Origin of the sequence: Streptomyces sp. NPDC059679, from assembly GCF_042734105.1 — a bacterium.
In the GTDB taxonomy this organism is placed as follows: Bacteria; Actinomycetota; Actinomycetes; order Streptomycetales; family Streptomycetaceae; genus Streptomyces.
Genome location: NZ_JBHWES010000064.1, coordinates 1 through 57,671 on the forward strand (window position 1 = coordinate 1; position 57,671 = coordinate 57,671).

47 protein-coding genes (1 of these 47 running past the window's edge) are annotated in these 57,671 nt (G+C 73.4%); 30 read left to right on the forward strand and 17 right to left on the reverse strand.

What is annotated here, in order from left to right; translation table 11 throughout:
* The 6 genes from ACFV2X_RS43255 to ACFV2X_RS43280 form a co-directional block, all read left to right on the forward strand.
* The coding region (locus tag ACFV2X_RS43255; protein ID WP_385626986.1) for a tetratricopeptide repeat protein at positions 1-1,437 on the forward strand (1,437 nt) is incomplete at its 5' end.
* Positions 1,438-1,820: 383 nt separating this feature from the next.
* Positions 1,821-3,374, forward strand: a complete 1,554-nt coding sequence (locus ACFV2X_RS43260) for a phytoene desaturase family protein (RefSeq protein WP_385626988.1) — start codon at positions 1,821-1,823, stop codon at positions 3,372-3,374.
* 97 nt (positions 3,375-3,471) lie between these two features.
* Positions 3,472-4,575 carry an NAD(P)H-dependent flavin oxidoreductase gene (locus tag ACFV2X_RS43265; protein ID WP_385626990.1) on the forward strand — a complete coding sequence of 368 codons (1,104 nt, stop codon included), beginning with the start codon at positions 3,472-3,474 and terminating at the stop codon, positions 4,573-4,575.
* A gap of 35 nt (positions 4,576-4,610) precedes the next feature.
* Positions 4,611-6,170: an acyl-CoA synthetase gene (locus ACFV2X_RS43270; protein WP_385626992.1), complete on the forward strand. Its 1,560-nt coding sequence runs from the start codon at positions 4,611-4,613 to the stop codon at positions 6,168-6,170.
* 19 nt (positions 6,171-6,189) lie between these two features.
* Positions 6,190-6,885 carry an alpha/beta fold hydrolase gene (locus ACFV2X_RS43275; RefSeq protein WP_385626994.1) on the forward strand — a complete coding sequence of 232 codons (696 nt, stop codon included), beginning with the start codon at positions 6,190-6,192 and terminating at the stop codon, positions 6,883-6,885.
* A 5-nt stretch (positions 6,886-6,890) separates the two neighbouring features.
* Positions 6,891-7,523, forward strand: coding sequence for a chorismate mutase (locus tag ACFV2X_RS43280; protein WP_385627080.1), 633 nt, complete (start codon positions 6,891-6,893; stop codon positions 7,521-7,523).
* 29 nt (positions 7,524-7,552) lie between these two features.
* On the opposite strand, the gene ACFV2X_RS43285 is transcribed toward ACFV2X_RS43280, so the two are convergent.
* Complete coding sequence (locus tag ACFV2X_RS43285) at positions 7,553-8,617, reverse strand: saccharopine dehydrogenase family protein (RefSeq protein WP_385626996.1); 1,065 nt, start codon at positions 8,615-8,617, stop codon at positions 7,553-7,555.
* Between the two features lie 133 nt (positions 8,618-8,750).
* Between ACFV2X_RS43285 and ACFV2X_RS43290 the strand changes: the two genes are divergently transcribed.
* Positions 8,751-9,707, forward strand: coding sequence for an AraC family transcriptional regulator (locus ACFV2X_RS43290; RefSeq protein ID WP_385626998.1), 957 nt, complete (start codon positions 8,751-8,753; stop codon positions 9,705-9,707).
* Here ACFV2X_RS43290 and ACFV2X_RS43295 read toward each other — a convergent pair.
* On the reverse strand, positions 9,659-11,293 hold the full coding sequence (locus ACFV2X_RS43295; RefSeq protein WP_385626999.1) for an acyl-CoA synthetase: 1,635 nt from the start codon (positions 11,291-11,293) through the stop codon (positions 9,659-9,661). The genes ACFV2X_RS43290 and ACFV2X_RS43295 overlap by 49 nt on opposite strands.
* Positions 11,294-11,456: 163 nt before the next feature.
* On the opposite strand from ACFV2X_RS43295, the gene ACFV2X_RS43300 reads away from it, so the two are divergent.
* From ACFV2X_RS43300 to ACFV2X_RS43320, 5 genes are all read left to right on the forward strand, one after another.
* Entirely contained in the window at positions 11,457-12,263 is an 807-nt protein-coding gene (locus tag ACFV2X_RS43300; RefSeq protein ID WP_385627001.1) for a crotonase/enoyl-CoA hydratase family protein, read from the forward strand.
* A 62-nt stretch (positions 12,264-12,325) separates the two neighbouring features.
* Positions 12,326-13,288: an OB-fold domain-containing protein gene (locus ACFV2X_RS43305; protein ID WP_385627003.1), complete on the forward strand. Its 963-nt coding sequence runs from the start codon at positions 12,326-12,328 to the stop codon at positions 13,286-13,288.
* Entirely contained in the window at positions 13,285-14,385 is a 1,101-nt protein-coding gene (locus ACFV2X_RS43310) for a thiolase domain-containing protein (RefSeq protein WP_385627005.1), read from the forward strand. Before ACFV2X_RS43305 ends, ACFV2X_RS43310 begins: the two co-directional genes overlap by 4 nt.
* Positions 14,386-14,393: 8 nt before the next feature.
* The gene (locus ACFV2X_RS43315) at positions 14,394-15,560 is read left to right on the forward strand and encodes a thiolase domain-containing protein (RefSeq protein ID WP_385627082.1); all 1,167 of its coding nucleotides are present in this window, start codon (positions 14,394-14,396) and stop codon (positions 15,558-15,560) included.
* Positions 15,561-15,708: 148 nt separating this feature from the next.
* Entirely contained in the window at positions 15,709-15,951 is a 243-nt protein-coding gene (locus ACFV2X_RS43320) for a DUF397 domain-containing protein (protein ID WP_385627007.1), read from the forward strand.
* A gap of 55 nt (positions 15,952-16,006) precedes the next feature.
* On the opposite strand, the gene ACFV2X_RS43325 is transcribed toward ACFV2X_RS43320, so the two are convergent.
* From ACFV2X_RS43325 to ACFV2X_RS43335, 3 genes are all read right to left on the reverse strand, one after another.
* The gene (locus ACFV2X_RS43325; protein ID WP_385627008.1) at positions 16,007-18,331 is read right to left on the reverse strand and encodes a HelD family protein; all 2,325 of its coding nucleotides are present in this window, start codon (positions 18,329-18,331) and stop codon (positions 16,007-16,009) included.
* 92 nt (positions 18,332-18,423) lie between these two features.
* Positions 18,424-19,152 carry a leucine-rich repeat domain-containing protein gene (locus ACFV2X_RS43330; RefSeq protein ID WP_385627010.1) on the reverse strand — a complete coding sequence of 243 codons (729 nt, stop codon included), beginning with the start codon at positions 19,150-19,152 and terminating at the stop codon, positions 18,424-18,426.
* A gap of 33 nt (positions 19,153-19,185) precedes the next feature.
* Complete coding sequence (locus tag ACFV2X_RS43335; RefSeq protein ID WP_385627012.1) at positions 19,186-19,938, reverse strand: maleylpyruvate isomerase family mycothiol-dependent enzyme; 753 nt, start codon at positions 19,936-19,938, stop codon at positions 19,186-19,188.
* A 50-nt stretch (positions 19,939-19,988) separates the two neighbouring features.
* On the opposite strand from ACFV2X_RS43335, the gene ACFV2X_RS43340 reads away from it, so the two are divergent.
* Positions 19,989-20,591, forward strand: coding sequence for a CGNR zinc finger domain-containing protein (locus tag ACFV2X_RS43340; RefSeq protein ID WP_385627013.1), 603 nt, complete (start codon positions 19,989-19,991; stop codon positions 20,589-20,591).
* Positions 20,592-20,635: 44 nt separating this feature from the next.
* On the opposite strand, the gene ACFV2X_RS43345 is transcribed toward ACFV2X_RS43340, so the two are convergent.
* Entirely contained in the window at positions 20,636-21,706 is a 1,071-nt protein-coding gene (locus ACFV2X_RS43345) for an isoafricanol synthase (RefSeq protein WP_385627015.1), read from the reverse strand.
* A 251-nt stretch (positions 21,707-21,957) separates the two neighbouring features.
* Between ACFV2X_RS43345 and ACFV2X_RS43350 the strand changes: the two genes are divergently transcribed.
* Positions 21,958-24,906: an ATP-binding protein gene (locus ACFV2X_RS43350; protein WP_385627017.1), complete on the forward strand. Its 2,949-nt coding sequence runs from the start codon at positions 21,958-21,960 to the stop codon at positions 24,904-24,906.
* A 41-nt stretch (positions 24,907-24,947) separates the two neighbouring features.
* Complete coding sequence (locus ACFV2X_RS43355; protein WP_014173678.1) at positions 24,948-25,448, forward strand: hypothetical protein; 501 nt, start codon at positions 24,948-24,950, stop codon at positions 25,446-25,448.
* A 146-nt stretch (positions 25,449-25,594) separates the two neighbouring features.
* Here ACFV2X_RS43355 and ACFV2X_RS43360 read toward each other — a convergent pair whose 3' ends face one another.
* Positions 25,595-27,604, reverse strand: coding sequence for an N-acetylmuramoyl-L-alanine amidase (locus ACFV2X_RS43360; RefSeq protein WP_385627019.1), 2,010 nt, complete (start codon positions 27,602-27,604; stop codon positions 25,595-25,597).
* Between the two features lie 255 nt (positions 27,605-27,859).
* On the reverse strand, positions 27,860-28,951 hold the full coding sequence (locus ACFV2X_RS43365) for an aminoglycoside phosphotransferase family protein (protein WP_385627021.1): 1,092 nt from the start codon (positions 28,949-28,951) through the stop codon (positions 27,860-27,862).
* Positions 28,952-29,203: 252 nt separating this feature from the next.
* Here ACFV2X_RS43365 and ACFV2X_RS43370 point away from each other — a divergent pair, with 252 nt between their 5' ends.
* Positions 29,204-30,739, forward strand: a complete 1,536-nt coding sequence (locus tag ACFV2X_RS43370; protein WP_385627023.1) for a hypothetical protein — start codon at positions 29,204-29,206, stop codon at positions 30,737-30,739.
* A gap of 99 nt (positions 30,740-30,838) precedes the next feature.
* Here ACFV2X_RS43370 and ACFV2X_RS43375 read toward each other — a convergent pair whose 3' ends face one another.
* On the reverse strand, positions 30,839-32,362 hold the full coding sequence (locus ACFV2X_RS43375) for a PP2C family protein-serine/threonine phosphatase (RefSeq protein ID WP_385627024.1): 1,524 nt from the start codon (positions 32,360-32,362) through the stop codon (positions 30,839-30,841).
* A 319-nt stretch (positions 32,363-32,681) separates the two neighbouring features.
* Between ACFV2X_RS43375 and ACFV2X_RS43380 the strand changes: the two genes are divergently transcribed.
* The 6 genes from ACFV2X_RS43380 (at position 32,682) to ACFV2X_RS43405 (ending at position 42,615) form a co-directional block, all read left to right on the forward strand.
* Positions 32,682-34,097 (forward strand): HEAT repeat domain-containing protein, encoded by a 1,416-nt coding sequence (locus ACFV2X_RS43380; protein ID WP_385627026.1) that lies wholly within the window; start codon positions 32,682-32,684, stop codon positions 34,095-34,097.
* A gap of 119 nt (positions 34,098-34,216) precedes the next feature.
* Entirely contained in the window at positions 34,217-35,347 is a 1,131-nt protein-coding gene (locus ACFV2X_RS43385) for a glycosyltransferase family 4 protein (protein ID WP_385627028.1), read from the forward strand.
* Between the two features lie 169 nt (positions 35,348-35,516).
* Positions 35,517-36,761 (forward strand): glycosyltransferase, encoded by a 1,245-nt coding sequence (locus ACFV2X_RS43390; RefSeq protein ID WP_385627084.1) that lies wholly within the window; start codon positions 35,517-35,519, stop codon positions 36,759-36,761.
* A 400-nt stretch (positions 36,762-37,161) separates the two neighbouring features.
* Positions 37,162-38,490, forward strand: coding sequence for an SGNH/GDSL hydrolase family protein (locus tag ACFV2X_RS43395; RefSeq protein WP_385627030.1), 1,329 nt, complete (start codon positions 37,162-37,164; stop codon positions 38,488-38,490).
* The gene (locus ACFV2X_RS43400) at positions 38,487-42,098 is read left to right on the forward strand and encodes a hydantoinase B/oxoprolinase family protein (RefSeq protein ID WP_385627032.1); all 3,612 of its coding nucleotides are present in this window, start codon (positions 38,487-38,489) and stop codon (positions 42,096-42,098) included. The genes ACFV2X_RS43395 and ACFV2X_RS43400 overlap by 4 nt, the downstream gene beginning before the upstream one ends.
* 187 nt (positions 42,099-42,285) lie before the next feature.
* A complete protein-coding gene (locus ACFV2X_RS43405) occupies positions 42,286-42,615 on the forward strand; it encodes a WhiB family transcriptional regulator (RefSeq protein WP_385627034.1) in 330 nt (109 codons plus the stop codon).
* 49 nt (positions 42,616-42,664) lie between these two features.
* Here the strand turns inward: ACFV2X_RS43405 and ACFV2X_RS43410 are convergent, their stop codons facing one another.
* Positions 42,665-43,600, reverse strand: a complete 936-nt coding sequence (locus tag ACFV2X_RS43410) for a S1 family peptidase (RefSeq protein WP_385627036.1) — start codon at positions 43,598-43,600, stop codon at positions 42,665-42,667.
* Positions 43,601-43,819: 219 nt separating this feature from the next.
* Positions 43,820-44,326: a DUF664 domain-containing protein gene (locus ACFV2X_RS43415; RefSeq protein ID WP_385627038.1), complete on the reverse strand. Its 507-nt coding sequence runs from the start codon at positions 44,324-44,326 to the stop codon at positions 43,820-43,822.
* A 249-nt stretch (positions 44,327-44,575) separates the two neighbouring features.
* Between ACFV2X_RS43415 and ACFV2X_RS43420 the strand changes: the two genes are divergently transcribed.
* On the forward strand, positions 44,576-45,982 hold the full coding sequence (locus ACFV2X_RS43420; RefSeq protein WP_385627085.1) for a S1 family peptidase: 1,407 nt from the start codon (positions 44,576-44,578) through the stop codon (positions 45,980-45,982).
* 107 nt (positions 45,983-46,089) lie between these two features.
* On the opposite strand, the gene ACFV2X_RS43425 is transcribed toward ACFV2X_RS43420, so the two are convergent.
* The 3 genes from ACFV2X_RS43425 to ACFV2X_RS43435 form a co-directional block, all read right to left on the reverse strand.
* Positions 46,090-46,377, reverse strand: a complete 288-nt coding sequence (locus tag ACFV2X_RS43425) for a DUF1876 domain-containing protein (protein WP_385627039.1) — start codon at positions 46,375-46,377, stop codon at positions 46,090-46,092.
* Positions 46,378-46,399: 22 nt separating this feature from the next.
* Positions 46,400-47,797 carry a nicotinate phosphoribosyltransferase gene (locus tag ACFV2X_RS43430; protein ID WP_385627040.1) on the reverse strand — a complete coding sequence of 466 codons (1,398 nt, stop codon included), beginning with the start codon at positions 47,795-47,797 and terminating at the stop codon, positions 46,400-46,402.
* Between the two features lie 75 nt (positions 47,798-47,872).
* Entirely contained in the window at positions 47,873-49,000 is a 1,128-nt protein-coding gene (locus ACFV2X_RS43435; protein WP_385627041.1) for an acyltransferase family protein, read from the reverse strand.
* 261 nt (positions 49,001-49,261) lie between these two features.
* Here ACFV2X_RS43435 and ACFV2X_RS43440 point away from each other — a divergent pair, with 261 nt between their 5' ends.
* Positions 49,262-50,164, forward strand: a complete 903-nt coding sequence (locus tag ACFV2X_RS43440) for an endonuclease/exonuclease/phosphatase family protein (protein ID WP_385627043.1) — start codon at positions 49,262-49,264, stop codon at positions 50,162-50,164.
* Between the two features lie 7 nt (positions 50,165-50,171).
* Here ACFV2X_RS43440 and ACFV2X_RS43445 read toward each other — a convergent pair whose 3' ends face one another.
* Positions 50,172-51,053, reverse strand: a complete 882-nt coding sequence (locus tag ACFV2X_RS43445; protein ID WP_385627044.1) for a LysR family transcriptional regulator — start codon at positions 51,051-51,053, stop codon at positions 50,172-50,174.
* A gap of 128 nt (positions 51,054-51,181) precedes the next feature.
* Between ACFV2X_RS43445 and ACFV2X_RS43450 the strand changes: the two genes are divergently transcribed.
* Both ACFV2X_RS43450 and ACFV2X_RS43455 read left to right on the forward strand, forming a co-directional pair.
* Complete coding sequence (locus tag ACFV2X_RS43450) at positions 51,182-51,550, forward strand: YybH family protein (protein ID WP_385627046.1); 369 nt, start codon at positions 51,182-51,184, stop codon at positions 51,548-51,550.
* A gap of 2 nt (positions 51,551-51,552) precedes the next feature.
* Positions 51,553-52,689, forward strand: coding sequence for a flavin-dependent oxidoreductase (locus ACFV2X_RS43455; protein WP_385627048.1), 1,137 nt, complete (start codon positions 51,553-51,555; stop codon positions 52,687-52,689).
* A gap of 71 nt (positions 52,690-52,760) precedes the next feature.
* Here ACFV2X_RS43455 and ACFV2X_RS43460 read toward each other — a convergent pair whose 3' ends face one another.
* Together ACFV2X_RS43460 and ACFV2X_RS43465 are read right to left on the reverse strand one after the other, a co-directional pair.
* Entirely contained in the window at positions 52,761-53,792 is a 1,032-nt protein-coding gene (locus tag ACFV2X_RS43460; RefSeq protein ID WP_385627050.1) for a hypothetical protein, read from the reverse strand.
* Between the two features lie 128 nt (positions 53,793-53,920).
* The gene (locus tag ACFV2X_RS43465) at positions 53,921-54,871 is read right to left on the reverse strand and encodes a sensor histidine kinase (protein ID WP_089505424.1); all 951 of its coding nucleotides are present in this window, start codon (positions 54,869-54,871) and stop codon (positions 53,921-53,923) included.
* Positions 54,872-55,103: 232 nt separating this feature from the next.
* On the opposite strand from ACFV2X_RS43465, the gene ACFV2X_RS43470 reads away from it, so the two are divergent.
* The 4 genes from ACFV2X_RS43470 to ACFV2X_RS43485 form a co-directional block, all read left to right on the forward strand.
* Positions 55,104-55,991, forward strand: coding sequence for an alpha/beta fold hydrolase (locus ACFV2X_RS43470; RefSeq protein ID WP_385627053.1), 888 nt, complete (start codon positions 55,104-55,106; stop codon positions 55,989-55,991).
* Positions 55,992-56,172: 181 nt separating this feature from the next.
* The gene (locus ACFV2X_RS43475; protein WP_385627054.1) at positions 56,173-56,496 is read left to right on the forward strand and encodes a hypothetical protein; all 324 of its coding nucleotides are present in this window, start codon (positions 56,173-56,175) and stop codon (positions 56,494-56,496) included.
* A gap of 53 nt (positions 56,497-56,549) precedes the next feature.
* Positions 56,550-57,380: an SAM-dependent methyltransferase gene (locus tag ACFV2X_RS43480; RefSeq protein ID WP_385627055.1), complete on the forward strand. Its 831-nt coding sequence runs from the start codon at positions 56,550-56,552 to the stop codon at positions 57,378-57,380.
* Positions 57,381-57,411: 31 nt separating this feature from the next.
* Positions 57,412-57,671: the start of an N-acetyltransferase gene (locus tag ACFV2X_RS43485; RefSeq protein WP_385627057.1), read on the forward strand. The gene runs 526 nt beyond the window's last position; only the first 260 of its 786 coding nucleotides appear in the window; the start codon lies at positions 57,412-57,414; its stop codon lies off the right edge, out of view.

Consider the following 57,671-nt stretch of genomic DNA (forward strand, 5'->3'; position numbering starts at 1 on the left):
ACCGGGCTCACCGGCGCGTGGACCGGCCGGGGCGGGGGAGCGGGCGCGGGCGCGGGCGGGCTGACCGCGGCGTGGGCCGCCGGCCCGGCGCCGCCGCCCGCGCTTGCCGGGCCGCTTGGGCAGGCTGGGGCGCCTGGGCAGGCCGGGGCCGTTGGGCCGTCTGCGCTGGCTGGGCCGCTCGGGCCCGCCGTGCCGTCTGCGTTGGCCGGGGCTGCTGGGCCGCTCGGGCCCGCCGTGCCGTCTGCGGCTGCTGGGCCGTCTGCGCTGGCTGGGCCGCCCGGGCTTGCTCTGGCGCCCCCGCCGCCGAATCTGCTCGCCACGCTCGCCGTCCGGCACACCATCGGGATGAGCCTGGCCCTCCAGGGCCGTTGGGAGGAGGCCGGCCAGACGCACCAGGAGGTCGCCGCCGAACGGGAGCGCGTGCTGGGCCCCGACCACCCCGACACCCTCGCCAGCCGTTACGAGGCGGCCTTCGCGCTCGGGCGGCAGGGCCGCCACGGCGATGCGCTGGGCGAGTACGGGCGGGTGGCGGCGGGCCGCGCTCGGGCGCTCGGACCCGAGCACCCGGACACGCTGGCCGCCCGGCAGGAGACCGCTTTCGCGCTGAGCCGCCTCGGCCGTCACTTCGAGGCCCACCAGATCTACGCCGCCGTACTCGCGGCCCGCGAGCGCACGATGGGCGCCGAGCACCCCGACACGCTGCGCTGCCGCCACAATCTGGCCTTCAACCTGGGCCGCCTGGGGCGGTTCGAGGACTGCCACCGCGTGGCCCGCGAGGTGGCCGCGGCCCGCGGCCGTACCCTCGGCCTCGACCACCCGGACACCCTGGTCACCCGCTACGAGGTCGCGTACGCCCTCGGCCAGCTGGGCCGCTGGAGCGAGGCGCTGCACATCTACCGGGAGGTGGCCGACGCCCGCGGCCGTACCCTCGGCCCCGACCACCCGGACACCCTCGCGGCCCGCTACGAGGTCGGCATAAGCCTGGCCCGGCTGGGCCGCAGCGCGGAGGCCCTGGTGCTGTACCGCGCCCTCGTCGACGACCGCACCCGCGCCCAGGGCTCCACCGACGCCGAGACCCTGCGCGCCCGGCACGGCCTCGGCGTCAACCTGGGCCGCCTCGGCCGCTGGGAGGAGGCCCTGGCCGAGGCCCGCGACGTCTCCGCCCTCCGCGAGCGGACGCTGGGCTCGGACCACCCCGACACCCTGGTCAGCCAGCGGGAGGTGGCGGTGGCCCTCGGCTGGCTCGGCAACTGGACCGACGCCCTGGAGCTCTACCGCCGGGTCGCCCGGGCCCGTGCGGACGTGCTGGGCGCTGACCACCCCGACACCCTCGTCAGCCTGGGCGACGAGGCCCAGTGCCTGGAGCAGTTGGGGCGGCGGGAGGAGGCCGTCGAGCTGTACCGGCGGATGGCGGCGGTACGGCGCCGGCACGAGTGAGACCCGGGGCCGCCCGGCCCCGGCGGCGCCCGAGCCGCGCCTCTTGCGCGGCTCCGCCGTGGTGGGGCCCGGTCGGTGTGGTGGACGGGCGGGCCCATGGACGGCCGGGGGCGGCGGCTGTTCCGGCCCGGTCCGGCGGGCCGTCGGCGGCGCCCGAGCCGCGTCCCCCGCGCGGCTCCGCCGCAGTGTGCCCAGTCGGTGCGGTGGGCAAACGGCCCCTCGGACGGCCTCGGATGTGTCGCCCGTGTCCAGACGGGGGTCGGCTGTGCCGGGCCCGGCGGGGGCGGCGGCTGCGCCGGCCCGGCCCGGCCGGCCCCCGGCGGCCCCGAGCCGCGCCTCGCCGCGTCCTGGCCCCGGCGATCACCGCGTGCTACTCAGGAGGTATGCCTCACAGCGACGCGTACGACGCCGTCATCGTCGGCGGCGGCCACAACGGCCTGGTCGCCGCCGCCTACCTCGCCCGCGCCGGCCGCAGGGTGCTCCTGATGGAGCGGCTTGACCACACCGGCGGCGCCGCCGTCTCCACGCGCCCCTTCGCCGGGGTCGACGCGCGGCTCTCCCGCTACTCGTATCTGGTGAGCCTGCTTCCCCGGCGGATCGTGGACGACCTCGGGCTGCGCTTCTCCGTCGCCAAGCGGACCGTGTCCTCGTACACCCCCACCGTCCGCGGCGGGCGCCCCACCGGGCTGCTGGTGGGCGGTGGCGAGGCCCGTACCCGTGAGTCGTTCGCCCGGCTGACCGGCTCGGACCGGGAGTACGAGTCCTGGCAGCGGTTTTACGGGATGACCCGGCGCGTGGCCGAGCGGGTGTTCCCGACCCTCACCGAACCGCTGCCCACGCGCGAGGCGCTGCGCGCGCGGATCGGCGACGAGACGGCCTGGCGGGCGCTGTTCGAGCGGCCCCTCGGCGACACGGTCGAGGCGGAGTTCGAGGACGACCTGGTCCGGGGCGTGGTCCTCACCGACGCCCTGATCGGTACCTTCAGCCACGCCCACGATCCGTCGCTGCGTCAGAACCGCTGCTTCCTCTACCACGTGATCGGCGGCGGCACCGGCGACTGGGACGTGCCGGTCGGCGGCATGGGCGCGCTGACCGACGCGCTCCGGGACGCGGCCCTCGCGGCGGGCGCCCGGATCGCCACCGGCTGTGAGGCGACGGCCATCGCCACCGACGGGAAGTCCGCGGAGGTGATGTTCCGTGACGCGGACGGGGAGGGCCTGGTGGGGGCCCGATACGTACTCGTCGGGGCCGCTCCGCAGGAGCTGGCCGTGCTGCTGGGCGACGAGTCGCCCGATCCGCCCGCCGAGGGCGCACAGCTCAAGGTGAACATGCTGCTGCGCCGGCTGCCCGCGCTGCGCGACCCCGACGTCGACCCGCGCGAGGCGTTCGCCGGGACGTTCCACATCGCCGAGGGCTACGGCGACCTGGAGGCCGCCTACAGCCAGGCCGCGGCGGGCGGGCTGCCCCTGCGGCCTCCCTCGGAGATCTACTGCCACTCGCTGACCGATCCGTCGATCCTGGCCCCCGACCTGGTCCGGCAGGGCTACCAGACCCTGACCCTGTTCGGGCTGCAGACCCCCGCGCGGCTCTTCACCACCGACCATGACACGAGGCGGGCCACGCTGCTCGAGGCCACCCTCGAACTGCTCGACGCCGAGCTCGCCGAGCCGATCGCCGACTGTCTGGCGTACGACTCCGAGGGCGTGCCCTGTATCGAGGCGAAGAGCCCGCTGGACCTCGAGCGGGAGCTGCGGCTGCCCGGCGGCAACATCTTCCACCGCGAGCTGGCGTTCCCGTACGCCCAGGAGGGCACCGGCCGCTGGGGCGTGGAGACGCGCCACGCCAATGTGCTGCTGTGCGGGGCGGGTGCGGTACGCGGCGGCGGGGTGAGCGGAATCCCGGGGCACAACGCGGCCATGGCGGTGCTGGGCCGGTAGTCGCACCCGGGCCGCAGCCGACCGGACAGCCAAAGAATCTGACGTTGCGTCAGAAAAACTCTTCCTTCGTCCGCCGCCCTGCGGCATCCTGCCGCCCATGGAGACGGAGCTGAGCAACAGGCTGGGCATCGAGCACGCCATCTTCGGCTTCACGCCGTTCCCCGCCGTGGCCGCCGCGATCACCCGGGCCGGCGGGTTCGGCGTGCTCGGCGCGGTCCGCTACGGAGCGGCGGACGAGCTGGCGCGCGACCTCGACTGGATGCAGGAGCACACCGACGGCAAACCGTACGGCGTCGATGTCGTCATGCCCGCGAAGAAGGTCGAGGGGGTGACCGAGGCGGACATCGAGGCGATGATCCCCGAAGGACACCGCCGGTTCGTCCAGGAGACCCTGGCCAAGCACGGCGTACCCGAGCTCGCCGAGGGCGAGGCCTCCGGCTGGCGGATCACCGGCTGGCTGGAGCACGTCGCCCGCAGCCAGCTGGACGTCGCCTTCGACTACCCCGTCAAGCTCCTGGCCAACGCCCTCGGCTCACCGCCCCCCGATGTCGTCGAGCGCGCCCACGGCCACGGCATCCTCGTCGCCGCCCTCGCGGGCAGCGCGCGCCACGCGCTCCACCACAAGGACGCGGGGCTCGACATCGTGGTCGCGCAGGGCTACGAGGCGGGCGGCCACACCGGCGAGATCGCGTCCATGGTGCTCACCCCGGAGGTGGTACGGGCGGTGGACCCGCTGCCCGTACTCGCGGCCGGCGGCATCGGCAGCGGCGAGCAGATCGCCGCCGGGCTCGCGCTCGGCGCACAGGGTGTCTGGCTCGGCTCCATCTGGCTCACCACCGACGAGGCCGCGCTCACGTCGCCCGCGCTCACCCAGAAGCTGCTCGCGGCCGGGTCCGGCGACACCGTCCGCTCCCGCGCCCTCACCGGCAAGCCCGCCCGGCAGTTGCGCACCGAGTGGACCGACGCCTGGGAGGCCCCCGAGGGCCCGGACCCGCTGCCGATGCCGCTGCAGGGCCTGCTCGTGGCCGAGGCCGTCTCGCGCATCCAGAAGTACGAGGTGGAGCCGCTGCTCGGCACGCCGGTCGGGCAGATCGTCGGCCGGATGGACACCAAACGCCCGGTGCAGGCCGTCTTCGACGATCTGACCCGCGGCTTCGAACGCGCCATCGACCGTGTCAACCGTATCGCCGGACGGGCCTGAGCCCACGGCGACAGATGGAGGACCGGAGGACCGCCATGTCCCGTACACCCAACGGCTTCTGGGCCCAGGCCGCGCTCGAACCCGACCGCGCCGTCCTGATCGCCCCGGACGGCGAGGAGTGGACCGCCGCCCGGCTGCACGCCGCCTGCAACCAGCTCATCGGCGGGCTGCGCGCCGCGGGGCTGCGGCGGGGCGACGCCTTCGCGGTGGTGCTGCCCAACGGCGTCGAGTTCTTCACCGCCGCGCTCGCCGCCACCCAGGCCGGGCTCTATCTGGTGCCCGTCAACCACCACCTGGTCGGCCCCGAGATCGCCTGGATCGTCTCCGACTCCGGCGCCAAAGTGCTGATCGCCCATGAACGCTTCGGCGAACAGGCCACCCTGGCCGCCGACGAGGCCGGGCTGCCCGCCACCCATCGCTACGCGGTCGGTGAGGTCGCCGGCTTCCGCCCGTACGCCGAACTGCTGGCGGGACAGTCCGATCAGCCGCCCGCCGACCGCGAGGTGGGCTGGGTGATGAACTACACCTCCGGTACGACGGGCCGCCCGCGCGGCATCCGGCGCGCGCTGCCCGGCGTCCTCCCCGAGAACGCCCACCTCGGCGGCTTTCTGCGCTTCTTCGGCATCAAACCCCGCGACGAGGAGCCCGACAACGTCCATCTGGTGTGCTCACCGCTCTACCACACCGCGGTGCTCCAGTTCGCCTCCTCCTCCCTGCACATCGGCCACCGGCTGGTCCTCATGGACAAGTGGACGCCCGAGGAGATGCTGCGCCTCATCGACGCGTACCGCTGCACGCACACCCATATGGTCCCCACCCAGTTCCACCGGCTGCTGGCGCTGCCCGAAGAGATCAGGGGGCGCTACGACGTGTCCTCGATGCGCCACGCCATCCACGGGGCGGCGCCCTGCCCCGACCACGTCAAGCGCGCCATGATCGACTGGTGGGGTGCTTGCGTCGAGGAGTACTACGCGGCCAGCGAGGGCGGCGGCGCCTTCGCCACCGCCGAGGACTGGCTCAAGAAGCCGGGGACGGTCGGCAAGCCCTGGCCGATCAGCGAACTGGCCATCTTCGACGACGACGCCAACCGGCTCCCGGCCGGTGAACTCGGTACCGTCTACATGCGGATGAGCACCGGCGGTTTCGCGTACCACAAGGACGAGGCCAAGACCCGCAAGAACCGCATCGGCGACTTCTTCACGGTCGGCGACCTCGGACTGCTCGACGAGGACGGCTATCTCTACCTCCGCGACCGCAAGATCGACCTGATCATCTCCGGCGGCGTCAATATCTACCCGGCCGAGATCGAGGCCGAACTCCTCACCCATCCCGCCGTCGCCGACGCCGCCGCCTTCGGCATCCCGCACGACGACTGGGGCGAGGCGGTCAAGGCGGTCGTGGAGCCCGCCCCGGGACATGAGCCGGGACCCGAGCTGGAGCGGGAGCTGCTGGACCACTGCGAGGGGCGGCTGGCCGGATACAAACGCCCCAAGTCGGTCGACTTCGTCGCCGAGATGCCGCGGGACCCCAACGGAAAGCTCTACAAGAGGCGGCTGCGCGAGCCGTATTGGGAAGGGCGTGAGCGAGCGATGTGACGCGGGTAGCCTCTGCCCTATGCACACACTTGACACCGTCGAGGTGGACGGGATCGAGCTGGCCTACCGGGTCTGGGGGGAGCATGAGGCTCCCCCCGTCCTGCTCTTGGCCGGCCTCGGCGCGGACGGCGTCGACTGGCTGGGAATCGCCCCCGAACTCGCCCGCACCCGGCGGGTGTACGCGCTCGACCTGCGCGGCCACGGGGCCAGCGACTGGCCCGGGGACTACGCCCTGGAGCGGGTGAGCGACGACATCGTCGGCTTCCTCGCGGCCCTCGGCCTGCCCCGCGTCTCGGTCGTCGGGCACTCCTACGGGGGCGTGGTCGGCTACCTCCTCGCCCAGCGCCACCCCGACCTCGTCGAGCGGCTGGTGATCGAGGACGCCCCGCCGCTGTGGCCCCAGGACCCGCCGCTGGAGGTGCCCGAGCGCCCGGCGGGGCGGCTGGTCTTCGACTGGGCGGTGAAGACCCAGTTCACCGAGCAGCGCAACGCGCCCGATCCACGGTGGATCGAAGGGCTTTCCACGATCACCGCCCCGACCCTGCTGATCGGCGGCGGCCCGGACAGCCATATCCCGCAGGAGCTGCTGGCCGACATGGCCAAGCGGATACCCGACTGCCGCCTGGTCACCATCGACGCGGGGCATCTCGTCCACGAGACACGCCCCGGGGAGTTCCTGGCCGAGGTGCGCCCGTTTCTGGAGGCAGGGGAATGACGCCGATGCCGAAGGGGACGCTGCGCCACGCGCTGACCGCCGTCGCGGCCCTCGGGCTGCTGGCCACGGCTGCGCCCGGCGCGGCCGCGGCTGGGGCCGTTTCCGTCGCCGCTCCGGCCTCGGCTTCCGTACCGGCGCCTCCGTACGGGCGGCTGCTGCCGATCGCCGACCTGTCCGCCCAGCGACTGCTGACCGCCGATCAGGTGGCCGCCGCGAAGTGGGGTACCGACAGCCCCATCGACGACCCCGAGCGTGAGCGGCAGGTGCTGGAGGCAGTGGCCGAACAGGCCCGCGCGCTGGGCGCGGACCCGGAGGCCACCGTACGGATCTTCCGCGACCAGATCGAGGCCAACAAGCTCGTCCAGCGCGGCCTGTACCGCCGATGGGACGCCGACCCCGCCCAGGCGCCCACTGAACGCCCCGACCTCTCCAAGGTCCGGCTGGAGATCAACCGGATCAATGGCGAGCTGGTCCGGGCCATCGCCGACTCGGAGCGGGCCCGGGCCGAGCGGTCCTGCACGGGCCGGCTGACCGTGGCCGCGCTGCGCGTACGCCACGACAGGCAGCTGGACGCGCTCCATTCGGTGGCACTGGAGCGCGCCCTGCCGTCGGTGTGCGCGCCGCCGAACGGGGCCTGACCGCGGCGACCTCCCACGGGGTGCGGGGGCTATGCCTCCGCACCCCCGCCGACGGACCAGCTGACGCCGTGGTCCCCCAGGAAGTCGAGGAACCCGGCGGCGTCGAAGGCCTGGGCGGAGGCGAGGACCCCCGCGGGCGCGCCGTCGGCGGCGAGCCGTCGGGCCGCCTCGACGGCGATCACGGCGGTGGTGCCGTACGCGTCGAAACCACGCACCTCGCCCCGGGCGTGCCGGCCGTCGACGCCCAGCACCTCCACCGCGAAGGCCCACCGCATCGCGTTGCGCTGCGCGGCTGTCGGGCCTTCCGGCACCTGCTCGGCCATCTCGGGGGACAGCCGCGTGAAGAGCTCGTACACCTCCTGGGAGGCCAGGCCCTCCACCTGCCGGGTGCGCACATGGCGGGGCACGGTCACCACCGCGGGCAGCGCGAAGCGCACCACGGGCGTCGGCGCCGAGCCGCCGGGCAGCACGATCTCCTTACGGCGGGCGGTCGCCCCCGGTGACAGCTGCCCGTTCTCGTAGCCGAGACCGCCGTCGAGCAGCGTCTCCCGCAGAGCGCCCATCGAGCGGATGGTGCCCCGCGAGGCGCCGCCGCTGACGATGTCGACGGCGATGGCGATCTCCTCTGCCTCGCCGTCCACGCGCGCGGCGGTCAAGGCGGTGATCAGATCGCTCGGGAGGCCGTCGTCGGTGACACCGGGGACGACGGCGACCCCGGCGCGCTCGGCGTCCGCGCCGAAGGTGTCGAAGATGTACCGGATGTAGGGCTGTTCGCCCGTGATGTCGACATAGTGACTGCCCGCGGCGATGGCGGCGCGCACCACGCCCTCTCCCCACCGGGTGAACGGACCGGCGCAGTTGACGACGGCGTCGGTGTCACGGAAAGCGGCGACGAGCGCGTCGTGGTCCTCGGCGTCAGCGACTCGTAGCTCCGCGACCCGTATCTCCGCGTCCTGGAATCCGGCCTCCGACGCGGCGGCGCGCAGCCGCTCGGCGCCGCGCCCCACCAGCACCACGTCGATGCCGCGGCGCCGCGCCTCCGCGACCGCGAGCTTGCCGGTGTAACCACTCGCGCCAAAGACGGCGATCTTCACAACGTTCTCCTCTGGGTGTGCCTTCTGGCTTGTGATCCACCGTAGGAAGACCCGGAGAGATTCCCGATGCCTCACCGTATTCGGAACATGTCCATTCGTCTCGCGTGCGGCGCGGCCCCGATATGGTGCGCGCATGGATGTCCTCAGCGACGCGATCACCTCCATGCGCACCGGGCGGCCCCACGCGGGGCGCACGGAGCAGCACGGCTCCTGGGGCGTGCGCTTCCCCGACTCCGAGGGCGCGGGCTTCCACGTCGTGCTCCAGGGGACGTGCTGGATGCTGCCGAGCGACGGCGAGCCGATCGCCCTGGGCCCGGGGGATGTGGTGTTCATGCCGCACGGGCGCGGACACGGCCTCGCGGACAGCCCCCACACCCCACTGGCCGCGTTCCGCGGCTCCCTCCTGGGCCCCTTCGCCGAAGACGCCGCTTCCCCGGACACGGCCTCCCCGGACACCCTGTTGCTCTGCGGCGCCTATTTCCTCGACAGGGCCCGGCCGCACCCCCTCCTCGGCGAGCTCCCCCAAGCCCTCCACATCCCGGCCCGGCTCGGCCGCCACCCCGAGCTGCGCTCGGCCGTCGAACTGCTGGGCGGCGAGCTGGAGCGGGCGCGCCCCGGCACGAGCGCCGTGCTGACCTCACTGCTCGACATGCTGCTGCTGTATGTGCTGCGCGCCTGGTACGAGGAGCAGTCCGGCCATATGAGCACCGGCTGGGCCGCCGCCCTGCACGACCGCGCAGTCTCCGAGGCGCTGCGCGCCATCCACCGCGACCCCGCCCATCCCTGGACCGTCGAGACGCTGGGACAGGCCGCGGGGCTGTCCCGGGCGGCGTTCGCCCGGCGCTTCACGGCCCTCGCCGGGCAGCCGCCGCTCGCGTATCTGACCTGGTGGCGGATGACGGTGGCGGCCCGGCTGCTGCGCGAGTCGGAGCTGCCGCTGCGCGCAGTGGCCGCACGGACCGGATACGCCTCGGAATTCGCCTTCGCCAAGGCGTTCAAGCGGGAGTACGGGGTCGCGCCCGGCGGCTACCGGCGGCACGGTCAGGAGTCGGCCGGGGCGCTCGCCGCGACCTCCCTCGCCCAGCGGTAGTCCGCCTTGCCGCTGGGCGAGCGCTGGATGTGGTCGCTGAAGACGACCGTACGCGGGATCTTGTAGCCCGCGAGCCGGGTGCGGCAGTGCGCCCGTACGGCGTCGGCGGTCAGCGGCGCCGCGCCCTCGCGGGGCTGGACGACGGCCGCGACGCGGCTGCCCCAGCGCTCGTCCGGTACGCCCGCCACCAGCGCGTCGTACACGTCCGGATGGGCCTTCAGCGCCTGCTCGACCTCCTCCGGATAGACCTTCTCGCCGCCGGTGTTGATGCACTGCGAGCCGCGTCCCAGGACCGTGATCACGCCGTCCTCGTCGACCGTGCCCATGTCGCCGAGCAGCACCCAGCGCTCGCCGTCCGCCTCGAAGAACGTCTCGGCGGTCTTCTTCGGGTCGTTGTAGTAGCCGAGCGGCACATGGCCGCGCTGGGCGATGCGGCCGGGCTCGCCGGGCGCCACGGGCTGGTACGTCGCCGGGTCGACCACCGAGGTACGGGCGTTGACGTGCAGCCGGAACCCCTTCTGGGGGCCGGCGTCCTCGGTGGCGGTGCCGTTGAAGCCGGACTCCGAGGAGCCGAAGTTGTTCAGCAGCATGGTGTGCGGCGCCAGCGCGGCGAACTGGGCCCGTACCGTGTCCGACAGCACCGCGCCCGAGCTGCTGACGCTGAACAGCGAGGAGCAGTCGGTGTCCTTGAGGGGGCCGGCCAGGGCGTCCACCAAGGGGCGCAGCATCGCGTCGCCGACCAGCGAGACGCTGGTGACCTTCTCCTTCTCGATCGTGCGCAGCACGTCTCCCGGGCTGAATTTACGGTGGATGACCACCTTCTGACCGAAGTTGAAGCCGATGAAGGCGGTGAGTGTGGAGGTGCCGTGCATCAGCGGCGGGGTGGGGAAGAACACCAGGCCCTCGCCGCCTGCCGCCACCCGCTCCGCCAGCTCCTCGGGCCGGTCTACCGGCCGGCCGGTCGGCGCGCCGCCGCCGAGCCCCGAGAAGAACAGGTCCTCCTGCCGCCACAGCACGCCCTTGGGCATGCCCGTGGTGCCCCCGGTGTAGATGATGAACCGGTCGTCGGCCGAGCGCGCCGGGAAGTCGCGCTCGGGCGAACCCGAGGTCTCGGCCTCCGCGAAGGGCACGGGCGCGGGGTCGGGGGTGGGGCCGTCCCCGGCCGGTGCGCCGACCCGGATGAGATGGCGCAGGGTGTCGGTGCGGGGGAGCGCGGCGGCCACCCGGTCGCCGAACTCGGCGTCGTACACCAGCGCCGCCAGGTTGGCATCCCGGTAGAGGTAGATCAGTTCTTCTTCGACGTAGCGGTAGTTGACGTTCACCGGCACGGCCCGGATCTTCAGACAGGCGAGGGAGGTCTGCAGATACTCGACGCCGTTGTACAGATGCAGGCCGACGTGCTCGCCCGGCGCGATGCCGGCGGTGTCCCGCAGATGGTGGGCGAGCCGGTTGGCGGCCGCGTCGAGCTGCGCGTAGCTCAGCCTCCGCTCGGCCCCGGTGCCGGGATGGTCGATATACACCAGCGCCTCTCTGTCGGGCACCGTGTCGACGATCGACTCGAACAGGTCGGCAAGGTTGTACTCCACGGCTCCTCCTGACCTGACACCGGGCGGCCTTGGCGGTCATTGGAGCGCCGTCCGGAAGAGATGTGAAGGCGCATGGCCAATAAATCTGACTGAGCATCAGATTTCTCTTGAAGTCGTCCGGCGCCTCCTGCAACCTGTTCTAGGTCGAGACGGGAGGACTGCCGTGACAACCGGGACCGAACACCTGACGGTGGAGCGCGTCGGCGCGACGCTGGTGCTCACCCTGAACCGTCCGGAGGCCAAGAACGCGCTCTCGCTGCCGATGCTGGTCGGCCTCCACGACGGCTGGGCGCAGGCCGACGAGGACGACGACATCCGGTCGGTGGTGCTCACCGGGGCCGGCGGGGTCTTCTGCGCGGGGATGGACCTCAAGGCCCTGGCGGGCGGCGACGGGATGGCCGGACAGCACTACCGGGACCGGCTCAAGGCCGACCCCGATCTGCACTGGAAGGCGATGCTCCGGCATCACCGGCCGCGCAAACCGGTGATCGCCGCCGTCGAAGGCCACTGTGTCGCGGGCGGCACCGAAATCCTCCAGGGCACCGACATCCGCGTCGCGGGCCACGGCGCCACCTTCGGACTCTTCGAGGTCAGGCGCGGCCTGTTCCCCATCGGCGGCTCCACCGTCCGCCTGGCCCGCCAGGTCCCGCGCACCCACGCGCTGGAGATGCTGCTGACCGGGCGGCCGTACACCGCCGAGGAGGCCGAGCGGATCGGGCTGATCGGCCGGGTCGTACCCGACGGCACGGCCCTGGAGACGGCCCTGGAGATCGCCGAGCTGATCAACGCCAATGGCCCGCTCGCCGTCGAGGCCGTCAAGGCGTCCGTGTACGAGACGGCGGAGATGACCGAAGCCGACGGCCTGAAGTCCGAACTCGAACGCGGCTGGCCCATCTTCGCCACCGCCGACGCGAAGGAGGGTTCGAAGGCCTTCGCGGAGAAGCGACCGCCGGTCTACCGACGGGCCTGAACACCCACCCCACCTCGCGAGCGCACCATCCCCACCCGGCCGCGACGAAGAAGAGGCACACGATGAATCCGGCTCCCGCGCCCGAGGTGCTTTCCGCCCCTCTGGTCGTCGAGTTTCCCTTCACCCGCTCCCTCGGCCCCGTCCAGAGCGCCTTCCTGACCGGGCTGCGCGAGCGCGCCGTGCTCGGCGTACGTAGCGCGGGCGGCCGGGTGCTCGTGCCCCCCGTCGAGTACGACCCGGACACCGCCGAGGAGATCCGCGACCTCGTCGAGGTCGGCACCACGGGCACCGTCACCACCTGGGCCTGGAACCCCGCCCCGCGCCGCGGACAGCCCCTCACCACCCCCTTCGCCTGGGTGCTGGTGCGGCTCGACGGCGCCGACACCGCCCTGCTCCACGCCCTCGACGCACCAGGACCCGACGCCGTGAGCACCGGTATGCGGGTGCGGATCCGATGGGCCGAGGAGCGGGTCGGCGCCATCACCGACATCGCCTGCTTCGAACCGTACGAGAGCGAGCCGAACCAGAGCGAACCCGGCCCACCCAGTGGCGAGTTCGCCGATCCCGTGCAGGGCATCGTGGCGCCCGCCCGCCTGGACTACGTGTACTCGCCCGGCCGCGCCCCCTCCCGCTACATCGCCGCCCTCGCCGACCAGCGGACCGTGGGGGAGCGCTGCCCGACCTGCCGCAAGGTGTATGTCCCGCCCCGCGGCGCCTGCCCCACCTGCGGCGTCGCCACCGCCGAACAGGTCGAGGTCGGCCCGCGCGGCACCGTCACCACCTTCTGCATCGTCAACATCAAGGCCAAGAACCTCGATATCGAGGTGCCGTACGTCTACGCGCACATCGCCCTGGACGGCGCGGACCTCGCCCTCCACGGCCGCATCGGCGGCATCCCCTACGACCAGGTGCGGATGGGCCTGCGCGTCGAGCCGGTGTGGACCGAGGACGGGCGCTACCCCGACCACTACCGCCCCACCGGGGAACCCGACGCGGACTACGACACGTACAAGGAGCTGCTGTGAACCCGAGGCGCGTCGCCATCGTGGCCTTCGCGCAGACCCGCCACCGGCGCCGGTCCGCGGAGCTCTCCGAGGTCGAGATGTTGATGCCGGTCCTGCACGAAGTGCTCGGCGCGGTCGGCCTGCGCACCGGCGAGATCGACTTCACCTGCTCCGGCTCCTCCGACTATCTGGCCGGCCGGGCCTTCTCGTTCACCATGGCGCTCGACGGCGTCGGCGCCTGGCCGCCGATCTCCGAGTCGCATGTGGAGATGGACGGCGCCTGGGCGCTGTACGAGGCGTGGGTCAAGCTGCTGGCCGGGGAGGCCGAGACCGCGCTCGTCTACTCCTACGGCAAGTCGTCGCCGGGAGAGCTGCGCGACGTCCTGACCCGCCAGCTCGACCCCTACTACCTGGCTCCGCTGTGGCCGGACCCGGTGTCCCTGGCCGCCCTCCAGGCCCAGGCGCTCATCGACGAGGGAGCCACCGACGAGCGCGCCCTCGCCGGGGTCGCCGCGCGCAGCCGCGGCGCCGCGGAACACAACCCGCACGCCCAACTGGCCGGCTCCGCCGCCCCGGACGCACTGCTCGAGGACCCCTACCTGGTGCGGCCGCTGCGCCGCCACGACTGCCCGCCCATCGGCGACGGCGCGGCCGCCGTCGTCCTCGCCGCCGGCGACACCGCGCGCCGCCTGTGCCCCCGCCCCGCGTGGATCCACGGCATGGACCACCGCATCGAGGCGCACGCACTGGGCGTACGGGACCTCACCCGCTCCCCCTCGACCCGGCTCGCCGCGCACCACGCCGGTCTGTTCGACGACGCTGCCGCGCCCGTCGACACCGCCGAACTGCACGCGCCGTTCACCTCGCAGGAGGTGATCCTCCGCCGCGAGCTGGGGTTGGGCGAGGACGTACGCGTCAATCCGTCCGGCGGCGCGCTCGCCGCCAACCCCATGATGGCCGCCGGGCTGATCCGCCTCGGCGAGGCCGCGGCCCGTATCCACCGCGGCGAGTCCGACCGGGCCGTCGCACACGCCACCTCCGGGCCGTGTCTGCAGCACAACCTCGTGGCGGTCCTGGAAGGAGAACGGGACGGTCAATCGGAAGGGGACCAGACATGAGCGTGCGCATGAGCAAGGAGCCCATCGCCGTCGTCGGGGTCGGCCAGACCAAGCACACCGCCGCCCGCCGGGATGTGTCGATCGCCGGGCTGGTCCGCGAGGCCGCCGTACGCGCCCTCGAAGACGCCCAGTTGACTTGGGCTGACATCGACGCCGTCGTCATCGGCAAGGCGCCCGACTTCTTCGAGGGCGTGATGATGCCCGAGCTCTACCTCGCTGACGCGCTCGGCGCGGTCGGCAAGCCCATGCTGCGGGTGCACACCGCGGGCTCGGTCGGCGGCTCCACCGCGCTGGTCGCCGCGAACCTGGTGGCCGCTCGCGTCCACCGCACCGTCCTCACCCTGGCCTTCGAGAAGCAGTCCGAGTCCAACGCCATGTGGGGCCTCTCCCTGCCCATCCCCTTCCAACAGCCGCTGCTGGCCGGGGCGGGCGGCTTCTTCGCCCCCCACGTCCGGGCCTATATGCGGCGGACCGGCGCCCCGCCCGCCATCGGCTCGCTCGTCGCGTACAAGGACCGCCGCAACGCCCTGCGCAACCCCTACGCCCACCTCCACGAGCAGGATCTGACCCTGGAGAAGGTGCAGTCCTCCCCGATGCTGTGGGACCCCATCCGCTACTCGGAGACCTGCCCGTCCTCCGACGGCGCCTGCGCCATGGTGCTCACCGACCGGGCCGGTGCGGCCCGTGCGCCCGCCCCGCCCGCCTGGGTGCACGGCGGCGCCATGCGGAGCGAGCCGACGCTGTTCGCGGGCAAGGACTTCGTCTCGCCGCGGGCCGGCAAGGACTGCGCGGCCGATGTCTACCGGCAGGCCGGGATCACCGATCCGCGCCGGGAGATCGACGCGGTGGAGATGTATGTGCCGTTCAGCTGGTACGAGCCGATGTGGCTGGAGAACCTGGGCTTCGCCGCCGAGGGCGAGGGCTGGAAGCTCACCGAGTCGGGCGTGACCGAGATCGACGGGGATCTGCCGGTCAACCCGTCGGGCGGGGTGCTGTCCACCAACCCCATCGGCGCCTCGGGGATGATCCGCTTCGCCGAGGCCGCGCTCCAGGTGCGCGGGCGGGCGGGGGAGCACCAGGTGGAGGGCGCGCGCAAGGCGCTCGGCCACGCCTATGGCGGAGGCTCGCAGTTCTTCTCGATGTGGCTGGTGGCGGCCGAACCCCCGGCCGGCTGACCCGGTCCCGGGCCGCCCCCGCCCGATGTCTGCCGCCGTCCCGCCGTACGCCCGCGTGTGCGGTGCCGTCCTTCTTTCGCGGCCTGTGCGGCGCCGGTCGCGATCGCTAGGGTGGGGCGGGGACGACGATCCGGGAGGAGCCAACCACGTGGCCGACACCACCACCGAACAACCCCTGGCAGGCAGCGCCGAGAAGCCCGACCTCGATCTCACCACCGCCCAGTGGAGGTCGAGCAGTCAGGGCGTGGGCGATGTGGAGATCGCCTTCGTCGAGGGCTATATCGTCATGCGCCACGGCCGCCGGCCGCAGGACCCGGCCCTGGTCTTCTCCCCCGCCGAGTGGCGCGCTTTCGTCATCGGCGCGCGCGACGGTGAGTTCGACCTGACCTGAGCTGATGTGACCTGCGCCGGGGCCGATTCGGGCCGAGGCGTTACGGGGCGAGGCGTTACGGGGCGAGCCGCCCGAGCACTTCGGGCAGCTCGCCCTCGTACACGAGCGTCAGCCGCCGCGTCACCCGCGTGATCGCCACATACAGATCGTGCCCGCCCTTGGGGGACTGGGACCAGATCCCGGCCGGGTCCGCGACCACCGCGCGGTCGAACTCCAGCCCCTTGGCCTGCGCCACGGTCAGCAGCACCAGCGGGGAGTCCAGCGCGTCGGGCCGGTCCCCGCGGACGGCGCCGGGCAGTGCCCGCGCCAGCGCGTCCACCGCCCGGTCGGCGGCCACCACCGCGAGCCGGCCGCCGCCCTGTTCGGCCAGGTCCGCCAGATCGGCCTCGACGGCCCGTACCACCTCGCGCGCCAGCCGGCCCCGTGGGGCCCGTAGGGCCACCGGCGGCCGTCCTTCCCGGCGCACCGACTCGGGGGCCGACAGCTCGGGCGCCACCTCGGCCAGTACCTCCGCGGCCAGGTCCATCACCTCCGCCGGGGTGCGGTAGTTGACCGTCAGCCGCTCCTCGCGCCACCCGCCCCGGGTGTACGGGTCGAGCATCTGCCCCCAGGAGGCCGCCCCGGCCGGGCTGCCGGTCTGGGCCACATCGCCGACCACCGTCATCGACCGCGTGGGCACCCGCCGCATCACCATCCGCCAGGCCATCGCGGACAACTCCTGCGCCTCGTCCACGATCACATGGCCGTAGGCCCAGGAGCGGTCGGCGGCGGCGCGCTGGGCGGTGCTGCGCACCGGCCCGGTGTCCAGGTGGCGGGCGGCGAGGGCGGCCGCGTCCACCGGGGCGGGCCCGTCGTCCTCGCCCTCGTCCAGGCCGACGATCTGCAGCACTTCCCGCGCGTACCGCTCCTCCTCCCGCCGTTCCTCCTCCGCCGCCCGGGCCCTGGCCCGCTCGGCGGAGTCGTCGGTGCCCAGCAGCTCCGCGGCCTCGTCCAGCAGCGGGACATCGCCCACCGTCCACGGCGCGTCCGGCGCGCGCAGCAGCGCGGCCCGCTCGTCGTCGGTCAGCAGCGGCGCGGCCGAGCGCAGCCGGTCGGGGTCCGAAAGCAGCTCCGCGACCAGCCGCCGCGGGGTGAGCGGTGGCCACAGCGCGTCGAGCGCAGCGCGGACCGGCGGCTGTGCCCACAGCTCCGCCGGGCCGTGGCGCAACTCCTCCTCGTCCAGCGGCCGTCCGTGCTGCCGAGCCCGCTCCCGTACGAGGGCGTCGAGCAGATCGAGTATGAAGCGCTTACGGGCCACATTGTGCGGCGCGCGCAGCGCCTGTGCGCGCTCGCGGGCGCGGGCGCACGCCCGCCGGGACAGCCGCAGCGGCAGCGCCTCGTCCTCCAGCGGGATGTCGACGTGGCCCGCGGGCGGCAACTGCCGGTCCCGTACGGCGGCGGCGATCACCTGCACCATCCGCAGATCGCCCTTGACGACCGCGGCCCGCGCCCCGTCCTCGGCGGTCGCGGACACCCCGGGGAACAGCCCGCCCAGCGGGGTGAGCACCACGTCGGTCTCGCCGAGTGAGGGCAGCACCTGGCCGATGTAGTGCAGAAAGGCGGCGCCGGGGCCGATGACCAGCACGCCGCGGCGGGCCAGGGTGTCGCGGTAGGTGTAGAGCAGATACGCGGCCCGGTGCAGCGCGGCCACGGTCTTTCCGGTGCCCGGCCCGCCCTGGACGACGAGCACCCCCTGGAGCCCGGACCGGATCACCCGGTCCTGCTCGGTCTGGATGGTGGCCACCACGTCCGTCATCCGGCCGGTACGGCCCCGGCGCAGCGCGGCCAGCAGCGCGGCCTCGCCGACCAGGCCGCGCCGCTCGGACTCGGCCATGCCGTCGAGGTCGAACACCTCGTCGTCGACGCCGGTCACCCTCCGGCCCCGGGTGTGCAGATGGCGGCGGCGCACCAGGGTGCCGGGGGCGGTGGGGGAGGCGGCGTAGAAGGGGCGGGCGGCCGGCGCCCGCCAGTCGATCAGCAGCGGCTCGTGCGCGTCGTCGCGCAGTCCGATCCGGCCGATGTAGTGGCTGGCGCCGCCCGCGTGGTCCGCGTGGTCGATCCGTCCGAAGCACAGGCCGCCCTCGACCCCGTTGAATCGGGCGACGCTCCCGGCGTGTTCATCGGCGCGCACCTCGCGCTCGACGAGCGCCTGGCGCGTCCCGCCGTGCGCGCCGTCGCGCAGCACCGTGCTCAGGGCTTGCTCTTCCCGCTCGCGCAGTGTGTCGAGCCGTTCGTACAGGGCGGTCACATGGTTCTGCTCGGTGCGCAGGGCCTCGGCGAGGGCGGAGGAGGGCTCAGAGGAGGTTACGGGGGCCGTTGGGGCGGCTTGACGGGCTTTCATCGTGCTGATACACTCCCGTTTTAGCGGCTTCTGTGTTTTGAAGTTCGCTGGTCAAGTCAAGAAGCGTATCAGCTTCCGCGCCCGGAGACCCCTCAGGTGAGCACGGCGCAGCCCCTTTCTCTGAGCGCCCGCAGTGGCCGCAGCTCGTCTCCTCGCTCCTCGAATCCGTTCCAGCGCAGATCGAGCTTTTCCAGGGACGGCAGGCCCGCGATCCAGTCCGGAATCCCCCGCAGCCGGTTGCTCCGCAGATCGAGATGGCGCAGCAGTGGCAGCCCGCGCAGCGGCTCGGGCATCGACTCCAGGGCGTTGTCCCGCAGTTCGAGATGGCGCAGCTGGGTGAGCGCGGAGAAGGCGGCGGGCAGGGACGCGATGCGATTGCCGCGCAGCCACAGCTCCCGCAGCCGGCCGAGCCGCCCGATCGACTCGGGCAGCCCGGTCAGCTCGTTGTGTTGCGCGCGCAGCTCGACCAGACCCGCCATGTCGCCGATCTCCGGCGGCAGTTCACCGATCCGGTTCTCGCCGACGTTGAGATACGCCAGCTCGTCCAGTTGGCCGAGCTCGGGCGGCAGCCGGGTCATGCGGTTGTCGTGCAGATACAGATACCGGGTCAGGCCCCGCAGTTCGCCGAGCTCGCCGGGTGCTTCGGCGAGCTGGTTGTGGCCCAGGTCGAGGGTGTGCAGCCGCTGGAGGCGGCCAATGGCGGGGGAGAGGCGGGTGAGCCCATTGTCCGCGAGGATCAGCACCCGCAGCCCGGTGCGCTCCCATACGTCCTCGGGTACCTCGCCGAGGCCCGCCTTCCAGAGGTTGAGTACATCCGTCATGAGGGCGGACTCTATGGGCCGCGCCGGTATGGCCTAAGGCCAGGGGCGGAGTTCGGGGAGCGGGGCCGGGCCGCTGTCCAGCGGGCCGGCGGGGGTGCGTCCGGCCATCCACGCGGTGAGATCGGCCAGCCGCCCCCGTACGGTCAGCGGTTCGCCGGAGCCGTACGTACGTCGCTCCGGTCCGTCGGTGGCCTCCAGGGTCAGCCGGGTGTCCAGCGGTGCGCGCGGCGCGAGGAAGTCCAGCGCGTGCGCGCAGAAGTCGCGCGACCAGTCGCCGGGGCCGGAGCCGAGCAGAGCGTCCGCCGTGTGGATCTCCAACTCCCGCCACCAGCACAGTAGAACGCCCCGTACGTCCGAGTCGCGGTAGCGTACGGGCCGCTCCCAGTCCCGCGGGCCCACCGCGGTGAAGGCGCCCTCCGCCTCCGCAAGGGCCTCGGCCACGGTGTGCCGCAGCTCGTCCGCCGAGCGCTTGGAACCCGCCTCGATCGCGGCGTCCCGGGTCGGGCGGCCCCCGTCGTACACCTCGATCAGCTCACCCTGCATCGCGAATCTGGCCTGCCGGGCCAGCGCCGATGCGACGCCCCCGATATGCGCCAGCACATGCGCGCGGCTCCAGCCGGGCAGCGCGCTCGGCTCGCGGACGGCGGCCTCGGTCAGGCCGTCCAGCAGGGCGCGCAGCCGCTGGTGCCCGTCGAGTACGGCGGCGACCACCCGCGCCGCGCCGTCGGCGCCCGTATCGGCGCCTGTGCCTGTGTCTGCGTTCGTCCGGTCGTTCTTCTCGTTCATACGTCCCCCAGCAGGCTAATGGTTGATTCGGGAGGCTACCATTAACCCTCATGGCCGCCGATCGACTCGCCCTCGCACTCGCCGTCACCATCCGCCACGACGGGAACGGCGGGGTGGCCGACGATCTGGCCGCGCCCGAAGGGCTGACCGCCTGGGTGCGGGAGCTGGCCGAGCCGCTGCGGGACGCGCTGGACGCCGAGGACTTCAGCGCGGACGCGGCCGCGCTCGACGCCGTCCGCGAGCTGCGCGCCGCCGTCCGCGCGCTGTTCGCCCGCGCGGTGCGGCCCGGCCCGCCGAGCTCCGCCGACGCCCACCGGCTGCTGCCCGAGGACCAGGCCATGGCGCGGCTGAACGCGGCGGCGGCCCGGGCGCCCGGCGCCCCGCGCCTGGAGTGGCCCGAGGGCGGTGCCCCCGTGGTCCGCGCCGCCCGGCCGCCGGGCTTCACCGACGCCGACCGGCTGGTGGCGGCGCTCGCCCGCGACGCCATCGGGTTTCTCGCCGGGCCGGAGCGCGAGCGGCTGCGGGCCTGCCCAGCCCCGCGCTGTGTGCGCTACTTCGTCAAGGACCATCCCCGGCAGGAGTGGTGCAAGCCGTCCTGCGGCAACCGCGCCCGCGTCGCCCGCCACCACCGCCGCCACCGGACGGAGTCCTGACCCGTCCGGAGCCCAGTCCCGCTGGAGCCGAAACGATCCGGTCGTCAGCGCGCCGGTGCCGCATACGCGGCGAGGCCCGCCCACGGCCGCTGCCGCCCGCTGCTCACCGCCGCTATGCCGCGCTCGTCGTACCGGGCCGTCCGATACGACCACGCGAGATTGCCCCGCATCACCTGCCGCATGCCGTCCACATAGTGCGCGACGTGCCGCAGAGTGTCCGCCCCGGCCCCGGCGAGGAGCGCGGGCAGCCGCGCGGCGGTCTCCTCGAACCACTGGTAGCGGGCGTCGGCGAGGCGCGCGATGTGCTCCACGGCCTTCTCCAGGGTGCAGCCCGTGAGCTCCCGCTGAACGATCACGCTGTTGTGGACGTCCCCGGCGGCCAGTTCCTTGGCCAGGGAGACGATGTCATTGGTGAAGACCACCACATCGTCGGTGGCCTCCCGCATCCGCTCGAGCGGGAAGCCGCCGTGCACCGCCTCCGGCAGGGCGTATCCGCCGAACCGCTCGTTGAGATCCAGACACGGCTGCACGCCGATCGAGTGGCGGCGCAGGGCCACCACCGCCTCCACCGAGCGCGGGCGGCTCCCGGTGCGGCCCAGCGCCTCGCGGTGGTAGGAGTGCAGATACTCCATCCAGTGGTGGCGGAAACGTTCCCGCCACACCCTCGGCCTGCCCTGGTGGATGCGGTGCCACAGATCGCGGAAGCTCTCGACGAGAGGGCCGCCGGGTACGTCCCCGGCGGCCCTCCCAGTCGGCTCCTCCGCCTCGCGCGTCACCTGGACGAGGGCGTCGAGCAGCCGTAACACCTCCTGTGGCCGGCATCCCAGCTCCCCGTCGAACTGGTCGTCGAAGACGAAGTACCACCCGCACAGATCATTGCCCAAGGCCAGGTCGGCGCCCGTCTCGCCCGGGTAGAAGTACGCCGCCAGCAGATCGAAGCGCAGCGCGTCGTACTCCGCCACCGACGCGTCCCCTTGGAAGACGCCGTACCGCGACAGCCACGCAATGGTGTGCCGCCGCGCGGCCTCGGCGTCCGGGCTGACCAGATCGGCCGGCGGGAAGCCGAAGAGCGCCGCCGACCGGGTCGCTGGTGGTGGTGAACCTGCCTTGTCCATGGTCCGTATCCGCCCCCTCAGGACATACGGGACCGCGCCGGAGCCGGGGACCGGCCCTCTTTGCGCCATGGTCCTCGCCGCATCCGGACATGGTGGCGTGGCCGCTGTTCCCTTCGATAGGGCGCCTGTCGAATTGGCGTGTGCCAGTGGCAATGCCGTCAGAAAATTCCCCGCATACCGCGCTACGGAGCGTCCCGAGCGGGCTACGCTCAGCAGTACCTGCCGAATGGGGTACGAGCGTGGCGGAGAACATGACACGACAGGGCCGGGGGCGCCGGACGCTGCTGGAGCGGGAGCCCGAACTCAGCGCGGTGGACCATGCGTTGACCGAGCTGTGCGGGGAGCCGGCCGGCGATCCGGCCGGGCCGCGCGCCGGCGGGGTGATCGCGTTCGCGGGGCCGGGCGGCGCCGGTAAGACCGCGCTGCTCGGCGAGGTCAGGCGGCGGGCCGCCGCCCGTGGCTGCACGGTGCTCTCGGCACGCGCCGGGGAGCAGGAGCAGGGCGTCGCCTTCCATGTCGTGCGCCAGCTCTTCCAGCCCGTACTCGCGGCGACCGGCGAGGAGACCCACCGCAGGATCCTCGGCGGCTGGTACGACATCGTCGCGCCCGCCGTCGGTCTGGTGGTCTCGGCGGAAGGCGGCTCGCCCGACCCGCACGGGGTGCGCGACGGCCTGGACTGGCTGGTGACCCGCTTCGCCGTCCAGCGGGCCCCGGTCGTCATGATCCTGGACGACGCCCACTGGGCCGACGCCGAATCCCTCGACTGGCTCACCCGGTTCGCGCCCCGCGCCGTGGATCTGCCCATGCTGCTCGCGGTCGGCTACCGCCCTGACGAGCTGTCCGCCGACGCGGCGGCGCTGCGCGGGCTCACCGGGCGGCAGGGCTCGCGGCCCCGGCTGCTGGCGCCGCTCACCCCGGGCGCGGTCGGCCGGATGGTGCGCGAGGTGCTGGGCGCGGGGGCGGACGACTCGTTCTGCCGCGAGTGCTGGGCGGTCACCGGCGGCAACCCCTTCGAGGTCGTCGAGCTCACCGCCAAGGTCCGCGAGCGCGATCTGAAACCGCAGTCGGACAACCTCGCCCATCTGCGCGAGCTCGTCTCCACGGCCAAGGAGAGCGGCCTGACCGACCGGCTGAGCCGGCTCGGCACCTCCGCCGTCCGGCTCGCCTGGGCCGTCGCGGTCCTCGGCAGCGAGGCCATCCCGGCCCTGGCCGCGGAAGTCTCGGGCCTGTCCACCATCGAGACCGCCGAGCTGGCGCTGCGGCTGGCCGACGCCCGTATCTTCACCCCGCCGCGCCCATCACCGGAGAAGCGGCCCCTGGAATTCCTCCACCCGCTGATCGCCACCGCCGTCTACCGCGCGATCCCCGGCGCCCTGCGCGTGGCCATGCACGGCAGCGCCGCCGCCACGGTCCTGTCCGCGGGCCGCGGCTCCGGGGCAGCCGGCCGGCATCTGCTGGAGCTGCACCCCGAGGCCGACCCCTGGGTGGTGCGCCATCTGCGCGCGGCGGCCCGGGAGTATCTGCGAGCCGGCGCGCCCGACACCGCCCGCCGCTGCCTCGCCCGGGCGCTGCGCGAACCGCCCTCGCTCCAGGAGCGGCCCGCCGTGCTCTACGAACTGGGCTGCGCCGCCCAGCTCAGCGAGCCCGCCGTCACCGTCAACCATCTGCGGGCCGCCCTGGAGGAGCCCGCGCTCGGCCCGGAGCTGCGCGAGTCGATCACCTACCGGCTGGCCCAGGCGTACGGCCACAGCGGCCGCATGGAGGAGGCCGCGCAGCTCGTGGCCGCCGAGGCCGGGCGGGCCGGGAGCGCCCGTACCCGGCTGCGGATGCAGGCCGAACAGATCATGTGGAACATGTTCCGCGCCGACGGCCAGGACTCGCCCGCCCGCTCCCGCCGACTGGCCCGGCTGGTGGACCGGCTCTCCGGCCACGGGATGGCCGAGCGCTATCTGCGGGGCCTGCGCGCCTTCGACGCGATGACCCGCGGCGAACCGGCCGCCATCGCCCTGCGCCACGCCGACGAGGCCCTGGGCGACGGCCTGAGCTGGACCGATGAGGAATGGGGCTTCGAGGTGCCCATCCTGGTCGCCCTGACCTTCCTCCACTGCGACCAGCCGGGGCGCGCCGAGGAGCTGTTCGCGAACGGCGTCGCGGAGTGCGAGCGGAAGGGCTGGCGCGGCGCGCATCTGGCGTTCGGCCTGACCCTCCTCGGGTACGTCCGCTACCGCCGCGGGGCGCTCGCCGAGGCCGAAGAGCTCGCCCGCGAGGGGCTGCGGATCGCCGACCTGGTCGGACCGGAGACGCCCGCCCACTGGACCGCCGTCGGCACGCTGATCCAGACCCTGCTCAGCCGCGGCCGGGTCGAGGAGGCCCAGGAGTTCGCCGCCGAGCACTCCTGCGGCGGAAACACCCTCCAGGCACTCCAGGCACTCCTGTGCCCGGACGCGCCGACCGTGCGCGGCGAGCTGCTGCTGGCCCGCAATATGCACAGCGAGGCCCGGCAGCGGCTCACCCAGGTCGGCCGGGGGATGGACCGGCGCGGTATGCGCAACCCCGCCTGGTGTCCCTGGCAGCTGCATCTGGCCCAGTCCCTGGCGCTCACCGAGCCACGGCAGGCCGCCGAAGTGGCCCGGGACGCGGTGCGCCGCGCCCGCCAGTTCGGCGCCCACTCCATGATCGGCCGCGCCCTGCACACCGCCGGGCTCGTGACCCAGGGGCCGGAGCGGCTCAGGCTGCTGGCCGAGGCAGTCGACCACCTCGAACGCTCGCCGTCCGCCTACGATCTGGCCGTCGCCCTGGTCGACCACGGCACCGCCCTGCGCCGGATCGGACTGCCGCAGGAGGCCGGAGAACGGCTCTACCGCGGGCTGGAGGGCGCGGTGCAGTGCGGGGCCGACGCGCTCGCGGTACGGGCCCGCGACGAGCTGTCCGCCACCGGACTGCGCCCGCTGCAGCTGCGCGCCGACCACGGCTCCCCGCTCACCTCCCAGGAGCAGGCCGCCGCCGAGCGGGCCGCCCTCGGCTGGGGTGACGACCGGATCGGCGACGAGCTGGGCCTGGAGGAGCGCGAGGTGGCGCAGGTGCTGTCCGGCGTGTACCGCAAGGTGGGCACCGACCGCACCGGGCTGGCCAAGGTCCTGGGCGCCCCGGCCGGTGTCACCATCGGCGCCCGTGTCCCGCGGCCGGTGTCCGGGCGCTGACCCGGGGCGGATTCCGGCGCCGGGGCACGTACCATATCCGCATGTCGTTCCTCCGCCGCCGCAGCCCCGCCACGCCCACCGGTCCGGACTTCGACGTCCTGGCCATGGACCCGGGGGACTGGCCCGGCGATCTCGGGGCTGGGCTGCTGCCCGCCCCCGACGGCAGCTGCCAGGGCGTCTTTCTGCGCTACGACCTGTTCGGCGGACGCGGCCCCGCGATGATCATCGGGAATCTGCCCGAGGGATCCCCGGCCCGCGAGCTGGCCGAAGGACAGGTGCCGTTCGAGGTGACACAGCTGCTGGCGGCCCTGGGAAACGACGAGCCGGTCCATGTGGTGGACACCGAGGACACCCCGGTCATGCACGAGGACAACCTGCTCATCGTGCGCCGCATCAAGCTCTCCGAGGGCCGGATCTCCTGTTCCCAGTTCGACCGCAGCGACGGCGTCCTGGTCACCATCGCCAGCTGGGACCGGCCCATCACCGACGACCTCTACCGGCTGCTCAAGCCGCTGCCCGCGGAGATGTTCCAGCAGGGCTGAGGCGCGACCCGGCGGCCTTGCCCAAGGGGCGCGCCGACAATGGTGAGTTCCCCGCCTCGTATCGTCGCCTCGTACTTCGATCGGGTGATTGCCGGACCGCTGAGGCCGACCGCGCGGCGCGGTCGGCCTCACCCTGTGGTTCGCGACTACCGGTCGGAGCGCTCGATCCGCACATCGGCGGCCCGTACGAACGCCACCCGGTGCCCGAACTGGATCTGGTAGTACGTGTCTTGGCCGCGCACCACCTTGTGGCCCGCCGGGTCGAAGGTCGTCGCCCACAGATACTCGCCCTGGGTCTTCAGCCCCAGCGCGTACCGCTGCCCGGCGAGCAGCTTGTACGGCAGCGGCGAGACCGCCTGCACCGGTACGCCCTCCGGGTACGCCTCCTTCTCCGGGTAGGCGCGGCCGTACACCGGCACGTCAGCTGCGCCGTCCTTCGGGGTGATGACCAGACCCCTGCCGTTCACCGCGGTCGGCCGGCCCTTGGGGTTCTCGAACCAGGCCTTCTGCCCCAGATACCAGATGGCCGTCCAGTCGCCCTGCCGCTCCGCGACCGCGAACCGCTGGCCGGTCGAAGCGCGGGCGCCGGTGTCGTTGACGCCGGTCGTGGAGTCCGCCCCGTCGGGGCGCAGCCCGATGTCCTTGATCAGCGGGGCGTCCGCGCTCGGCGCGGTGTGCAGTCGCACCGCGCCCGAGCCGTGCGGGGCGCAGGGCTGTCCGGCGGTGTCGCAGTCGGTGTACACGGGCTGGTGGGTGTCGTAGTCGGGGCGGATGGTGACCAGCCCGCCGCTCGGGCCCGTGGTGGTGCGGAAGGGCGCGCCGAGGAGGGTGAAGTAGTGCGCCCAGTCCCAGTAGGGGCCGGGGTCGGTGTGCATCCCCTTGATGTTCGGGGTGGTGGTGCCGGGGACGTTGTCATGGCCCAGGATGTGCTGGCGGTCCAGCGGGATGTCGTACTTCCGCGCGAGATAGCGCACCAGCCGGGCCGAGGCCCGGTACATCGCCTCCGTGTACCAGGCGTCGGGGGCGGTGAGGAACCCCTCGTGCTCCACGCCGATCGACTTGGCGTTGACGTACCAGTTGCCCGCGTGCCAGCCGACGTCCTTGAGCGCCAGGTGCTGGGCGATATGCCCGTCGGCGGAGCGCAGGGTGTACTGCCAGGACACATACGTGGGGTCCTTGATCAGCTTGAGACATACGTCCCAGGTGCCCTCGGTGTCATGGATGACGATGTAGTCGATCGTCTGGGACTCGGGGCGGTTGCCCAGATCGTGGTTGCCGTAGTCGTTGTCGCCGAACTGCTCGTACGGCGCCGGGAACCACTCGCAGGAGACGCCCTTGGGGGCGTCGATGTTCGGATCCCGCGCGACGGACGGCAGCCCCAGCGTCCGCAACTGCCGGGTGTCCGGGGACACTTCGGGCGCGGCCGGGAGCGAGACCGCCTCGCCCGAGCCCGTGGTGCGCGCCGCGCCGTCGCGGATCACCTCGAAGACGTCGTCGGCGAAGACGGCGGCTGCCGTGGCGTTGTCGGAGCCGGAGTAGGCCGCCACCGCCCCGTACCAATCGGCCGGGTCCTCGCTCAGCGGCAGCCCCAGCTTCTGCTGCTCGGCGGCCAGCAGGGCCGCGCCACCGCGCACATTGGCCGCCTCGTCGGCGCGCAGCGACTCCGCGGACAGCCCGCTCAGCTCGGCGGCCCGCTCCAGCGTCCGCAGCCGCGCGGGCAGCTGCCGCGGCTGGGGCACCTCGGTGTCGGGCACCAGACGGGCACGCGCCAGGTCGCCACGCGCGTCCTCGCTGCCGTGGCTGTGGTGCGGGGTGCGGGCCAGGGCGGCGGTCGCGTCGGTGAGGTGCATGGGGCCGTAGCCGCCGGTGACACTGGGCGCGCCGCCGTGGCCGTCCCAGCGCGACTGCAGATACGACACGCCCAGCAGCACGCTCAGCGGGACGCCGTACTCCTTCGCCGCGGCGGCGAAGGCCCGCTGCAGGGCGTCGCTCCCGGACCGGGATTCATCGGCCAGAGCGGCCGGGGCCTGGGCCGCGAGGGGGAGCAGAAAGGCGGCCGACGCGGCGGCACCCGCCGTCCGCAGGGCGGTCCGTCGCGTGGGGCCGGGCTCCGGTCTGTTCGGGTCGTGCGCGCTGTCCTGTGCGGATCCTCGCATTGCAGCCTCCTCCAAGGCGGGCCGAGCGTGCGCCGGTGTGCGCCGGCCATGCGTACGGGGCCGAGCCCACCTAGAGGTATCCGGTGCCGGGCGATCCGTCAATCATGCTCACCCGCCCGGGTGTTCGCACGTCAACGCAGGTGCCGCTCGCACGTCAACGCCCGTGCCGAGGTGTTTCCCGGCACGGGCGTACGGGCCTGCGGCGCGTCACTGGTCCAGACCGATGACGTCCAGACCGATGACGCGCCCCGCGGCTCAACGGGTTCCGACCGCGGCCCGCACGGCACGCCGCGCGAGGGAGCAGTCGTCGTGCAGGCGGCGCAGCAGCAGACGCTGCTCCTCACCGGCCCCGACCGCGCCCGGAGCCACGGGGGCGGGGTCGTGCATGGTGCGCTGCACGGCGGTTTCGCACTGGCGGATCTCCCGCGTCAGTACGAGCATCAGATTCACCAGGAAGGCGTCCCGCGCATCGGGCCCCGCCGCCTGCGCCAGCTGGCTGATCTGGCGCCGCGGCCCCGGGGCGTCGCCCAGCGCGGTCCACAGCGTGGCCAGGTCGTACCCGGGCAGATACCAGCCCGCGTGGTCCCAGTCGATGAGCGCCGCCCCGGCCGGCGAGAGCAGGATGTTGTTCAGTAACGCGTCGCCGTGGCAGAACTGGCTCTGGCGGGCGGCGGTGTGCGCGAGGCCGCGCAGCAGCTTCCGCAGATCGCCCATGTCCCGGTCGGTGAGCAGCCCGAGCTCGTGGTAGCGCGCCAGCCGGGCGGCGTAGTCGATCGGCGCGTCGAACAGATCGGCGGGCGGCCGCCATAGATTGATCCGGCAGATGGCGCCGAGCGCGACCCGCACATCGGCGCGCGGCGGCGGCTCGCAGGGGTGGCGCTGGGACGCCGCCACCCGCCCGGGCATCCGCTCGATGACCAGGGCGCAGTTGTCCGGGTCCGCCGCGATCAGCCGGGGCACCCGGACCGGCGGCCGATGGCGGACGAACGCCCGGTACATCGCTATTTCCCGCCGGAACCGCTCGGCCCAGGCCGGTGAGTGGTCCAGCAGGCACTTGGCGACCGCGGTGCTGCGGCCGGTGGTGCCGACCAGGAGCACGGACCGCCCGCTGCGCCGGAGCACCTGGACGGGGTTGAACTCCGGACAGATGCGGTGGACCGACGCGATCGCCGTGCGCAGCTGTGCTCCCTGCGGGCCGGACATGTCGAGTCTGCCGCTCAGCAGGCCGGGGCCCGGGGCCCGCCTCGCTCGCCCGCCGAGGGCGGGATCCAGAAACGGCCCGGCGCCGGGCGGCTGCCGCCGGTACGGCCGGGGCGGGGCGGACACGGAGGACGATGCTGCGTACATGGACAATACAGATCCCTTCGTGCGCCGACGAGTCGCGCGCCTCCCGGCCCCGGGGTGAGGCCGCACCCTGGGGAATGCGGTCCGCTTCAGCTGATTCAGCTGAACGCCGCCGGGCCGGGTGGCGCGGTCCTACACCACACCCGGCCGCGGGTGGCACACCATCTGGCGGACCCTGGCGAACCCTGGCGAATAGTCGCACGGGCCGTGACAGGGCGGTTACTGTCAAGTCAGCCGAGAACCTGGGGGCTTGACGTGACGAGGGAACCCAACACCCGTCTCGCGGACCTGTTCGGCCTCGCCGGCTGGTCCAAGGGGGAACTCGCGAGGCTCGTGAACCGGAAGGCGGCGGCCATGGGCCATCCGCAGCTGGCGACCGACACCTCGCGGGTACGGCGTTGGATCGACACCGGCGAGATGCCGCGCGATCCCGTGCCCAAGGTTTTGGCCTCCCTGTTCACCGAGCGCCTCGGTCGAGTCGTGACCATCGAGGACCTCGGGTTCGCACGGCAGGGGCGCGCGGGGAAGGGGCAGTCCGCGGACGGGCTGCTCTGGGCGCCCGAGTCCACGGCCGCGGTCCTCACCGAATTCACGGGAATGGACCTTATGTTCAACCGACGCGGCTTGGTGGGTGCGGGCGCCGCGCTCGCCGCAGGATCAGCCATCACCGGAGCCATGCACGACTGGCTGCACAGTGACCCGACTCTGGCCACCGACGCCCCCCGTACCGACGATCCGCTGTCCGCGGACTTCGCCGGCTTCGACCGCTACGAGGCGGCCCCCGTGGGCTCCCAGGAGATAGACGCGCTGGAGCGCTCGGTCGACGTCTTCCGCGCCTGGGACGCCGCCCGCGGCGGGGGGCTGCAGCGCAAGGCCGTGGTGGGCCAGCTCAACGAGGTGGGCGGGATGCTCGCCTATCGCCACCCCCCGGCGGTGCAGCGCCGGTTGTGGGGCGTCGCGGCCAACCTGGCCGTGCTCGCCGGCTGGATGTCCCATGACGTGGGCCTGGAGCCCACCGCCCAGAAGTACTTCGTCATCGCCGCGCACGCGGCCCGCGAGGGCGGCGACCGCCCCCGGGCGAGCGAAGCGCTCTCCCGCGCCGCCCGGCAGATGGTCCATCTGGGCCGGCCGGACGACGCACTCGATCTGATGAAGCTCGCCAAGTCCGGTGCGGGCGAGGAGACGCTGCCCCGCACCCGCGCCATGTTCTGTACCATCGAGGCATGGGCGCAGGCGTCCATGGGCCACAGTCAGGCGGTGCGCCGCACTCTGGGCCAGGCGGAAGAGCTGTTCGTCTCGGACAAGGGGGATGTGCCGCCGCCGAGCTGGATGCAGCTGTTCAACGAGGCCGATCTGCACGGTATGGAGGGGCTGGTCTACCGCACGCTCGCGGAGCATGAGCCCGGCGCCGCGACGATCGCCCAGCAGCATGCCAAGGAGGGGCTGCGGCAGCGGGAGGGCGGCCGCGACCGGTCGCAGATCTTCGACCATATCTCCATCGCCTCGGCGTGCTTCATCGGCGACGACCCGGAGCAGGCGGACAAGTACGCGCGGCTGGCCCTGCTGACCATCGAGCACAACTCCTCCCACCGCACCTGGGACCGGCTGCGCGAGATGTACCGGCTCACCGGCCGGTACTCCACCCGCCCCGATATCCAGAGACTGCGCGAGGAGATCGAGCAGCGGGCGCCGAAAGGGCTGGGGCCCAAGGGTTCCGGGCCGAAGACGCCGGAGGGCGGATCGCCGGGCGGCGGAGCACCGGGCGGCGACGGAAAGACGGCCGTCGTGTGACGCGCTACGAACCGGCCCGCGCGCTCGGCTGATGCGTGAGGAGCTGACGTGTGAGGATTTGGCGCGTGAGGAGGAGCTGACGTGTGAGGAGTTGGCGCGCTATGAGCCGACCCGTGCGATCAGCACGCAGGCGTCGTCCTCGCGCCGCTCGTCGTCGAACGCCTCCACCACGGCCCGTACGCATTCCTGTGCGCTGTGGGCGGTGGCGAACCGCGGCGCCAGCCCGAGCAGTCGCTCGGCCCCCGCGTCACCCTCGGCGTCCGCGCCGTACGGCCAGAGCCCTCCGGTGTGCAGCACCAGCAGATCGCCGGGCTCCAGCCGCTCGCCGTACTGGGTGTATGTCGCACCAGGCGTGGCGCCGAGCAGGACGCCCTCCGGGGGCCGCAGGGCGCGCCCCGTCCCGTCGCGGAAGAGCAGCGGGGCGGGGTGCGCGGCCTGTGCCCACACCAGGGTGCGGGTGGCGGGGTCGTACCGGCCGCATACGGCGCTGCCCAGGGCTGGCTGCGCGGAGGCGTCGAGCAGTTGGTTGAGCCAGCTCATCAAGGCGCCCGGCTCGACCCCGGTCACCGCCATGCCCCGCACCGCGCCGAGCAGCATCGCCACGCCGGAGGTGGCGGCCACGCCATGGCCGGTGAGGTCGCCGACGCTGAGCAGGGTCCCGCCGTCGGGCAGCTCCAGCGCGTCGTACCAGTCGCCGCCGATCAGCGTGCTGGTCGAGGCGGGGAAGTAGTGGGCGGCGAGGTCCAGGGCGGCCGGGCCCCCCGGGGAGGGCCGCGGGGAGCCGCGCCACACGGGCAGCACGGCCTGCTGGAGCTCGACCGCGACCCGGCGCTCGGTCTGTGCGATATGCCGCTGCCGCCGCAGTGAGTCACGGGTCTCGCGCACCGCGCGCTCACTGCGCCGCAGCTCGCTGACGTCCCGCAGCACGGCCCACATGGACGCGGTGCTGCCGTCGTCGTCGAGCACGGGCTCGCCCGACATATGGACGGTGCGTACCACGCCGTCGGCGCGCACGATACGGAACTCCCCGTCGATCGGCTTGCCGTCGACCAGACAGTCGGTGACCAGCGCGGTCAGGGTCGGCTGGTCCTCGGAGAACACCCAGGAGGGCAGCTCGTCCAGGGGCAGCCCGCCCTCTTCCGGGGCCCGGCCGAAGATCTGGCACAGCTCGTCGGACCAGGTCACGGCGTCGGTGAGGAGGTTCCACTCGGCGCTGCCGACGCGGCTCAGCAGCGAGCCGTGCTCCTCTGGTCCGGCGTCCCGCGCGGACGTGGCGTACGCGGAGCCCGGCGGCGGGGGTGGCTCGGCGGCGAGCCGGCCCCCTGTGTCCGCCTCCGCCTCCGGGGACGCTTCGGCCTCGGCCGGGTCGGTGGGCAGCCCGTCGCGCAGCTGGTCCAGATTCCGGCCCAGGTCGTCCAGATGGTGGACCGCGAGATCGCACAGCGCGCGCTGCCAGCGCAGCTGGGGGTCGTCCGCCCGGTCGAGGTCCGCCGTGGTGTCCCGGCGGACGGCGTCGATGTCGCCGCGCAGCCGCCGGGTCTGTGAGATGAGCGCGTCGACCGTGTCCCTGGGCGGCTGGGGGGGCTGGGCTGCGGAATGGTCCGCGGAGCGGGGGGACGGCATGACGTTCTCCGATACGGGCACGGCGTGGCCGGGTCGTGAGGGAAGGACCGGTAACGACTCTTGCACAGGCTGCGACATCGCGTAAGCGGTTTGGCAATACCCGATCCGGTGGTGCTTTTGGCATATGCCAGTGGCCGTCCTGGGCAAGTCGGCACGGTTCGGCGGAACGATCTGTTCCGGGTAGGCTGCGGCGCTCGGGATCTCAAGGTCCACGGCGTTGATCCACGTTCATCGCGCATATCACGCCCGGACACCGGCAAGAATGCCGGACGACGGAAATCCCGTTGCCAGCGAACCCCCCGCACCGGATGCTGACCTCATGTTCGATCCAGACATAGCGCCCAGCGGCACCCTGCTCGGCCTCCTCCAGCGAGGCCGCGGCGACGGGACCCTGCACGCCCTCGCGGCGCCGCGGGCCGAGTCGCTCGCGGCACTGCACCACTGTGTGCTGCACGACCCCCGGCGGGACTGGCAGGTCGAGAACCGCTCCTTGTACTACGCCCGGCTCTGCCTCGACCTCGACGCCGGACTCGACGAGATCGAACAGCACCTCTTCGACCCCGACGACCTCATCGACCCCGCCGAGGAGCGCACCGGCCTCGCCCTCGCCGTCCTCGGCCACCTCGCCTCGTACGGCCGCGAGGACGCCCTCCGCCTGCTCCGCCGCTACGCCGCGACCGGTGGCAACTGGCAGTGGGCGCTGGACGAGCTGGCCCTGCGCGACGAGGACACCGAGCTGCGCGCCCTCGCCCCCGCCGTCCTCGCCCGATACCCCGAGACCCCCGAAGGCGACGCCGAACTCGCCGCCGCCGTGCGCGGCGCCTATGAACCCCGGCCCTGGCGGCTGTGGGCCGACGACCCCCGGCACGGGACCCGGGTGCGCGCCGCCCAGGAACAGGGCTCCTTCGACCGCTGGCAGCGCCAGCTGCGCCCCATGGGCCCGCGGCCCGGCTGGAGCGTCCATGACGTCCTCCTGTGGGCCGGCCAGGAGGACGACCTGCGGCCCGGCGCCCGCCGCCCCGAAGCCGCGGCCCGCTGCCTGGCCGCCGTCGCCGGCCCCGAAGACCGGCCCGAACTCCTCGCCGCCGCCGCGGCCGCACCCGACGCGGCCCGCGCCGCGGCCCTGCGGCACCTCGCGGAGACCGGCGACCCCGAGGTGCTGGACCTGATCGAGGCCGCCGCCACCGACCCCGCCGCCTCCGAGCTGGTCTCCCAGGGAGCCCTCGCCGCCTTCGAGCGGATGCGCAGCATCGCCGCCCTCGACCGGGCCCGGATGTGGGCTCAGCGCCCCGACGCCCTCGGCGCCGCGGCCGCCGCCATGCTCGCCACCCGGGGCGGCCAGTACGACGCGCCCCTCGTACTCTCCGCCCTGCGCGGCACGGTCCGGGCCGAAGGCCCCGACGCCCAGGCCCTGTGGACCCTGGTCGACGGCGCCGGACGGCTGAGGATCGCCTGCGCGGCCCCCGTGCTGCGCCATATCTACCGCGAGACCGCCTCCTCCCACCTCCGCGGCCGCGCGGCGCGCGCCCTGGCCGCCACCGACCCGTCCTTCGGCGCCGGCTTCGCCGTCGAATGCCTCTGGGACTGCGAGGAGAGCACCCGCGAACTGGCCGCCCGGCACGCCACCACCGCCGATGCCCGCGTCGTCGACCAGCTCCGCAGACTCGCCGCCGACCCGGCGGAGGAGGCGGAGGTCCAGACGGCGGTCCGCAGCCGCATCGGCCCCGAGGACTAGGCCCAGGCGTCGGGAGCAGGGCGCCCCCTTTGTCGCCAGGGCCTAACGCTCATGGGACGTTCCCCGTCCCGAAAGCTTGACGATGCCGGGGCCACCCTTCGTACGCCGACAACACGGGTATGCGTGTCGCCATCGTCACCGAATCCTTCCCGCCCGACGTCAACGGCGTCGCTCACTGCGCCCTGCAGACCGCCCGGCATCTGCACCGGCGCGGTCACCAACCGCTCGTCATCGCGCCCGCCGTCCCGCACGACGGCCCGGCGGACCCCGATGCCTCCCGTCCCTATCCCGTGCTGCGCATCGCGTCCCTGCCGCTCCCCGGCTATCCCCAGGTACGCGTCGCCCTCCCCAGCCGACGGCTCGCCGCCGCCCTGACCGCCCACCGCACCGACGTCGTCCACCTCGCCAGCCCCTTCGTCCTCGGCGCCCGCGGCATGACCGCCGCGCTGCGGCTGCGCATCCCCGCCGTCGCCGTCTACCAGACCGACCTGGCCGGCTACGCCCGTACGTACCTCGGCAAGGGCGAGAACGCGGCTTGGCGCCGGATCCGCGCCGTGCACACCGCGGCCGACCGGACCCTCGCCCCGTCCACCGCCGCCGCCCACGACCTCGACGACCACGGCGTGCCGCGGGTGCGGCTGTGGGCGCGGGGCGTCGACACCGAACGCTTCACCCCCGCGCGGCGCGACACCGAGCTGCGCCGCACCCTCGCCCCCGGCGGCGAGCTGATCGTCGGCTACGTCGGCCGGCTCGCGCCCGAGAAGAACGTCGAGCTCCTGGCCCCCGTCTGCGCGCTTCCCGGCGTCCGGGTGGTCATCGTCGGGGACGGCCCCAGCGAGCCGGGGCTGCGCGCCGCGCTGCCCGGGGCCCGCTTCCTGGGGCGCCGCACCGGCAACGGCCTCGCCCGAGTCTTCGCGTCCCTGGACGTCTTCGCGCACACCGGCCCGCAGGAAACCTTCTGCCAGACCGTGCAGGAGGCCCAGGCCAGCGGCGTCCCCGTGATCGCCCCCGCGGCCGGCGGCCCGCTCGACCTGGTCGACCACGGCCGCACCGGCCTGCTGGTGCCGCCCCTCGACGGGGCTGCGATCGCCGACGCCGTCTCCCTCCTCGCGGCCGACCCGCGGCTGCGCTCGGCGCTCGGCGCCGCGGGGCACAAGGCGGTCCGGGGCCGCACCTGGGAGGCGGTCGGCGACCAGCTGATAGACCACTACACCGAGGTGCTCGCGACCCGTATGGCGGTGCCGGCATGAGGGTGTCTTGGCGCGCTGTGCGGGCTGGGCTGAGGAGCCGCGCAGCGACGGAGGAGCGAGCAGTGACGAGGGAAGCCCGCGCGTGGAAGCGCGCCGAGACTGAGCGGGAGGGAGGGGCGTGAGCGCGGCGCCGCCGAGGGCGGGCACATCCGGCCACGAGCCGGACGGCGTGCGCACGCCGCTGCGGATCGTCAGGCTCGCCAACTTCATCACCCCCTCCTCCGGCGGGCTGCGCACCGCGCTGCGCGAGCTCGGCGCGGGCTACCGGGCGGCCGGGCACGAGCCGGTCCTGGTCGTGCCGGGCGCCCACGCCTCGGACGAGCTGACTCCCCAGGGGAGGGTGGTCACCGTCCCGGGGCCCGGGGTGCCCGGCACGGGCGGCTACCGCGTGCTGACCGACCGCCGACGCCTGGCCCGGCTGCTGGACGGGCTCGCGCCCGACCGGCTCGAGGTGTCCGACCGGACCACCCTGAGGTGGACGGGGGAGTGGGCCCGGCGCGCCCGCGTGCCCTCCGTGATGGTCTCCCACGAGAGCGCCGACGGCGTGCTGCGCACCTGGGGTGTCCCCGAGGCCGCCGCCCGCCGGGCCGCCGACGGGCTGAACCGGCGCACCGCTCGGGCGTATTCGCGCATCGTCTGCACCACGGAGTGGGCGGCACGCGAGTTTGTACGGATCGGCGCGCGCAATGTCGTACGCGCCCCCTTGGGCGTCGACCTGCACCACTTCCACCCGACCCTCCGCGACCCGGCGCTGCGCGACCGGCACCGGGACGGGGCCGCGGTGCTTCTGGTGATGTGCTCGCGCCTGTCGCCAGAGAAGCGGCCCGGCCGCGCGCTCGACGCGCTCGACGAGCTGGGCCGGCGGGGCGTCGGCGCGGCGCTCGTGGTCGCGGGCGACGGCCCGCTGCGGCCCCGCCTCGAGGCCCGCGCCCGCGAGGAAGGGCTTCCGGCCGCGTTCCTGGGCCATGTCGCCGACCGGGGCGCGCTCGCCGCGCTCCAGGCCAGTGCGGATGTCGTGCTCGCCCCGGGGCCCGCGGAGACCTTCGGGCTGGCCGCGTTGGAGGCGCTGGCGTGCGGTACGCCCGTCGTCGTCAGCGAGCTGTCCGCCCTCCCGGCCATCGTCGGCCCCGCGGGTGCGACGGCGGCCGACCACGGCGCGGCGTTCGCGGACGCCGTCGAACACCTTCTGTCCCGCCCCGAGCCGACCCGCCGCGCGACGGCCCGCGCCCGCGCCGAGCGCTACAGCTGGCCGGAGGCGGTGGCCGCGTTCCTCGCGGCCCACGACGCGCCGCCTGTGCACGATCCGTCACCGGTTCGTGGTGGGTTGCCCGTCGGGGGCGATGCCTCCGCTCGTGATGTGTCGCCCGTCCAGGGGGGGTCGCCCGTCGGCCCGGCCGCCAGGACCGCGCGATGAGCGCGGGCCGCGTCGGCGCCGCCCGGCTCACGGCCGTCCGCGGGGCAGCCCCCGCCCGGGCGGCCTGGCCGGGCCCGCGAAGCGGGCCGCGGTGCCCCCGGCTACCCCTGGGGGCACCCTCGGCCCCGTCGTGCGCGTCGCCCGCCGCGCTGCGCAGCGCCCCGTACGACGGCGACGGTCCGCCGTGCGATCGCACGCTCCCCCAGTCGGCACCGGGAGGAGCCTGCTTGACGTCTGCCGAGCCGGCGCGACATGGCGGTGTGCGGGGCACCCGGGGCGCGTCCGGGAAGCTTCGAGCGGTCCGCGACACGCGGCCAGGCGCCGCCGGCCGCCCTGGGTTTCCGGGGGCGACGATTCCCTGGGCGGCGTCGGCGGGGTCCCGCCGCGCGGGGTGGCGGCGGTGACTGCGGTGTGGGGCCCCGGCGCCCCGGTTCCGGCGGCCCCAGCCGGACAGGAGCGGCGGGAGGCCCCGTCGGACGGTGCCGTCGCGGCGTCGCGTACCGCCGCGCGGCGTGTCGCCGTGCAGCGGCCGGGTGGGGAACCGGCCGATCCGGGTGGCCGGGACGGTGGGCCGGGCGGCGGCCCGACCGTGGGCCCGCTCCTGGCGCGCCCCGTACGGCCGTCGGTTGCGGCCGCCACGGCCGTCGTCGCCGAGTTCGACGCCGCGCCCGACGGTGCGAGGTGCGTCCCGGACGGCCCGAGCTGCCATCCGGCCGCACAGCGGCCGCGGCCGCCGGGTCCGCCCGCCGCCGACCGTGCCCCACACGTTCTGCGCTTCGCCGCGCTCGGCGACTCGCTGAGCGAAGGGATGGGCGACCCCGCGCCCGGCGGCGGGTGGCGCGGGTGGGCCGTACACCTGGCGGGCGGGCTCGCGCCCCGGCCGGGGGCCGTGGAGCTCGTCAACGTCTCCCGCAGCGGCGCGCTCTCCACCGACCTCGTCGACGGGCAGCTGGCCGCCGCCCGTGCCGCCCGACCCCATCTCGCGTCGGTCGTGGCCGGCGCGAACGACACACTCCGGGCCGCGTTCGACATCCGGCGGGTCGTCGAGGCGCTTGACACGGTCATCGGCACGCTGCGCGCCGACGGCGCCGTGGTGCTCACCGCATGTCTCCCCGACCCCGGCCGGATGCTGGGGCTGCCGGCGCCCCTCGCCCGGCCCCTGGCCCGCCGGATGCGCGCCGTGAACACCGTCGTGCACACGCTGTCCCGGCGGTACGAGGCCGTACACGTACACCTCGCGGACCACTCCTGGGTCGAGGAGCGGGCGGCGTGGAGCGTGGACCGGCTGCATCCGAGCGAGCTCGGACACCGTTTGCTGGCGCGGGAGTTCCACGCCGCTCTCACCGCACACGGGTTGGCCACCGGCCATCCGCCCGCCGAGGCGCTTGACGGCCCGCCACCCTCGCTGCTCTCCGGCGCCTGGTGGATGGCGACACGCGGCACCCGCTGGGTCGCCGACCGCTGCACCGATCTGCTGCCGGACCTGCTCAAGCTGGCGGCGCTGGAATGCCGCCACGCCGTCCTGGGCACCGGCCATCAGCTCGACGCCCGGGACCGCCTGGAGACCCGCGCCGCCCTCGCGGCGATCACCCCCGGACCGACCGCCCACCCGCCTCACGAAACCGACCACACCGACCACATCGACCACGCCTGCCGACCCGACCAGACCTGCCACGCCGACCGGGCCGACCGGGCCAGCCAGGCAAATGGGGCGACAATGGCGGGGTGACGACGGGACGCTGGGAGTTCTGGATCGACCGTGGCGGGACCTTCACGGACGTCGTGGGCAAGCGCCCCGACGGCCGCCTGGTGGCCCGTAAGCTGCTCTCGCACCACCCCGAGCGATACCGGGACGCGGCCGTCGCCGGTATCCGGCTGACGCTGGGACTCGCCCCCGACGAGCCCATCCCGGCCGACCGCGTCGCCGTCGTCAAGATGGGCACCACCGTCGCCACCAACGCCCTGCTGGAGCGCACGGGTGAGCCGACCGTCCTGGTCATCACCGAAGGCTTCCGGGACGCCCTGCGCATCGCGTACCAGAACCGCCCGCGCCTGTTCGACCGCCGGATCCTGCTGCCCGAGGCGCTGTACGACCAGGTCGTCGAGGTGCCCGAGCGGGTGGACGCCCACGGTGGCGTGGTGCGCGAACTGGACCTGGACGCCACCGCACGCGCGCTGCGCGCCGCGCACCGGGACGGCTTCCGCAGCGCCGCCGTCGTGCTGGTGCACGGCTACCGCCACGCCGCGCATGAGCAGGCCGTCGGGGCGATGGCCCGCGAGCTGGGCTTCACCCAGGTCAGCTGCTCGCACGAGGTGAGCCCGCTGATGAAGCTGGTGTCCCGCGGCGACACCACCGTCGTCGACGCGTATCTCTCCCCGATCCTGCGCCGCTATGTCGAGGACGTGGCGGCCGAGCTGCGCGGCATCCGGCTGATGTTCATGCAGTCCAACGGCGGGCTGCGCGAGGCCTCGCACTTCCGCGGCAAGGACGCGGTGCTGTCCGGGCCCGCGGGCGGGGTCGTCGGCATGGTGCGCGCCTCCGGCGAGGCGGGCCACCACCAGGTCATCGGCTTCGACATGGGCGGCACCTCGACCGATGTGTCCCACTACGCGGGCGAGTTCGAGCGGGTCTTCGGCACCGAGGTGGCGGGGGTGCGGATGCGCGCCCCCATGATGAACATCCACACCGTCGCGGCGGGCGGCGGCTCGGTGCTCCACTTCGACGGGCGGCGATACCGCGTGGGGCCCGACTCCGCCGGGGCCGTCCCGGGCCCGGCCTGCTACCGGCGCGGCGGCCCGCTGACCGTGACCGACGCGAACGTGATGCTCGGCCGTGTCCAGCCCGGCCACTTCCCGGCGGTCTTCGGCCCCCACGGCGACCAGCCCCTGGACGCGGAGACGGTGCGCACCCGCTTCGCCGCGCTCGCCGGCCGGATCGCGGAGGCGACGGGCGACCGGCGCGGCCCGGAGGAGGTCGCGGCCGGTTTCCTGGACATCGCGGTGCTGGGCATGGCCAACGCCGTCAAGAAGATCTCCGTGCAGCGCGGCCACGACATCACCCGCTACGCCCTCACCAGCTTCGGCGGCGCGGGCGGCCAGCACGCATGCGCGGTCGCCGACGCCCTCGGCGTGACCACCGTGATCGTGCCGCCGCTCGCGGGCGTGCTCTCCGCGTACGGCATCGGCGTGGCCGACGCCACCGCCATGCGGGAACAGGCCGTCGAGACGGAGCTGAGCGACGCCACCCTGCCGCGGGTGCGCGAGACCTGCGCGAGTCTGGAGACGCGGACGCGCGCCGAGCTGCGCGCGGACGGCGTCCCCGAGGAGACCGTGACCACCTCGGCCCGGGTCCATCTGCGGTACGCGGGAACCGACTCCGCCATCCCCGTCCCCCTGGACACCGCCGAGGCGATGGCCGAGGAGTTCGTACGGGCGCATCGCGCGCGCTACGCCTTCACCATGGACAAGCCGCTCGTCGCCGAGGCGGTGTCGGTCGAGGCCGTCGGCGCGGCGGGCCCCACGGCTCCCACGGGCGGGTACGCGGACGGGCGGCCGGGCCGTACGGGCGGGCACCCGGCGGCGACCGTGTCGATGTTCACCGAGGGCGCGTGGGGGGACACCCTGCTGTACGAGCGCGCCGCACTGCGCCCCGGGGACGCCGTCACCGGCCCGGCGATCATCGCCGAGGCGGACGCCACCACCGTCGTCGACCCCGGCTGGCGGGCCGCCGTCGACGAGCGCGGCCATCTGCTGCTCACCCGGGTACGGCCGCGCCCGCGCACCGTGGCGGTCGGCACCGAGGTCGACCCGGTGATGCTGGAGGTGTTCAACAGCCTCTTCATGGCGATCGCCGAACAGATGGGGCTGCGCCTGGAGAACACCGCCCACTCCGTGAACATCAAGGAGCGGCTGGACTTCTCCTGCGCCCTCTTCGACGCCGGGGGAAACCTGATCGCCAACGCCCCGCACATCCCGGTGCACCTCGGATCCATGGGCGAGTCCATCAAGGAGGTGCTGCGGCGCAACGGGGACGCGATGCGGCCGGGCGATGTGTACGCCATCAACGACCCGTACCACGGCGGCACCCATCTGCCCGACGTCACCGTCGTCACCCCCGTCTTCGACGAGCAGCGGGCGGAGCTGCTGTTCCTCGTCGCCTCGCGCGGCCACCACGCCGAGATCGGCGGCATCACCCCCGGCTCGATGCCCGCCTTCAGCCGCCGGATCGAGGAGGAGGGCGTGCTCTTCGACAACTGGCTGCTGGTACGGGACGGCCGGCTGCGCGAGCGCGAGACCCGCGAGCTGCTGACCACCGGCCCGTATCCGTCTCGCGCCCCCGACGCCAACCTCGCCGATCTACGGGCCCAGATCGCCGCCAATGAGAAGGGCATCCATGAACTGCGCCGGATGATCGGGCAGTTCGGCCTGGACGTCGTACACGCCTATATGGGACACGTGCAGGACAACGCCGAGGAGTCCGTGCGCCGTATCGTCCCGCACCTCAAGGACGGTTCGTACCGCTACGAGACGGACAGCGGCGCGGTCATCGAGGTGGCCCTGCGGGTGGACCGCGCGGCGCGCGGGGCCGTGCTGGACTTCACCGGCACCTCACCGCAGCAGCCGGGCAACGCCAACGCGCCGAGCTCGGTGGTGATGGCGGCGGTGCTCTATGTCTTCCGGACGCTGGTGGCCGAGGACATCCCGCTCAACAGCGGCTGCCTCAAGCCGCTGGAAGTCCGCATCCCCGAGGGCTCGATGCTCGCGCCCGCCTTCCCGGCCGCCACGGTCGCGGGCAACGTGGAGACCTCACAGGCCGTCACCGGCGCGCTGTACGCGGCGCTGGCGGTGCAGGCCGAGGGCTCCGGCACGATGAACAACGTGACCTTCGGCAATGACCGTGTGCAGTACTACGAGACCGTCGCCAGCGGCTCGGGCGCCGGCGAGGGCTTCGACGGCGCGGACGCCGTGCAGACCCATATGACCAACTCCCGGCTGACCGACCCCGAGGTCCTGGAGTGGCGCTACCCGGTACGCGTGGACGCCTTTGAAGTGCGGCGCGGCAGCGGCGGCCGCGGCCGCTGGCGCGGCGGCCACGGCGTCACCCGGCGCATCCGCTTCCTCGAGCCGATGACCGTGGCGCTGCTGACCGGCCATCGGCGGGTGCCCCCGTACGGCATGGCGGGCGGCGAACCGGGCGCGTGCGGCACGAACCTGATCGAGCGCGCCGACGGCTCGGTGGACCGGCTCGGCGGCTGCGACGCGGCCGAGGTCGGCGCGGGGGACGTACTCGTCGTCCATACGCCGGGAGGCGGCGGGTACGGGCCGCCGGGCGGCTGAAGCGCGGTCGGCGGCCCCGCTGACGCCCCGTCATGAAGGCGTCGGCCGCAGCCCGAAGATACGTCGCCTCCAAGGCCGTTTGCCGCCCCGGTCATGGGGGACTCGCCACCCGTCAAGCCCGCCCGGCCCGCCCGCTGCCGGGCTGGGAGCGGGCCCCGTATGGCGATCAGTAGCTGGAGGAGCGGCCATGGAGTGGTGGCGGTACGCCGCGTGCGTGGACGAGGATCCGGAGCTGTTCTTTCCCGTGGGCGTGGCCGGCCCGGCGGCCCAGGAGCAGCAGGCGCGGGCCAAGGGGGTCTGCGGCCGCTGCCCGGTGTGCGACGAGTGTCTGGAGTACGCGCTGAACAGGGGGGTGAGCCACGGCGTATGGGGCGGCACGGGTGAGGAGGAGCGCCGGGCGCTGCGCCGCCGGGCCCAGCGCCGGGGGGCACCTCCTGGCGGTGGCCGGCAGGGGGCACCTCCCAGAGGCAGCCGGGGGAGCGTCAGCTCATCGAGCGGCGGCCGTCGAGCGGGCTGACCGGCCGCCCGGGAGGACGGCCGGCCTCTGCGGGCACGGGAGTCACGGGCTAGGGAATGATCGCCCCGTGGTTGTTGAGCGCTTCGGTCACCGGCTGGTAGTACGTGACGCCGCCGGTCTGGCAGTTGCCGGAGCCGCCGGAGGTCAGGCCGATGGCGGTGTTGCCGGAGAAGAGCGGCCCGCCGCTGTCCCCTGGCTCGGCGCACACATTGGTCCTGATCATCTGGTAGACGACGTTGCCGTTACCGTAGTTGACCGTGTAGTTGAGCCCGGTCACGGTGCCGCCGTGCAGGCCCGTGGTGCTGCCGCTGCGCTCGACGAGCATGCCCACGAAGGCGTTGCCGGCCCCGGTGATGGCGCGGTAGGTGCCGTTGTAGAGGTACACGTTGCTGGGGTGCGGCAACAGCGGGTTCGTGTACGAGATGTAGCCGTAGTCGTTGACCGGGAAGCTGGAGTAGGCCGTCGGGCCGATGGGCACGCCGAGCCTGGCGGACCAGTTCGGATAGCCGTTGGTGCAGTGACCGGCGGTCAGGATGTAGTACGAGGTCCCGATGTGCACATTGAACCCCGCTGAGCAGCGGAAACCGCTGGACGAGTAGATCGGGTCCCCACCGGAGAGCAGCTGGGTGATTCTGCCCCGGGTGCGCTGGATGTGCAGGGCGCCGCTGCGCGGGCCCGCCGCCTTCCTGAGCGTGGCGAGTTCGGAGGCCGAGACGGTGCTGTCGACGTCGACGCGGACGGAGCCGCTGTCCTCGTCGACGGCCCATGCGGTGCCGCCGACGTCCGCGGCGAGCATCGCGTCGCTCGCCGCCCTGAGCTCCGAGGCGCTGTACGCCGCCGCGGGGTCCGCGGCAGCGGCCCCCGGCGCGAGCAGCGCGAACACGGCGGCCAGACCCGCTATGAGGGCCGCCGTCCGCAGACGTGAAGCCGCGTGGGCGGGGCGGCTCGCCGGGCCGCTTCTGTGGACCGGGTGCTTGATCCTCATCGACTGTCCTCCTGATGCCGGGGGAGAGGAGGCCCGCGCCGCGGCCGGTGTCCCGTGGTGGCGCGGGCTCAGCGGGTGAATCCCTGCTGGCAACAGTGATGTCGGTATTCGCCCGGTACAAGGGTGGTTGGGCGGTACCGAGGGGTCGTGAGGAGTGTCCCGATCGCGGTTATTACGTCCGCACCCCGGCGCACGCGCCGCCGCGTCACCCCCGTCGCGCTACCGTCGCCGCAGCACGCCGCGGATGAAGGCCGCCTGCCCGGCGTGCTGCAGATCGTCGGAGATGACGCTCACCAGCCGGACGCCCAGCGTCACCGGCGGGGTCCACGCCTCGTCCACGACCGCGTTCAGATCGGCGTCGCGCAGCCCCCGGACGTAGCCGATCGTGCGCTCGTGGACGGCGTCGTGGTACCCGAGGAGCAGCTTCGGGGGCACCCGGAGGGCGGCCACGTCCTTGGCGCGGTGCCCGTAGCCCGTCGCCGCCGCCGAGAACGGCAGCTCGAACCGCTCGTACCAGCCCTGCTCGGTCCAGACCTCTTCGGTCGCCGCGACCTCGGAGACGTGATCGTCCTGAACCCGTGTCAGATGCCACACCAGCCAGGCGACGCTGTTGGCCTTGTCGTCGAGGCGGGTGGCCAGCTGGTCCACCGTCAGCCCCTTCACCGCTTCGTGAACCGTCTCCTGAACGCGACCGAAGGCGTCGGCCAGGACCTCTGCGCTGTTCATTCTCACGATCGTAGGCCGCCCGCCCGCCAGGCGCGGGAGCGACAGGCGCGCCTGAGCGCGTGTTTTCCAGCGGCCGAGGGCGCGGACGCGCACCACCGGACAACGCCGAATTCCGGGAATTCAGGGCCACTTGACGTCCCGGGTGAGCGGAACGGCGCCGCGGTCCGTATGGAAGGGAAGCCTATGCCGTCCCGGCCCCCCGCGGCCGGGGGCGGCGCCGTGCTGGAACGACGTTAAGGAGGCAGGGTGGTGGGACACACGCGGCGCAGGGCGCACCGTGTCGCACGCCTCGTGGCCATCGGGGCAGTGGTGTGCGGCGGCGTGATGGTCTCTCAGGCCGCGGCGGACGGATCGCCCGCCGACGGGTCCGGCGGCGATCCCACCCGGGCCCTCGAGGCGAGAGACACCCGGGACGCCGAGCTGGCCAGGACCCTGGTGGACGAGCTCGGCACCTCCCGTACGGCGGGCAGCTGGATCGGCTCCGACGGGCGGGCGGTGGTCGCGGTGACCGACGCGGAGGCCGCGGACCAGGTCAACCAGGCGGGCGCGCATGCCAAGCAGGTGCGCTACAGCATGCGGCAGCTGCGCTCGGCGACCGAGACGCTGCGCGAGGCGCCCCGGGTGGCCGGGACCGCGTGGGCGGTGGACGCCATGTCCAACGAGGTGGTGGTGCTCGGCGACAGCAGCGTCTCCGCCGACCAGTGGTCACGGATGAGGGGCGTCGCGTCGGCGATCGGCGGCGAGGTGCGCATGGAGCGGACCACCGGCTCCTTCACCACCCGGACCCTGGGCGCCGAGCCGATCTTCACCCAGGGCGGGCGCTGCTCGGCCGGTTTCAACGTCACCAACGGCCAGGCCGGGTTCATCCTGACCGCGGGCCACTGCGGTCCGAACGGCACCGCGTGGTTCGCGGACACGCAGGGGAACACCACCGTCGGCACGACGGTCAGAAGCGACTTCCCCGGCAGCGACTTCTCCTTGGTGCAGTACCAGAACACCTCGCTGGACCAGAGCAGCGTGCTGAACATCGGCAACGGGCAGACCGTGCGGATCACCGGAGCCGCCGACCCGGTCGTCGGCCAGAAGGTGTTCCGCAGCGGCAGCACCTCGGGGCTGCGCACCGGCTCGGTGACCGCGCTGAACGCGACGGTGAACTACCCCGAGGGCACCGTCAGCGGCCTCATCCAGACCAATGTGTGCGCCGAGCCGGGCGACAGCGGGGGCCCGCTCTTCGCCCAGAACGTGGCGCTGGGCGTGACCTCAGGCGGCACCGGCGACTGCACCAGCGGAGGCGTGACCTTCTTCCAGCCGGTGACCAAGGCGATGACCGCCCTCGGCGTCTCCCTCCCGAACGCCCCGGCGAGCGACGGGGAGGCGGCGGGTACGGCGTCCACCGCCCCGAACAACGGCTCGGACCCGGCGGCCCAGGGCACGGCGGGTGGTCAGGGCGGTGCGGGCGGTCAAGGCAGCCAGGTGAACCCGATCATCCCGGGCACCCAGGGCGACACCTCGTCGCTCGCCGGGGTCGTCGCGTACGCACAGAGCTTCGGCCCCGGGCTGGCGCTCATCGGCGCGGGACTCCTCGGCTTCCTTGCCACGCTGCTCATCCGGCCGGGCCGTCGCGGGTACCGGGGCTACTCCACGCGATGGGGGTGAGGTCTCCCGGTCGGCGCGAGGGGGACCCCGTCGCGGGCCGCTACGTGCCGCGCGGCCTGTCCCCGTGACGGTGCGGGGTGCCCGGCGCGGGTGCCCCGCCGCGCCGCTTACAGGGCCCACCCCGGCGCCGGACGGATCCGTGGCCGGTGCGTGGCGATCTCGCCCTCGATGTCCCGCTCCGCTGCGATCAGCAACTGTTCGCCCAGGTCGTGCATGGCCCGCCCGGCCGCGAGTTCGTCGCCGATCTCCGGCACATCGGCGTCGTCGGGGCTGCACCGGGCGACGCCCCGGCCGGTGAACGAGGTTTCCTTCGTGTCGAGCACCACGCGCGCCTTGGTCGTTCCCTGGTCCTCGTAGAGGTAGAGGTGAACCTTCCACTCCACTGTCTGCGGCATGGCCGACTCCTCACCTGATGTCTCATCTGATGGTGGTCCGGTGTGATCCGGACGCGGCTTGTTCGGGGCGTCCCGGCCGCGCGATGGCGCCGAGCTCACGGTGGATGCGGCCGCGCACCTCCTCGGCGAGCGCGGCCAGGCGCTCGGAGACGACGGGCCGCTGGGCGGCGGGGGCGCGGATCCGGCGGGCCGGGTGCGGGAGGTCCGCCAGGTCGGCGAGGAACCGCTGGTGGCTCTCCGCCAGGGTGGCGCGTTCGCGGGTGCGCTCGCCGCCGCGCATCACCGTCTCCAGGACCGGCCGGCCGTACGGGGCGGGGTCCTCGTCCGCGAGGCCGATCACATCCGGCTGCCCGGCGCGGCGGAAGATCTGCTTGGGGCCGGGGGCCGTGATCTTCGCCGCGGAGAGCTTCATCACCGGCCGCCCGTCGTACGCGACCAGCTTGTAGGCCGAGTCCAGGTACGGGGCGTCGGCGGAGACCCCGACGCGGGTGCCGACCGCGTAGATGTCGATGGGCGCCGCGGAGCGCACCAGATCCTCCACGGCGTACTCGTCGAGACCGCCGCTGACCACGATCCGCACCCCCTCCAGACCGGCGGCGTCGAGGATGGAGCGCGCCTGCCGGGCCAGCAGGCCGAGGTCCCCGCTGTCGAGCCGGATGGCCGAGCCCGGGGCCCGGGCGCCACCGTCCAGCTCCCGCAGCACGCGCGCCGCCGTGCGGACTCCCGACTCGGTGTCGTACGTGTCCACCAGCAGCGTCAGCGGTCCGGGGTGGGTCCGGGCGAACGCCCGGAAGGCGGCCTCCTCCGAGTCGAATGCCTCCACGAACGAGTGGGCCATCGTGCCCACCGCGGGCATCCCCTCGGCGCGGGCCGCCGCCACATTGCTCGTTCCGGCGAATCCCACCATCCCGCCCAGCCGCGCCGCGTGGTAACCGGCCTCGGGTCCATGGGTGCGGCGCAGCGAGAAGTCCACCACGGGGCGCCCCGCCGCCGCGAGGACGCAGCGGGCGGCCTTCGAGGCGATCGCCGTCTGGTGGTTGAGCCGGTTGAGCAGATATGTCTCGACCAGCTGGGCCTCGGGCATCGGCGCGGTGACCTCCAGCAGGGGCTCCCCGGCGAGCACGACCCGGCCCTCGGGCACCGCCCGCACCTGGCCGGTGAACGCGAGGCCGAGCAGCGGGCGCAGCTCGTCGACCGGCCGCCCGAGCACCGCGGCGAAGTCCTCGACGTCCTCGGGGCCGACGCGGAAGTCGGAGAGGAAGTCCAGTGCGGACTCCAGGCCCGCGCCGACCAGGAAGCCGCGGTCGGGTGGCAGGTCCCGGACGAAGAGGCTGAAGGTGGCCGGGCCGGTCATCCCCTCGCGCAGATAGGACATCGCCATCGTGACCTCGTAGAGGTCGGTGGTCGTCGCTTCGGACATCGTCGGCACCTCCTCGGTGCCCGTTTCGTGCGGATATCACCCACTCTAATGAGTGTCTTGCGCTGTTTTGATGTGTTACGACTTGTTCGCTGCGCTCTTGGCGGTGTTCTGGGCGGCAGCCTTGTTCTCGCGGTTCTCGCGCTGGAAGGCCCAGGTCATCCGCGGTTCGACCAGGGGGCGGAAGACGCGCCGTACGGGGGCGGTGCACAGCAAGGTGATCATGGCGATCGCGGCGGCCGTGACCGTCAGCTCGCCGACGGGGGTGTGCAGCCACGGATGGTCGTACCAGCCCCAGAAGCGGGACGACTTGATCACGAAGCCGTGCAGCAGATAGCCGTACATCGTCCCCGTGCCGAGCGTGGTGATCCACAACTGCCGCCCCGGCACCCAGGCCAGGAAGGCGGCCGTCAGCAGCAGCGCCAGCGCGAACAGCGCGGGTGTGGCGAACACCCCGGCCCAGTCCGGCACCCCCCGGCCCGACACGCTTCCGCGGTGGTAGAACCACCCCGCGTCGATCCGCGGCGCCAGCACGTACGCGGCGACCAGTGCACCGACGCCGACCGGCAGCGCCGCCAGCCGTACCCGCCGGGTGCGCAGCCGCGTGAAGTGCTCCGGCCGCAGCTTCAGCCCCAGGACGAAGCAGGGCAGAAACGCCAGCACCCGCTGCAGGGCGAGATCGCCGCCCACCTCCGGCGAGACCGAGCCGAGCACGGCCAGGGCCAGCGCGATCGGCACCGGGTGGCGCAGGGCCAGCCACAGCGGTGTGGTGAGCCGCCAGATGAACAGCGCGACCAGGAACCACATCACGTACCAGGGGTCGAGCAGGCTGATCGGATAGCCCGGGTCGTCCTGCGCCCAGCGGTAGAAGAGGGTGTACGCGACCTCGAAGACGATGTACGGCACGGCGACTCCGGTGAGGAGCCGCCGCACCCGCCCGGGTCCCAGGTCGAAACCGCGCGAGAAATACCCGGATATCAGCGCGAAGGCCGGCATATGGAAGGCGTACACCGTGAGATACACCGCGGTGACGGACCGGCTGCCGTAGGTGAGCGGTTCCCAGGCATGGCCGCAGGCCACCAGCACGATGGTGAGGTACTTCGCGTTGTCGAAGTACGGGTCGCGGACGCGGCTCCGGGCCCCGCCCTCCCGGGGCGGAGCGGTGGCCGGCGGCGGTTGCGTGCGTGTGGGGGTCTCCTGCTGCACTGAGTCTCCTGGCGCCTTTTGGTCGAGTCGTTTGATCGAAACGTGATCGGACCCGAGGGCGCCTGCCCCGCTCGGCCTCCTCCATGACAGACCACCGCGAGGAATTCGCCACGCGGAATTCACCACAAGGAGAGGCGCGAGGGGTGGCCCGGCGGCCATCCGCGGGTAGTTCTACGTTTCGAACCACGGTCACCGCAGGTCACTTCGCCCACACCGCGAGGCCCGAGGCTTGAGGCCATCGCCGGATCTTACGGAGGAGCCATGCCCGCACCTGTGTTCAGCCGTCGCCACGGTATGCGCGCCGCGGCCGCCGCGGCCCTCGCCATGCCACTCGTCGTCCAGTCCGAGGGCGCCGCCGAGGCCGACTCCGGCCCGGAGCGCGACGCGCGGCTGCGCGTCATGACCTTCAACCTCCGCTTCGCCTCCGACACCGAGCCCAACTCCTGGGCGCAGCGCCGCCCCGCCATGCGGGAGTTGCTGCGCCGCGAGGCGCCCCAACTGCTGGGCACCCAGGAGGGGCTGTACGGCCAGCTGCGCGATATCGCCCACGACCTCGGACCGCGCTACGACTGGCTGGGCACGGGAAGAGCCGGCGGCAGCCGTGATGAGTTCATGGCCGTCTTCTACGACACCAACCGGCTCGAACCGCTCGAGTACGACCACTTCTGGCTGTCCGACACCCCGTATGTGATCGGGTCCAACACCTGGGGCGGGGCGGTGGTCCGTATGGTCACCTGGGTCCGCTTCCATGATCTGCACACCGGCGGGCAGTTCTACGCCCTCAACACCCACCTCGACCACCGCAGCCAGCCCGCCCGCGAGCGCGCCGCCGCCCTGATCACCGAACGGCTCGGCGGCCTCGACGCGGCCCTTCCCCGCATCGTCACCGGCGACTTCAACGTCGCCGCCCATGGCAACCCGGTCTATGACGCGATGCTGGGCGGCGGCACCCTCGTCGACTCCTGGGACGCGGCCGAGCGGCGCAGCGCGCAGTACGCGACCTTCCACGGCTACCGGCCGCTGGTCCCGGACGGCGACCGGATCGACTGGATCCTCACCTCACCGACCGTGCGCACCCACTACGCGGCCATCAACCCCTACTCCCGGGACGGCCAGTTCCCCAGCGACCACCTGCCGGTACAGGCGGTCATGCAGCTGCCCTGACCCTGCCCTAAGCCTGCCCGATGAGCTGCCGGGCGCGCCCGATCAGGGCGCGCCCGGCGGGGCTGACGGGGCCCTCGGCGCGCCAGGCGAACGCGAGGGCGCCGCGCAGCGCGGGGCGGGTGATGGTGAGGGCACACAGGTCCTCGCGCCGCCGCACGACGCCCGAGGGCACGATCGCGATGCCCAGGCCGCGCGCCGCCAGCTCGGCGAGCACCGCGGGGGTGCCGGCCTCGAAGGCGATATGCGGGGTGAAACCGGCCGCGGCGCAGGCCTCGTCGAGCAGCGAGCGGATGCCCGCGCCCCGGGGCAGGGCGATCAGCACCCGGTCGCGCAGGGCGTCGAGCGGGATCGTCGACCGCTTCGCCAGTTCATGGTCCCGGCTGACGGCCGCGACGATGGTGTCCTGAGTGACGACGTGGAGCGCGAGGCCCGGTGGCGGCGTGGTGCCATACGCGATGATGGCCGCGTCCAGCCGGCCGCCGCGCAGCGCGTCGACGAGCCCGTCGGAGCTGTCCGTGGTGAGCGTGATCTCCACGGCCGGGTGGTCCTCGTGGAACTCGGCCAGCAGCGTGGGCAGATCGACATTGTGGGAGGTCACCGTGCCGATGGCGACATGCCCGCGGACCAGCCCGGTCAGCTCCTCCACGGCCAGCCGCACCCCGGACACCGCCGAGAGCGCGGCCCGGGCGTAGGGGAGGACCGCCGCGCCCACCTCGGTCGGCCGCACCGAGCGCCCCGAGCGGTCGAGCAGTTCCTGTCCGAGCTCGTGCTCAAGGCGTTTGATCTGCGCGCTGACGCCGGGCTGGGCCACATGAAGCCGCTCCGCCGCCCTGGTGAAGTTGGCCTCCTCCACCACGGTCACGAAGTATTCGAGCTGCCGGAGTTCCATAACGGCCGATGCTATAACGATTGCTTCTGGTAGGCAGTACAACCAGCTCTTGGACTTCTAGATCGCCGGGTCGCAGAGTGGAGGCGTCAGCAAGAGAAGGACGCGACAGCGACAGAGCAGGAGCAGCCATGACCGACCGGACCACCGCGCGCGAGCGCGCCACCGAGCCCGAAGACCTCACCCGCCTGTTCGTGGAGCGGGCCAACGCCGGCGACGTCGAAGGTCTTGCCGAGCTGTACGAACCCGATGCCGTGCTCGCCTTCCCGCCGGGGTCCCAGACCGTCGGCCGCGAGGCGATCCGGGCGGTGTTCGAGCAGATGCTGGCGCAGGTGCCGCGCTTCGAACAGGAACCCACGCTGCCGACCGTCCGCAACGGCGACCTCGCCGTCACCTCGACCCGTCCGGCCGACAACACCGGCGGGCGGGTCCAGGTCGTACGGCGGCAGCCCGACGGCAGCTGGCTGCGGATCATCGACCGGCCCGAGATCAGGGACTGACCGTGCGGGTGCTGATCGCGGGGGCCGGGATCGGCGGGCTGACCGCCTGCTTGAGCCTGCACGCCGCGGGGTTCGAGGCCACCGTGATCGAGGCCGTCCGCGAGCTGCGACCCCTGGGCCTGGGCATCAATCTGCTGCCGCACGCCGTGGGGGAGCTGACCGCGCTCGGCCTCGGCGACGACCTCGCCCGGATTTCGGTCGCCACCGCCGAGAACGTGTACTGCGACCAGTTTGGGAAGGCGCTCTACACCGAGGAGCGCGGGCTCGCCGGGGGCTACCGGTGGCCGCAGTACTCCGTGCACCGCGGCCGGCTGCAGTCACTGCTGCTGGCCGCCGTACGCGACCGGCTCGGCCCGCACGCCGTACGCACCGGCACCCGGCTGCTGGACTTCGAGCAGGACGCCGACGCGGTCCGGGTCCGGGTGCCCGGGGCCGAGATCGAGGCGGCGGCCTTGGTCGGCGCGGACGGTCTGCACTCCGCGGTGCGCGCACGGCTGCATCCGGACCAGGGCCCGCTGCTGTGGTCGGGGGTGCGGATGTGGCGCGGGGCGGCCGAGGCCAGGCCGTTCCTCGGCGGCCGCTCGTCGGTGATCGCACGCGGCGCGGGCAACGCCGAACTGGTCGCCTATCCGATCGGCCCGTCCTTGATCAACTGGGTGGCCCTGGTGCCGGTGGCCGAGCCCGGGCCGCTGCCCGGCGACGCCAGCTGGAACACCCCGGGCCGGGCCGAGGAGGTGTTGCAGCACTTCGGCTCCTGGGACCTGGGCTGGCTCGACGTACCCGCGCTGATCGGCGACAGCCCGGCGATCCTCGAATACCCGATGGTCGACCGCGACCCCCTGCCGGCCTGGGGCGAGGGGCGGGTCACCCTGCTCGGTGACGCCGCGCACCCCATGTACCCGGTCGGGGCCAACGGGGCGTCGCAGGCCATCGTCGACGCCCGGGTGCTGGCCGAGCAACTTGCTCTGGACTTTCCCCGGGGGCTGGCCGCCTATGAGAAGGCGCGCCGGGAGGCCACCGCCGCGGTCGTCGCCGCCAACCGGGAGATGCAGCGCACGGGGGACGCCCGGTCCCCGGAAGAACTCGCGCGGATCACGTCGGCCTACCGACGCGCCACCCGCGCCGACCACCATCGCTGACGAGCGCCACGTTGCCACTTCGTCCCCGGCGCCGGCCACCGCGGCTGGTGGCCGGCGCCGGGGACGAGTGTTCAGCGGTGCTGGACCCGCTGCCAGGCGTCGAGCAGCCGGGTGGCCGAGCCACCGATCGGCCCGACGGCGTCCGCGAGGGTGGCGGCATCGGGCAGGTGTGCCGCGTTCACGGCGGCGACCGCCGCGCCCGCGTCGTCGATGGTGGCCGAGCAGACCGCCAGCAGATAGTCCGGCACGGTCAGTTCGGGGTCGGTGCAGCCCACCAGCGGGGTGCCGACGGCGGCGACCAGCGGGAACACCGTCCCGGGGATGCCGATGGCCGCCTCGGCGCGCGCGGAAGCCGTGACCGACGGGACGCTGCTGATCTCGTAGCGGTCCCACAGGCCGCGGTCCTCGCGCGGATGCAGACCGACCAGGATCCGCTTGCCCGCCGCGGCGAGCTTTTCCGCACTGGCCAGCAGCAGTTCCGTCCCCGGGGCCGCGTCTCCGGTGGCGTCCGGGTGGGTGACGCTGGTCAGGACGAGCACCAGACCGGGCTCCGGGCGGCGCGGCGGAAGGCCGTCGGTCTGCGGTGAACCGACCGCCCGGATCGGCCGCCGCGTCCCGAGGTACTGGGCGAACGCCCGCCCCTCGGCGGGCGAGGAGGCGGTCAGCAGCCGCAGCCGCGGACGCAGCTCCCGGGCGCGGGGCGCCTCGACCGGCTTCTGATAGGCCAGGGCGCTCGCGGCCAGCGGGAGCCGCCGCAGACGGGCCGCGCAGTCCGCCGGCCAGTCACCGGCCCCCGTGACGACGAGCAGATCCGCTTCCGGGGCGTCGGTCGGCGTGGCGACCGGGACCGGGTCTCCCGGGGCGATCTGGGTGTGGTCCGGCACCAGCTGCGTCAGTTGCCAGCCGCGCCGCGCCACCTCCGCGAGCAGCGGCTTGACGTGGTACGTACCCCAGGGCTCATTGGTGGCCACCAGGACCCGAAGCGGCCTGCCGCGCGCGGGCCCGGCGGCCACGGCCGCGCCCGCGCCGCCGAGCACCAGCCCCGCGGCTCCTCCCAAGACCCCGCCGAGCACGGCGCGGCGTGACACCTGAAGTCCGTTCATGACCGGCACGGTAGCGGCGTGGCCCGAGCGATCAAGGCGACGGCGTGTGAACACCTCCGGAACACGCGCCATCGCCCTCACCTGCTCTGCTACCGCTCGAGGTGTGCCCCGCGGCACCAGCGGGGCGCTCAGATACGGGTGCGCAGCCTGATCACGGTGCCGTCCGTGTCGGTCTGCATCTGCACCACATCGCACAGCATGCGCACCCCCCACAGCCCGAACGCGGGCTCCGAGTCGGCCGGCGGGGTGAAGCCCCACAGCGCGTCCGGGTACCAGTGGCCGGGGCCGGAGATCTCGCTGACCAGGTCGCCGTTGTCGGTCCATATCCGCAGGGCGGCGGGCGCGCGCCCGTGCCGGGCGGCGGTGGTGGCCACCTCGGCCACGCCGGCGACCATGTCCCGCAGCGCGTCCCCCGTCAGCCCATGGCGGCCGGCCCGCTCTGTGGTGAAGACGCGCAGGGCGTCCAGATCCGCCGTGTTGACCGGCATCGTCTCGGCCAGTCGAGGGGCGCGGGGGAGCGGCCGGCGGTCGCAGGTGGCGATGAACGGGCCCGGGGCGGTGTACTCCTCGCTCGTGCGCGGCCCGTGCCCGTCGATCATCTCGGGGTGGGTCTGCCGCGCGTAGTCAAGGATCTGGGGAGGCAGCGCCTGCTCGTCGTAGCAGCAGATCACCCGCGCCCCGGAGTCGCTGAACGCCGCGTTGACGATGGACTCGTAGCGCGCCCACTCCACGACCTCGAGCGGGGTGCGCCCCTGCCACACCGGCTCGGCGACCAGCCGGGCCCGGCGGGGCTTCTCGGCCTCGACATAGGCGTGGTACGCGGCGATGGTCCGCACCGGGTGCTGATACCAGTGGAGCGCGTCCTCGAACTGCACCGACGAGGCATCCTGGCCCAGGGCATCGCGCAGCGCGTTGATATTCGACTTGGAGGCGACCACGGCGACCGCGTCGTCGGCTTCAAGACCGGCGCGCAGGAAAGGCACACCGACCGAGACCACCTCCTCCTCGTCGCGGTAGAGGAATCCACGGTGCACCATGGAGTCGCGGTGCTCCGCGACCCCACTGCTCTGGCCGGTCATAGGGCCTCCCTCGCGCTGCGCCGAAAAATCGCACACGGACCCGCGACTTGAGAAGTCGGGACGGTGTGATGCGCAGTCTGCCACCCTCGCCCGTGCGCCGCACGGGGGCCCTCAACATCGAACAATGCCTGAACGCAACGGTGTTGCGCGAGGAAGGGTCCCGGGTGGAGAGTCGGCCGAGGCGTGGCGGCCGCACATGGACGCGACCTGGGGGGTGGCATAGCATCCCGGCGTGACACAGCTGAAGTACGTCAACGCTAATGGACTTGAGTTCGGCTATCTCGAAGCCGGCCCGACTGACGCGCCGTTGGCGCTCTGCCTGCACGGCTTCCCCGATACCGCGCACACCTGGCGCCATCTGCTGCCCGCCCTCGGCGACGCGGGCTACCACGCCGTCGCCCCCTTCCTGAGAGGCTATGCGCCCACCGGTATACCCGCCGACGGCGCGTACCAGGCCGGTGCGCTGGCCGCCGACGCCAACGCGCTGCACGACGCGCTCGGCGGCGGCGACGACGCCGTGCTCATCGGACACGACTGGGGCGCGATCGCCGCCTACGGCGCCACCGCCCACTCGCCGCAGCGCTGGCGGCGCGCGGTCACCATGGCCGTGCCCCCGCTGGGCGGGGTGCTGGCCGACTTCTTCGGCTTCGACTACGGCCAGTTCAAGCGCTCGTTCTACATCTTCCTGTTCCAGACGCCCCTGGCCGAGGCGGGGGCCGCGGCGCACGACATGGCGCTCATCGACGGCCTGTGGCGCGACTGGTCGCCGGGCTATCACCACGCCGAGCAGGACATCGCGCACGTCAAGGAGAGCCTGCGGGAGCCGGCCAACCTCGAGGCCGCCATCGGCTACTACCGCGCCCTGTTCGACCCCTCGCGCCACCTGGAGAAGTACGCCGCCGAGCAGGAGGCCGTCACCCGGACCGGGGAGCGGCCCACGCTCTACCTGCACGGCACGGCCGACGGGTGCATCGGCGCCGATGTGGTCGGCAGCGCGAAGGACCACCTCCCGCCCGGTTCGCGCGTCGACCTGGTCGATGGGGCGGGACACTTCCTGCACCTGGAGCGGCCCGAGGCCATCAACCGGGAGATCCTGGCCTGGCTGGCCGAACAGGGCTGAGTGAGGCCCTTTCAGAGCCGGGCACTCCTGGCCCGCATGAGGCGACAGCGGTACCTGCGGCGGATCCGGTATACCGGGTCCGCCGCACGGTTTACCGCCGCTATACCGCCGCTACCCCGCCCTCTTCGATGCTGGACACATCGCTACAGCCGCCCGGTAGGGATGCGTCTGGAGAGGGCCAGTGAACGTCGACGAGCAACACCAACAGCACACCGAGCACGATGCCCTCTACGCCTGGAGCACCTTCCAGGTCTCCGGCGGAGTGGAAGGATCCGGCCCGAGCGGCACCTGCCGCGCGGAGAAGACCGCACGCGCCTGCCTCGAAGCGGCGCTACAGGCCGCGGCGGTCCACTCGGACGTCTACTCCTGGGGGCAGCTCAGCCGGGTGCGGGCGGATATCGATCTGCCCTTCCACCTGTGGTCCCGTGCCCCGGTCGCCTGGGCCGAGCCGGGGCCGCGGGAGACGGTCACCTGGCGGCCCGGTCTGGCGCCGCACGGACAGTGACACGTAACGGCAGCGGTGAGGCGGTGGCAGTGCTCGTGGCAGGGGAATTCGGGATGAACAGCAGCGGGGCCGGCATCGGGCTCAGGACACCGGGAATACGGCAGCACACCGGACACGGCCACTATCAGGGGCGTGAGGCGAATCCGGCCCGGGTCTACAACTATCTCGTCGGCGGCAAGGACAACTACCTCGCCGACTACGAGCAGGCCCAGCGCTTTCTGAAAGTCGCCCCCGAGGTCAGGGACACCGCGCTGTCCAACCGCCGATTCCTGGCCCGAGCCGTGAGCCAGGTGGCCGGTGACGGCATCACCCAGTTTCTGGACATCGGTGCGGGCCTGCCGGTGAGCCCGAATGTGCATGAGGTGGCGCAGGCGGTCAATCCACGGGCCCGGGTGGTCTACGTCGACAACGACCCGATCGCGGTGAGCCACGGACGGGCGCTGCTGACCGGCTCCGGCACCACGACGATCAGGGCCGATCTGCGCACCCCCGAGCAGATCCTCGACCACGACGAGCTGTGCCGGCTGCTGGACCCCGAGCAGCCGGTGGCGGTCGTCCTGGCCTTCGTCCTCGACTACATCGACGACGCGGACGACCCGTGGGGACTCGTCGCCCGGCTCATGGATTGGGCCGCGCCGGGCAGCTGTCTGATCCTGTCCCATGTCACCGGCGACTTCACCGAGAACCCGTACCGGGACTGGTCCGGGTTCACCGGCCCCGTCGTGTCCGGGGCGCGCGACCGGTCGCAGATCCTGGACTTCTTCGCCGGGCTCGACCTCCTCGAACCCGGGCTGGTGCAGCTGCCGCTGTGGCGGCCGGGCATCGGCGCCGAGCACGACCCGTCGCGCGTCTGGGCCTACGGGGGCGTCGGCCGCAAGCCGTAACCCCGAAAAAACTGGCCCGTGCGCTGCGGTTATGGCAACGTTGCCCGCCGTGACACATAGCGACACCATCCTGATCACCCCGCTCGCCGACCGTCCCTCGTTGATCGACCGCGTCTATGAGATCGCCGAGACCTGGCCGGAGTTCATCACCCATGACCTGGTCTCCAGCGCACTCCTGAGCCGGGTGGTGGAGGAGTTTCCCGAGTACTGCGTGGTGGCGACCGACGGCGACCGCGTCGTGGCACGAGGGCTCAGCGTGCCCTTCAACGCCGAGCTCGACGGCCGCGAGGA

Bases quoted from the DNA above. Each gene is read 5' to 3' on its own strand.
- ACFV2X_RS43460 (WP_385627050.1), bottom strand. From the start codon at position 53,792: ATGAACGGACTTCAGGTGTCACGCCGCGCCGTGCTCGGCGGGGTCTTG.
- ACFV2X_RS43465 (WP_089505424.1), bottom strand. From the start codon at position 54,871: ATGACCGGCCAGAGCAGTGGGGTCGCGGAGCACCGCGACTCCATGGTG.
- ACFV2X_RS43425 (WP_385627039.1), bottom strand. From the start codon at position 46,377: ATGCCGCAGACAGTGGAGTGGAAGGTTCACCTCTACCTCTACGAGGAC.
- ACFV2X_RS43350 (WP_385627017.1), top strand. From the start codon at position 21,958: ATGACACGACAGGGCCGGGGGCGCCGGACGCTGCTGGAGCGGGAGCCC.
- ACFV2X_RS43280 (WP_385627080.1), top strand. From the start codon at position 6,891: ATGCCGAAGGGGACGCTGCGCCACGCGCTGACCGCCGTCGCGGCCCTC.
- ACFV2X_RS43360 (WP_385627019.1), bottom strand. From the start codon at position 27,604: ATGCGAGGATCCGCACAGGACAGCGCGCACGACCCGAACAGACCGGAG.
- ACFV2X_RS43260 (WP_385626988.1), top strand. From the start codon at position 1,821: ATGCCTCACAGCGACGCGTACGACGCCGTCATCGTCGGCGGCGGCCAC.
- ACFV2X_RS43445 (WP_385627044.1), bottom strand. From the start codon at position 51,053: ATGGAACTCCGGCAGCTCGAATACTTCGTGACCGTGGTGGAGGAGGCC.
- ACFV2X_RS43430 (WP_385627040.1), bottom strand. From the start codon at position 47,797: ATGTCCGAAGCGACGACCACCGACCTCTACGAGGTCACGATGGCGATG.
- ACFV2X_RS43345 (WP_385627015.1), bottom strand. From the start codon at position 21,706: ATGGACAAGGCAGGTTCACCACCACCAGCGACCCGGTCGGCGGCGCTC.
- ACFV2X_RS43305 (WP_385627003.1), top strand. From the start codon at position 12,326: ATGAATCCGGCTCCCGCGCCCGAGGTGCTTTCCGCCCCTCTGGTCGTC.
- ACFV2X_RS43440 (WP_385627043.1), top strand. From the start codon at position 49,262: ATGCCCGCACCTGTGTTCAGCCGTCGCCACGGTATGCGCGCCGCGGCC.
- ACFV2X_RS43325 (WP_385627008.1), bottom strand. From the start codon at position 18,331: ATGAAAGCCCGTCAAGCCGCCCCAACGGCCCCCGTAACCTCCTCTGAG.
- ACFV2X_RS43480 (WP_385627055.1), top strand. From the start codon at position 56,550: ATGAACAGCAGCGGGGCCGGCATCGGGCTCAGGACACCGGGAATACGG.
- ACFV2X_RS43375 (WP_385627024.1), bottom strand. From the start codon at position 32,362: ATGCCGTCCCCCCGCTCCGCGGACCATTCCGCAGCCCAGCCCCCCCAG.
- ACFV2X_RS43340 (WP_385627013.1), top strand. From the start codon at position 19,989: ATGGCCGCCGATCGACTCGCCCTCGCACTCGCCGTCACCATCCGCCAC.
- ACFV2X_RS43405 (WP_385627034.1), top strand. From the start codon at position 42,286: ATGGAGTGGTGGCGGTACGCCGCGTGCGTGGACGAGGATCCGGAGCTG.
- ACFV2X_RS43270 (WP_385626992.1), top strand. From the start codon at position 4,611: ATGTCCCGTACACCCAACGGCTTCTGGGCCCAGGCCGCGCTCGAACCC.
- ACFV2X_RS43380 (WP_385627026.1), top strand. From the start codon at position 32,682: ATGTTCGATCCAGACATAGCGCCCAGCGGCACCCTGCTCGGCCTCCTC.
- ACFV2X_RS43365 (WP_385627021.1), bottom strand. From the start codon at position 28,951: ATGTACGCAGCATCGTCCTCCGTGTCCGCCCCGCCCCGGCCGTACCGG.
- ACFV2X_RS43265 (WP_385626990.1), top strand. From the start codon at position 3,472: ATGGAGACGGAGCTGAGCAACAGGCTGGGCATCGAGCACGCCATCTTC.
- ACFV2X_RS43385 (WP_385627028.1), top strand. From the start codon at position 34,217: ATGCGTGTCGCCATCGTCACCGAATCCTTCCCGCCCGACGTCAACGGC.
- ACFV2X_RS43330 (WP_385627010.1), bottom strand. From the start codon at position 19,152: ATGACGGATGTACTCAACCTCTGGAAGGCGGGCCTCGGCGAGGTACCC.
- ACFV2X_RS43415 (WP_385627038.1), bottom strand. From the start codon at position 44,326: ATGAACAGCGCAGAGGTCCTGGCCGACGCCTTCGGTCGCGTTCAGGAG.
- ACFV2X_RS43450 (WP_385627046.1), top strand. From the start codon at position 51,182: ATGACCGACCGGACCACCGCGCGCGAGCGCGCCACCGAGCCCGAAGAC.
- ACFV2X_RS43335 (WP_385627012.1), bottom strand. From the start codon at position 19,938: ATGAACGAGAAGAACGACCGGACGAACGCAGACACAGGCACAGGCGCC.
- ACFV2X_RS43290 (WP_385626998.1), top strand. From the start codon at position 8,751: ATGGATGTCCTCAGCGACGCGATCACCTCCATGCGCACCGGGCGGCCC.
- ACFV2X_RS43315 (WP_385627082.1), top strand. From the start codon at position 14,394: ATGAGCAAGGAGCCCATCGCCGTCGTCGGGGTCGGCCAGACCAAGCAC.
- ACFV2X_RS43410 (WP_385627036.1), bottom strand. From the start codon at position 43,600: ATGAGGATCAAGCACCCGGTCCACAGAAGCGGCCCGGCGAGCCGCCCC.
- ACFV2X_RS43355 (WP_014173678.1), top strand. From the start codon at position 24,948: ATGTCGTTCCTCCGCCGCCGCAGCCCCGCCACGCCCACCGGTCCGGAC.
- ACFV2X_RS43275 (WP_385626994.1), top strand. From the start codon at position 6,190: ATGCACACACTTGACACCGTCGAGGTGGACGGGATCGAGCTGGCCTAC.